53 protein-coding genes and 5 tRNA genes (1 of these 58 only partly in view) are annotated in these 55,422 nt (G+C 73.9%); 28 read left to right on the forward strand and 30 right to left on the reverse strand.

Going from position 1 to position 55,422, the window contains the following annotated elements; translation table 11 throughout:
- Window positions 1–180: 180 nt before the first annotated feature.
- The 4 genes from ACGF4F_RS33895 (at window position 181) to ACGF4F_RS33910 (ending at window position 4,620) form a co-directional block, all read left to right on the forward strand.
- A complete protein-coding gene (locus ACGF4F_RS33895) occupies window positions 181–1,164 on the forward strand; it encodes a carbohydrate ABC transporter permease (protein ID WP_393084110.1) in 984 nt (327 codons plus the stop codon).
- A gap of 26 nt (window positions 1,165–1,190) precedes the next feature.
- Window positions 1,191–2,063, forward strand: coding sequence for a carbohydrate ABC transporter permease (locus ACGF4F_RS33900; RefSeq protein WP_393084250.1), 873 nt, complete (start codon window positions 1,191–1,193; stop codon window positions 2,061–2,063).
- Complete coding sequence (locus ACGF4F_RS33905) at window positions 2,060–3,493, forward strand: GH1 family beta-glucosidase (protein ID WP_393084113.1); 1,434 nt, start codon at window positions 2,060–2,062, stop codon at window positions 3,491–3,493. Before ACGF4F_RS33900 ends, ACGF4F_RS33905 begins: the two co-directional genes overlap by 4 nt.
- Window positions 3,494–3,576: 83 nt before the next feature.
- Entirely contained in the window at window positions 3,577–4,620 is a 1,044-nt protein-coding gene (locus tag ACGF4F_RS33910; protein WP_393084116.1) for a LacI family DNA-binding transcriptional regulator, read from the forward strand.
- 118 nt (window positions 4,621–4,738) lie between these two features.
- Here ACGF4F_RS33910 and ACGF4F_RS33915 read toward each other — a convergent pair whose 3' ends face one another.
- Window positions 4,739–5,950: an acyl-CoA dehydrogenase family protein gene (locus tag ACGF4F_RS33915; RefSeq protein WP_357433248.1), complete on the reverse strand. Its 1,212-nt coding sequence runs from the start codon at window positions 5,948–5,950 to the stop codon at window positions 4,739–4,741.
- Entirely contained in the window at window positions 5,950–7,020 is a 1,071-nt protein-coding gene (locus ACGF4F_RS33920) for a phosphotransferase family protein (protein WP_393084119.1), read from the reverse strand. The genes ACGF4F_RS33915 and ACGF4F_RS33920 overlap by 1 nt, the downstream gene beginning before the upstream one ends.
- Before the next feature lie 150 nt (window positions 7,021–7,170).
- On the opposite strand from ACGF4F_RS33920, the gene ACGF4F_RS33925 reads away from it, so the two are divergent.
- Both ACGF4F_RS33925 and ACGF4F_RS33930 read left to right on the forward strand, forming a co-directional pair.
- Entirely contained in the window at window positions 7,171–7,872 is a 702-nt protein-coding gene (locus ACGF4F_RS33925; RefSeq protein ID WP_393084122.1) for an amino acid-binding protein, read from the forward strand.
- A gap of 81 nt (window positions 7,873–7,953) precedes the next feature.
- Entirely contained in the window at window positions 7,954–9,030 is a 1,077-nt protein-coding gene (locus tag ACGF4F_RS33930; protein ID WP_393084125.1) for a GNAT family N-acetyltransferase, read from the forward strand.
- 160 nt (window positions 9,031–9,190) lie between these two features.
- Here ACGF4F_RS33930 and ACGF4F_RS33935 read toward each other — a convergent pair whose 3' ends face one another.
- Complete coding sequence (locus ACGF4F_RS33935) at window positions 9,191–10,756, reverse strand: aldehyde dehydrogenase family protein (RefSeq protein WP_393084128.1); 1,566 nt, start codon at window positions 10,754–10,756, stop codon at window positions 9,191–9,193.
- Between the two features lie 258 nt (window positions 10,757–11,014).
- Entirely contained in the window at window positions 11,015–11,539 is a 525-nt protein-coding gene (locus ACGF4F_RS33940; RefSeq protein ID WP_393084131.1) for an isochorismatase family protein, read from the reverse strand.
- A gap of 204 nt (window positions 11,540–11,743) precedes the next feature.
- On the opposite strand from ACGF4F_RS33940, the gene ACGF4F_RS33945 reads away from it, so the two are divergent.
- Together ACGF4F_RS33945 and ACGF4F_RS33950 are read left to right on the forward strand one after the other, a co-directional pair.
- Complete coding sequence (locus tag ACGF4F_RS33945; RefSeq protein WP_393084253.1) at window positions 11,744–12,151, forward strand: hypothetical protein; 408 nt, start codon at window positions 11,744–11,746, stop codon at window positions 12,149–12,151.
- Between the two features lie 540 nt (window positions 12,152–12,691).
- The gene (locus ACGF4F_RS33950; protein ID WP_393084134.1) at window positions 12,692–13,213 is read left to right on the forward strand and encodes a DUF488 family protein; all 522 of its coding nucleotides are present in this window, start codon (window positions 12,692–12,694) and stop codon (window positions 13,211–13,213) included.
- A gap of 1 nt (window position 13,214) precedes the next feature.
- On the opposite strand, the gene ACGF4F_RS33955 is transcribed toward ACGF4F_RS33950, so the two are convergent.
- The 4 genes from ACGF4F_RS33955 to ACGF4F_RS33970 are packed head-to-tail and all read right to left on the reverse strand — an operon-like array spanning window position 13,215 to window position 15,131.
- Entirely contained in the window at window positions 13,215–13,721 is a 507-nt protein-coding gene (locus ACGF4F_RS33955; RefSeq protein WP_357433231.1) for a GNAT family protein, read from the reverse strand.
- A gap of 1 nt (window position 13,722) precedes the next feature.
- Window positions 13,723–13,932 (reverse strand): hypothetical protein, encoded by a 210-nt coding sequence (locus ACGF4F_RS33960; RefSeq protein ID WP_073836389.1) that lies wholly within the window; start codon window positions 13,930–13,932, stop codon window positions 13,723–13,725.
- A 22-nt stretch (window positions 13,933–13,954) separates the two neighbouring features.
- A complete protein-coding gene (bioB, locus tag ACGF4F_RS33965; RefSeq protein WP_073836388.1) occupies window positions 13,955–14,950 on the reverse strand; it encodes a biotin synthase BioB in 996 nt (331 codons plus the stop codon).
- A 10-nt stretch (window positions 14,951–14,960) separates the two neighbouring features.
- A complete protein-coding gene (locus ACGF4F_RS33970; RefSeq protein ID WP_357433228.1) occupies window positions 14,961–15,131 on the reverse strand; it encodes a hypothetical protein in 171 nt (56 codons plus the stop codon).
- A 132-nt stretch (window positions 15,132–15,263) separates the two neighbouring features.
- Here ACGF4F_RS33970 and ACGF4F_RS33975 point away from each other — a divergent pair, with 132 nt between their 5' ends.
- The 4 genes from ACGF4F_RS33975 to ACGF4F_RS33990 all read left to right on the forward strand — a co-directional run bounded on the left by ACGF4F_RS33975 (window position 15,264) and on the right by ACGF4F_RS33990 (window position 19,596).
- Window positions 15,264–16,400, forward strand: a complete 1,137-nt coding sequence (locus ACGF4F_RS33975) for an 8-amino-7-oxononanoate synthase (protein ID WP_393084139.1) — start codon at window positions 15,264–15,266, stop codon at window positions 16,398–16,400.
- Window positions 16,401–16,510: 110 nt separating this feature from the next.
- Window positions 16,511–17,239, forward strand: a complete 729-nt coding sequence (gene bioD / locus ACGF4F_RS33980; RefSeq protein WP_393084142.1) for a dethiobiotin synthase — start codon at window positions 16,511–16,513, stop codon at window positions 17,237–17,239.
- Window positions 17,240–17,293: 54 nt separating this feature from the next.
- Window positions 17,294–18,922: a sensor histidine kinase gene (locus ACGF4F_RS33985; RefSeq protein WP_393084145.1), complete on the forward strand. Its 1,629-nt coding sequence runs from the start codon at window positions 17,294–17,296 to the stop codon at window positions 18,920–18,922.
- Window positions 18,919–19,596: a response regulator gene (locus ACGF4F_RS33990; protein ID WP_393084148.1), complete on the forward strand. Its 678-nt coding sequence runs from the start codon at window positions 18,919–18,921 to the stop codon at window positions 19,594–19,596. Before ACGF4F_RS33985 ends, ACGF4F_RS33990 begins: the two co-directional genes overlap by 4 nt.
- A gap of 16 nt (window positions 19,597–19,612) precedes the next feature.
- Here the strand turns inward: ACGF4F_RS33990 and ACGF4F_RS33995 are convergent, their stop codons facing one another.
- The 5 genes from ACGF4F_RS33995 to ACGF4F_RS34015 all read right to left on the reverse strand — a co-directional run bounded on the left by ACGF4F_RS33995 (window position 19,613) and on the right by ACGF4F_RS34015 (window position 24,101).
- Entirely contained in the window at window positions 19,613–20,437 is an 825-nt protein-coding gene (locus ACGF4F_RS33995; RefSeq protein ID WP_393084151.1) for an ABC transporter permease, read from the reverse strand.
- Window positions 20,434–21,369 (reverse strand): ABC transporter ATP-binding protein, encoded by a 936-nt coding sequence (locus ACGF4F_RS34000; protein ID WP_393084154.1) that lies wholly within the window; start codon window positions 21,367–21,369, stop codon window positions 20,434–20,436. Before ACGF4F_RS34000 ends, ACGF4F_RS33995 begins: the two co-directional genes overlap by 4 nt.
- A gap of 127 nt (window positions 21,370–21,496) precedes the next feature.
- Window positions 21,497–22,666 carry a cytochrome P450 gene (locus ACGF4F_RS34005; protein ID WP_393084157.1) on the reverse strand — a complete coding sequence of 390 codons (1,170 nt, stop codon included), beginning with the start codon at window positions 22,664–22,666 and terminating at the stop codon, window positions 21,497–21,499.
- A 1-nt stretch (window position 22,667) separates the two neighbouring features.
- On the reverse strand, window positions 22,668–23,336 hold the full coding sequence (locus ACGF4F_RS34010) for a 50S ribosomal protein L11 methyltransferase (protein ID WP_357433211.1): 669 nt from the start codon (window positions 23,334–23,336) through the stop codon (window positions 22,668–22,670).
- 162 nt (window positions 23,337–23,498) lie between these two features.
- Complete coding sequence (locus ACGF4F_RS34015; RefSeq protein WP_073836381.1) at window positions 23,499–24,101, reverse strand: TetR/AcrR family transcriptional regulator; 603 nt, start codon at window positions 24,099–24,101, stop codon at window positions 23,499–23,501.
- A 268-nt stretch (window positions 24,102–24,369) separates the two neighbouring features.
- Between ACGF4F_RS34015 and ACGF4F_RS34020 the strand changes: the two genes are divergently transcribed.
- The 3 genes from ACGF4F_RS34020 to ACGF4F_RS34030 all read left to right on the forward strand — a co-directional run bounded on the left by ACGF4F_RS34020 (window position 24,370) and on the right by ACGF4F_RS34030 (window position 24,633).
- Window positions 24,370–24,442, forward strand: a tRNA-Gly gene (locus tag ACGF4F_RS34020).
- Window positions 24,443–24,477: 35 nt separating this feature from the next.
- Window positions 24,478–24,548: transfer RNA gene (locus tag ACGF4F_RS34025), tRNA-Cys, on the forward strand.
- A gap of 13 nt (window positions 24,549–24,561) precedes the next feature.
- Window positions 24,562–24,633 (forward strand) — tRNA-Val (locus ACGF4F_RS34030).
- Window positions 24,634–24,706: 73 nt separating this feature from the next.
- Here ACGF4F_RS34030 and ACGF4F_RS34035 read toward each other — a convergent pair.
- A complete protein-coding gene (locus ACGF4F_RS34035) occupies window positions 24,707–25,687 on the reverse strand; it encodes a helix-turn-helix domain-containing protein (protein WP_393084161.1) in 981 nt (326 codons plus the stop codon).
- A 69-nt stretch (window positions 25,688–25,756) separates the two neighbouring features.
- On the opposite strand from ACGF4F_RS34035, the gene ACGF4F_RS34040 reads away from it, so the two are divergent.
- Complete coding sequence (locus ACGF4F_RS34040) at window positions 25,757–26,575, forward strand: isocitrate lyase/phosphoenolpyruvate mutase family protein (RefSeq protein WP_393084164.1); 819 nt, start codon at window positions 25,757–25,759, stop codon at window positions 26,573–26,575.
- Window positions 26,576–26,671: 96 nt separating this feature from the next.
- Here the strand turns inward: ACGF4F_RS34040 and ACGF4F_RS34045 are convergent, their stop codons facing one another.
- Window positions 26,672–26,911: a DUF6458 family protein gene (locus ACGF4F_RS34045; protein ID WP_073836378.1), complete on the reverse strand. Its 240-nt coding sequence runs from the start codon at window positions 26,909–26,911 to the stop codon at window positions 26,672–26,674.
- A gap of 174 nt (window positions 26,912–27,085) precedes the next feature.
- Between ACGF4F_RS34045 and ACGF4F_RS34050 the strand changes: the two genes are divergently transcribed.
- Window positions 27,086–27,158: transfer RNA gene (locus ACGF4F_RS34050), tRNA-Gly, on the forward strand.
- A 57-nt stretch (window positions 27,159–27,215) separates the two neighbouring features.
- Window positions 27,216–27,290: transfer RNA gene (locus ACGF4F_RS34055), tRNA-Val, on the forward strand.
- A gap of 22 nt (window positions 27,291–27,312) precedes the next feature.
- Here ACGF4F_RS34055 and ACGF4F_RS34060 read toward each other — a convergent pair.
- A complete protein-coding gene (locus ACGF4F_RS34060) occupies window positions 27,313–27,882 on the reverse strand; it encodes a hypothetical protein (RefSeq protein WP_393084167.1) in 570 nt (189 codons plus the stop codon).
- Window positions 27,883–27,975: 93 nt separating this feature from the next.
- Window positions 27,976–30,219 (reverse strand): MMPL family transporter, encoded by a 2,244-nt coding sequence (locus ACGF4F_RS34065; RefSeq protein ID WP_393084170.1) that lies wholly within the window; start codon window positions 30,217–30,219, stop codon window positions 27,976–27,978.
- A 367-nt stretch (window positions 30,220–30,586) separates the two neighbouring features.
- Between ACGF4F_RS34065 and ACGF4F_RS34070 the strand changes: the two genes are divergently transcribed.
- Entirely contained in the window at window positions 30,587–31,594 is a 1,008-nt protein-coding gene (locus tag ACGF4F_RS34070; protein WP_393084173.1) for an NAD-dependent epimerase/dehydratase family protein, read from the forward strand.
- Between the two features lie 70 nt (window positions 31,595–31,664).
- On the opposite strand, the gene ACGF4F_RS34075 is transcribed toward ACGF4F_RS34070, so the two are convergent.
- Window positions 31,665–32,639, reverse strand: coding sequence for an Acg family FMN-binding oxidoreductase (locus ACGF4F_RS34075; protein WP_393084176.1), 975 nt, complete (start codon window positions 32,637–32,639; stop codon window positions 31,665–31,667).
- A gap of 188 nt (window positions 32,640–32,827) precedes the next feature.
- Between ACGF4F_RS34075 and ACGF4F_RS34080 the strand changes: the two genes are divergently transcribed.
- Window positions 32,828–33,466, forward strand: coding sequence for a response regulator (locus tag ACGF4F_RS34080; protein ID WP_387420642.1), 639 nt, complete (start codon window positions 32,828–32,830; stop codon window positions 33,464–33,466).
- Window positions 33,467–33,514: 48 nt separating this feature from the next.
- Here ACGF4F_RS34080 and ACGF4F_RS34085 read toward each other — a convergent pair whose 3' ends face one another.
- The 6 genes from ACGF4F_RS34085 to ACGF4F_RS34110 form a co-directional block, all read right to left on the reverse strand.
- Window positions 33,515–35,188: a GAF domain-containing protein gene (locus tag ACGF4F_RS34085; protein WP_393084256.1), complete on the reverse strand. Its 1,674-nt coding sequence runs from the start codon at window positions 35,186–35,188 to the stop codon at window positions 33,515–33,517.
- An 81-nt stretch (window positions 35,189–35,269) separates the two neighbouring features.
- Window positions 35,270–36,277, reverse strand: coding sequence for an Acg family FMN-binding oxidoreductase (locus tag ACGF4F_RS34090; protein ID WP_393084179.1), 1,008 nt, complete (start codon window positions 36,275–36,277; stop codon window positions 35,270–35,272).
- Between the two features lie 178 nt (window positions 36,278–36,455).
- Window positions 36,456–37,382: a universal stress protein gene (locus tag ACGF4F_RS34095; protein WP_393084182.1), complete on the reverse strand. Its 927-nt coding sequence runs from the start codon at window positions 37,380–37,382 to the stop codon at window positions 36,456–36,458.
- Window positions 37,334–39,736 (reverse strand): phosphoketolase family protein, encoded by a 2,403-nt coding sequence (locus ACGF4F_RS34100; RefSeq protein ID WP_357433187.1) that lies wholly within the window; start codon window positions 39,734–39,736, stop codon window positions 37,334–37,336. The genes ACGF4F_RS34095 and ACGF4F_RS34100 overlap by 49 nt, the downstream gene beginning before the upstream one ends.
- A 126-nt stretch (window positions 39,737–39,862) precedes the next feature.
- Window positions 39,863–40,690 (reverse strand): universal stress protein, encoded by an 828-nt coding sequence (locus tag ACGF4F_RS34105; RefSeq protein ID WP_393084185.1) that lies wholly within the window; start codon window positions 40,688–40,690, stop codon window positions 39,863–39,865.
- A 114-nt stretch (window positions 40,691–40,804) separates the two neighbouring features.
- Window positions 40,805–41,602, reverse strand: a complete 798-nt coding sequence (locus tag ACGF4F_RS34110; RefSeq protein ID WP_393084188.1) for a PP2C family protein-serine/threonine phosphatase — start codon at window positions 41,600–41,602, stop codon at window positions 40,805–40,807.
- Between the two features lie 112 nt (window positions 41,603–41,714).
- Between ACGF4F_RS34110 and ACGF4F_RS34115 the strand changes: the two genes are divergently transcribed.
- The 7 genes from ACGF4F_RS34115 to ACGF4F_RS34145 all read left to right on the forward strand — a co-directional run bounded on the left by ACGF4F_RS34115 (window position 41,715) and on the right by ACGF4F_RS34145 (window position 48,112).
- Window positions 41,715–41,951 (forward strand): HTH domain-containing protein, encoded by a 237-nt coding sequence (locus tag ACGF4F_RS34115; RefSeq protein WP_073836364.1) that lies wholly within the window; start codon window positions 41,715–41,717, stop codon window positions 41,949–41,951.
- Window positions 41,951–42,529, forward strand: a complete 579-nt coding sequence (locus tag ACGF4F_RS34120; protein ID WP_393084259.1) for a Clp protease N-terminal domain-containing protein — start codon at window positions 41,951–41,953, stop codon at window positions 42,527–42,529. Before ACGF4F_RS34115 ends, ACGF4F_RS34120 begins: the two co-directional genes overlap by 1 nt.
- A gap of 124 nt (window positions 42,530–42,653) precedes the next feature.
- Window positions 42,654–43,661 (forward strand): diacylglycerol kinase family protein, encoded by a 1,008-nt coding sequence (locus ACGF4F_RS34125; RefSeq protein WP_357433179.1) that lies wholly within the window; start codon window positions 42,654–42,656, stop codon window positions 43,659–43,661.
- Window positions 43,654–44,655, forward strand: a complete 1,002-nt coding sequence (locus ACGF4F_RS34130; RefSeq protein ID WP_393084192.1) for a YihY/virulence factor BrkB family protein — start codon at window positions 43,654–43,656, stop codon at window positions 44,653–44,655. Before ACGF4F_RS34125 ends, ACGF4F_RS34130 begins: the two co-directional genes overlap by 8 nt.
- 70 nt (window positions 44,656–44,725) lie before the next feature.
- Window positions 44,726–46,216, forward strand: a complete 1,491-nt coding sequence (locus ACGF4F_RS34135) for a phosphatase PAP2 family protein (RefSeq protein WP_393084194.1) — start codon at window positions 44,726–44,728, stop codon at window positions 46,214–46,216.
- 10 nt (window positions 46,217–46,226) lie between these two features.
- A complete protein-coding gene (locus tag ACGF4F_RS34140) occupies window positions 46,227–47,030 on the forward strand; it encodes an endonuclease/exonuclease/phosphatase family protein (protein ID WP_393084197.1) in 804 nt (267 codons plus the stop codon).
- A 41-nt stretch (window positions 47,031–47,071) separates the two neighbouring features.
- Window positions 47,072–48,112 carry a hypothetical protein gene (locus tag ACGF4F_RS34145; protein ID WP_393084200.1) on the forward strand — a complete coding sequence of 347 codons (1,041 nt, stop codon included), beginning with the start codon at window positions 47,072–47,074 and terminating at the stop codon, window positions 48,110–48,112.
- 175 nt (window positions 48,113–48,287) lie between these two features.
- Here ACGF4F_RS34145 and ACGF4F_RS34150 read toward each other — a convergent pair whose 3' ends face one another.
- A complete protein-coding gene (locus ACGF4F_RS34150; RefSeq protein WP_393084203.1) occupies window positions 48,288–49,250 on the reverse strand; it encodes a TIGR03557 family F420-dependent LLM class oxidoreductase in 963 nt (320 codons plus the stop codon).
- A gap of 182 nt (window positions 49,251–49,432) precedes the next feature.
- On the opposite strand from ACGF4F_RS34150, the gene ACGF4F_RS34155 reads away from it, so the two are divergent.
- Entirely contained in the window at window positions 49,433–49,798 is a 366-nt protein-coding gene (locus tag ACGF4F_RS34155) for a cellulose binding domain-containing protein (protein WP_393084206.1), read from the forward strand.
- 262 nt (window positions 49,799–50,060) lie between these two features.
- Here the strand turns inward: ACGF4F_RS34155 and ACGF4F_RS34160 are convergent, their stop codons facing one another.
- The 5 genes from ACGF4F_RS34160 to ACGF4F_RS34180 form a co-directional block, all read right to left on the reverse strand.
- On the reverse strand, window positions 50,061–51,302 hold the full coding sequence (locus tag ACGF4F_RS34160; RefSeq protein WP_393084262.1) for an RNA polymerase sigma factor: 1,242 nt from the start codon (window positions 51,300–51,302) through the stop codon (window positions 50,061–50,063).
- A gap of 12 nt (window positions 51,303–51,314) precedes the next feature.
- A complete protein-coding gene (locus tag ACGF4F_RS34165; protein WP_198940385.1) occupies window positions 51,315–51,707 on the reverse strand; it encodes a YciI family protein in 393 nt (130 codons plus the stop codon).
- 306 nt (window positions 51,708–52,013) lie between these two features.
- Window positions 52,014–54,236 (reverse strand): alpha-galactosidase, encoded by a 2,223-nt coding sequence (locus tag ACGF4F_RS34170; RefSeq protein ID WP_393084208.1) that lies wholly within the window; start codon window positions 54,234–54,236, stop codon window positions 52,014–52,016.
- On the reverse strand, window positions 54,233–55,141 hold the full coding sequence (locus tag ACGF4F_RS34175; RefSeq protein WP_357433162.1) for a carbohydrate ABC transporter permease: 909 nt from the start codon (window positions 55,139–55,141) through the stop codon (window positions 54,233–54,235). Before ACGF4F_RS34175 ends, ACGF4F_RS34170 begins: the two co-directional genes overlap by 4 nt.
- Window positions 55,138–55,422 carry the 3' end of a sugar ABC transporter permease gene (locus tag ACGF4F_RS34180; protein ID WP_357433160.1) on the reverse strand. 672 nt of this gene lie beyond the right edge of the window, so 285 of the gene's 957 nt are visible here — the last part of the coding sequence; its start codon lies beyond the right edge, outside the window; it ends in the stop codon at window positions 55,138–55,140. Before ACGF4F_RS34180 ends, ACGF4F_RS34175 begins: the two co-directional genes overlap by 4 nt.

Raw genomic sequence — 55,422 nt, forward strand, 5'->3', positions numbered from 1 at the left:
TTCACCCGGGCTTTTTTTGGGGTGGCGCGTTGCCCGTGTGGGGGCGAGGGGTGGCCGGGGCCCCCCCCCCCCCCCGGGGGGGGGGGGGGCGGGGGGGGGGGGGGGGGCCCCCCCCCCCCGCCGGGGGGGGGGCCCCCGCCGCGAGGTCACCAACGCCCAACTCCCCGGAAGGGACCCGCAATGCGTTCCACTGTCGGCGCGGTGCCACCGTCGCGTGCCGCCTCGCCACCCCTGCCCGCCCCGCCGCGCCGGCGCCGGTCGTACCGGCTCGGCCGTTGGGACATCACCTACTCGCCGTACCTCTACATCGCCCCGTTCTTCGTGCTCTTCGGGATCTTCGGCCTCTTCCCGGTCCTCTACACCGCCTACGTCTCGCTCTTCGACTACGAGTTGCTCAGCGGCACCAAGGAGTTCGCGGGGCTGGAGAACTACCGGGAGCTGATGGCGGACGCCCAGTTCTGGAACGCGGCCTACAACACCATCGGGATCTTCATCCTCAGCACCGTGCCGCAGCTCATCGTGGCGTTGATCATCGCCAACCTGCTGAACCGGCAGATGCGGGCCCGCACGCTGCTGCGGATGGGCATTCTCATCCCCAACATCACCTCGGTGGCCGCGGTCGGGATCATCTTCGCGCTGATCTTCGCGGACCGGTACGGCCTGATCAACTGGCTGCTCGGCACCGTGGGCGTCGATCCGATCGCCTGGCGGGACAACCGCTACGCCTCCTGGTTCGCGGTCGCCTTCATGGTCGACTGGCGGTGGACCGGCTACAACGCGCTGATCTACCTCGGCGCCATGCAGGCCATTCCGAAGGACCTGTACGAGTCGGCCTCGTTGGACGGTGCCTCGGCCTGGCGGCAGTTCTGGGCGATCACCGTGCCGCTGATTCGGCCGACGATCGTCTTCACGGTCATCATCTCCACCATCGGTGGCTTCCAGATCTTCACCGAGCCCCTGATGTACGGGTTCGGCCTGGTCCGCGGTGGCGCCGACCACCAGTTCCAGACCCTGGCCATGTACATCTACGAGCGGACCTTCACCGGCAACGCCGAGTACGGGTACGGCTCGGCGATGTCCTGGTTGCTCTTCATGATGATCATCATCTTCGCGCTGATCAACTTTGCGCTCGTACGTCGGTCGGTGAAGGGGGAGCAGAAGTGACCACCGCGCAGACCCTTCCCCGGGCGGTGGCCCCACCACCGCCGGCCCCGCGACGCCGCCGGCGCACCCCCGGCGTACAGCTCTGGCAGGCCAGCCCGCTGACCTACCTCGCGCTGATCATCGGCTGCGTGTTGTCGATCTTCCCGATCATCTGGTCGTTCATCATCGCCTCCCGGGACAACGGCGCGGTCTACGAGATGCCGCCGAGCCCCGGCGACCAGTTGTTCACCAACATCGACCGGATGCTCGCCAACGAGGACGCTTCGTTCGTCTACGGTCTGGTCAACTCGGCCGTCGTGTCGAGCGTGGTCACCATCTCGGTGATCTTCTTCTCCAGCCTGGCCGGCTTCGCCTTCGCGAAGCTCAGGTTCCGGGGCAGCAACGCGCTGCTGCTGGTCATCATCCTGGCCATGATGGTGCCGACCCAACTCGGCGTCATCCCGCTCTACCTGATGATGGTGGATCTCGGGTGGACGGGCACCCTGCAGGCGGTCATCGTGCCGTTCCTGGTGCAGGGCTTCGGGGTGTTCATGATGCGCCAGTACGCGATGTCCGCGATCAGCGACGAGCTGATCGAGGCGGCCCGACTCGACGGCTGCTCCACCTGGCGGATCTACTGGAACGTGGTGCTGCCCGCGCTGCGGCCGGCGGCGGCGGTGCTCGGCCTGCTCACCTTCATGCAGACCTGGAACGAGTTCCTCTGGCCGTTCATCGTGCTCACCCCGGACACCCCGACGGTGCAATACTCCCTGAAGATCCTCTCGTCCGGGCCGTACCAGACGGACTACGTGGCCCTGTTCGCCGGCACCGCGCTGGCGACCCTGCCGCTGTTGGTCGTGTTCATCATCTTCGGCCGCCAGATCATCGGCGGAATCATGGAAGGCGCCGTCAAGTCGTGAGCAACCCAGCCAGCCCACCCGCCGTCGAGGTCCTCGACCAGGGTCCGGACCGCACCTTCCCGCCCGGCTTCCTGTGGGGTGCGGCGACCGCGGCGTACCAGATCGAGGGGGCGGCGGCCGAGGGTGGCCGGACCCCGTCGATCTGGGACACCTTCAGCCACACCGAGGGCCGGACGGTGGCCGGGCACACCGGTGACGTGGCCTGCGACCACTACCACCGGATGCCCGCGGACGTACGGCTGATGGCCGACCTGGGCCTGAAGTCGTACCGGTTCTCGATCTCCTGGCCGCGGGTCCAGCCGGGCGGCGCCGGGCCGGCCAACCAGGCGGGACTGGACTTCTACCGGCGGCTGGTCGACGAGTTGCTGGCCCACGGCATCGAGCCGTGGCTCACCCTCTACCACTGGGACCTGCCCCAGCCACTGGAGGACGCCGGCGGCTGGCCGGCCCGCGACACCGCCGGCCGGTTCGCCGACTACACCCGGCTCGTCGCCGACGCGCTCGGCGACCGGGTGCGATACTTCACCACCCTCAACGAGCCGTGGTGCTCGGCGTTCCTCGGCTACGGCTCCGGCGTGCACGCGCCCGGCCGCTCGGACGGGGCGGACGCGGTCCGGGCCGGGCACCACCTCATGCTCGGGCACGGGCTGGCCGTCCAGGTGGTGCGGGCGGCCCGGCCGGAGGCGCAGCTCGGCATCACGCTCAACCTCTACCCGGTGACCCCGGCCACCGACTCGCCCGCGGACGCCGACGCCGCCCGCCGCATCGACGGGCTGGCCAACCGGTTCTTCCTCGACCCGGTGCTGCGCGGGGCGTACCCGGCGGACCTGCAGGCCGACCTGCGCCAGGTCACCGACTTCGGGCACGTGCGCGACGGCGACCTGGGGATCATCTCGGCGCCGCTGGACATGGTGGGCGTCAACTACTACAGCCGGTACGTGGTCGCCGCACCGGTGCCCGGGGACGGGGCGGAGGCCTACTGGCGGGCGCCGTCCTGCTGGCCCGGCGGTGCGGACGTCCGGTTCGTCACCCGGGGGGTGCCGGTGACCGACATGGACTGGGAGATCGACGCCCCGGGCCTGGTGGAGACCCTGGAACGCGTCCACCGGGACTACACCGACCTGCCGCTGTACGTCACCGAGAACGGCTCCGCGTTCGTCGACGCGGTGATCGACGGCCGGGTGGACGACCCGGACCGGCTGGCGTACTTCGACGCGCACCTGCGCGCCGCGCACGACGCGATCGGCGTCGGGGTGCCGCTGAAGGGGTATTTCGCCTGGTCGCTGCTGGACAACTTCGAGTGGGCCTGGGGCTACACCAAGCGCTTCGGGATGGTGTATGTCGACTACGACAGCCAGGCCCGGATCCCCAAGTCCAGTGCCAGGTGGTACGCCGAGGTGATCCGACGTAACGGCCTGGCCGCACAATAGGGCGGAAGGCCAGCCAGTAACGGGCGGTCCGGCACCGACGCCGAAGCAGGTGCCGGGCCCGTCCGACGTCGGAGGTGCAGACGATGACAACGCAGCGCACGCGGTCGCTCGGGCGCCCGACCCTGGACGCGGTCGCCGCGCGCGCCGGCGTGGGGCGCGGCACGGTCTCTCGTGTGGTCAACGGCTCGCCCCAGGTCAGCCCCGAGGCCCGGGCCGCCGTCCAGGCGGCGATCGCCGAGCTGGGGTACGTGCCCAACCGCGCCGCCCGGGCGCTGGTGACCCAGCGGACCGACTCGGTGGCGCTGGTGGTCTCCGAGTCGGGGGAGCGGGTCTTCACCGAGCCGTTCTTCGCCGGCATCGTCCGGGGCGTCAGCTCCGCGCTGCTGGAGACCCCGATGCAGCTCTGGCTGGCCATGGCGCAGTCCCAGATCGAGCGGGAACGGGTCGAGCACCACCTGACCAACCAGCACGTGGACGGCGTGCTGCTGCTCTCCCTGCACGACGCCGACCCGCTGCCCACCCTGCTGGAGGAGCGCGGCCTGCCCACCGTGCTCGGCGGCCGGCCGGCCCGGATGCTGCACCCGAACGCCCAGCCGGCCTGGTTCGTCGACGTGGACAACGTCGGCGGTGCCCGGCAGGCGGTGGAGCACCTGTTCGAACGAGGGCGGCGGCGGGTCGCCACCATCGCCGGCCCCCAGGACATGGGTGCCGGCCTGGCCCGGCTGACCGGCTACCGGGAGGCCGTCCGGGCCGCCGGCGGCGCGGTGAACCCGGACCTGATCGCGTACGGCGACTTCAGCGAGGGCAGTGGCACGGCCTGCATGCGCCGGCTGCTGGAGGTCTGCCCGGACCTGGACGCGGTTTTCGTCGCCTCCGACCTGATGGCCTTCGGCGCCCTGCGGGCGCTCCGCGAGGCCGGCCGCCGGGTGCCCGAGGACGTGGCGGTGATCGGCTTCGACGACGCCCCGATCGCCCGGCAGGCCGAGCCGCCGCTGACCACGGTCTTCCAGCCGGTGGAGGAGATGGGCCGGCAGATGGCCCGCCTGCTGGTCTCCCGCATCCGCGGCGAGGAGGTGTCCCCGCACGTCCTCCTCGACACCAAGCTCATCCACCGCGCCTCCGCCTGATCCCCAGCGTCGACCGGGCCGCGCGCCCACGGCGCGTTGACCATGAGGTTAGCGGTGCGGATTGCCTGGTTCGTCCCGGCCAACCTCATGATCAACCCGGCGGTCGGCGGGGGTGGGGTCAGGAGTGGCGGCGGAGTTCGCGTTTGGCCAGGGAGGCCTTGTGGACCTCGTCGGGTCCGTCGGCCAGGCGGAGGGTGCGGGCCTGCGCCCACAGTGCGGCGAGCGGGGTGTCCTGGCTGACGCCGGCCCCGCCGTACGCCTGGACGGCCTTGTCGATCACCCACTCGGCCATCGCCGGCGTGGCGATCTTGATGGCCTGGATCTCGGTGTGCGCGCCCTTGTTGCCGACGGTGTCCATCAGCCAGGCGGTCTTGAGCACCAGCAGCCGGGCCTGCTCGATGCGCACCCGGGACTCGGCGATCCACTCCCGGACCACGCCCTGCTCGGCTAGCGGCCGGCCGAACGCGACCCGGTCCAGCGCCCGCCGGCAGAGCAACTCCAGGGCCCGCTCGGCCATCCCGATCAGCCGCATGCAGTGGTGGATCCGCCCCGGGCCGAGCCGGGCCTGGGCGATAGCGAAGCCGTCGCCCTCGGCGCCGACCAGGTTCTTTGCCGGCACCCGTACGTCGGAGAAGTCGATCTCGGCGTGGCCGCCGTGCGGGGCGTCGGAGTAGCCGAACACGGTCATGCCCCGGCGTACGGTCACGCCCGGGGTGTCCCGGGGGACCAGGATCATGCTCTGCTGGCGGTGCCGCTCGGCGCCCGGGTCGGTCTTCCCCATCACGATGAGGATCTCGCAGCGTGGGTCCATCGCCCCGGACGACCACCACTTGCGACCGTTGATGACAAAGGTGTCGCCGTCCCGGGTGATCCGGGTGGCGATGTTGGTGGCGTCGGAGGAGGCCACCTCCGGCTCGGTCATGCAGAACGCGGAGCGGATCTCCCCCGCCAGCAGGGGCTTCAGCCAGCGGTCCCGCTGCGCCGCGGAGCCGAACTCGGCGAGCAGCTCCATGTTGCCGGTGTCCGGGGCGGCGCAGTTCAGCGCCTCCGGGGCCAGGTGCGGGCTGCGCCCGGTCAGCTCGGCGAGCGGGGCGTACTGGAGGTTGGTCAGGCCGGCGCCGTACCGGGAATCGGGGAGGAAGAGGTTCCACAGGCCCCGCGAACGGGCCTCGGCCTTCAGCTCGGCCATGATTGGCGGGCGCGCCCACGGGTCGCCGGCGGCGGCGACCTGCTCGGCGTGCACCGGCTCGGCCGGGTACACGCACTCGGTGAGGAAGGCTGCCAGCCGGTCGCGCAGCTCGACCGTACGGGCGTCGTAAGCGAAGTCCATCATTTGCCCCTGACCGCGTGCAGACCGTGCTCGACCAGCGGCGCCACCAGCTCGCCGATCCGGTCGAAGCCGCTGCCGAGCGTCTGCCCGAGGGTGTGCCGGTAGTGGATTCCCTCGCAGATCACTGCGAGCTTGAAGCAGCCGAGCGCCACGTGCCAGTGCAGCGGGCCGACGTTGACGTCGCTGCGGCCGGCGTACCGGCCGATCAGCTCGGCTCCGGTGGGGAAGCCGGCACGCGGGCCGAGGCCGTCGGCGACCGGGTTGCCGTCGGCGGCGTCGCTGTCGCCGAGCACGTCCCAGTAGGTCAGCAGTAGCCCCAGGTCGGCCAGCGGGTCGCCGAGGGTGGCCATCTCCCAGTCGAGCACCGCCCGGACGGCGACCGGGTCGACCGCGGCGAGGAGATTGTCCAGCCGGTAGTCGCCGTGCACGATCCGGCCGGCGTTCGCGCCCTCCGGCACGCTGCCGGCGAGCGCGTCGCGCAGCTCGTCGATGCCGGGCAGCGGGCGGCTGCGGGACCGGTCGAGCTGGCCGGCCCAGCGGCGTACCTGCCGGGCCAGGTAGCCGTCGGGGCGGCCGAAGTCGGCCAACCCGACCGCGGCCGGCTCGACCGTGTGCAGCGCGGCGAGGATGTCCATCATCGCCATGGCCAGGTCGCGCCGCTGCCCGGCGGTGAGCGGGTCGGTCTGTGACCGGCTCCGGTAGACCTCGCCGTCGACCTTCTCCATCAGGTAGAACGGCGCGCCGATCACTGTGTCGTCGGGGCAGAGCAGCAGCACGGCGGGGACCGGCACCTCGGTGGGGGCGAGCGCGGCGATCACCCGGTGCTCCCGGGCCATGTCGTGCGCGGTGGCCAGCACGTGCCCGAGCGGCGGGCGGCGCAGCACCAGCTCCCGACCGCCGCCGCGCAGCAGGTAGGTCAGGTTGGACTTGCCCCCGGCGATCAGCCGCGCGGTCAGCGGCCCGGCCGCCAGCTCGGGCCGGTGTGCCGCCAGGTACGCGGCGAGTCGTTCGAGGTCGAGGCCACCGGGGGCCGAACCGGTCGAGGGTGCGTCGACGGCCGGATCGGTCATCCGATTAGTTGATGGCAGCTCAGCTTTCTTGTCAAGGTCGGATTTTCCCGGCGGGACATGGCGCTGCAACCGGGGCGAAATGGTCAACCGGCAGGCTGGAGCCCAGCCTGCCGGCCGTCTCGGCCGGCCCGCCGAGCGGAGGGATCAGACATGCTGCTGAGAGTTCGGGTGACCCTGCCGGACCGGCCCGGCACGCTCGGCCAGGTGGCCCGCACACTCGGCGTGTCCGGGGCCGACATCGTGCAGGTGGTGGTGCTGGAACGGCTCGGCGGCCGGGCGGTGGACGACTTCACCGTGGTGTGGCCGGGCGCGGCGCGGGTCGAACGCCTCCTGGCCGGGCTGGCCGCCATCCCCGGCGTGCACGTGGACGGGGTGTGGCGGGCGATCGGTGCGCCGACCACCAGCGGCCAGGACGCCGAGCTGCTCGCCCAGATCGCGGCGAACCCGACCGACGGGATCGCCACCCTGGTCGACGCGGTGCCGGGGCTGCTCGCCGCGGACTGGGCGGTGGCCGCGGTCGTACCGCTCGACTGGGCCTCCCGCGGCGGCGCGGGTGAGGCCACCGTCGGGCACGCGAGCTGGCGGACGCCGACCCCGCCCCGGCTGCCGGAGGTGACCCCGCTGCGGGCCCGGGCGATGGCCGGCCCGGACGGCCGCCACCACGCGGTCGCCCCGTTCGGGCGCGCCGGCCTGGTGCTGGTGGTGGCGCGGGACCACACCGAGCCGCTCACCGCCCCGGCGTTCCACGCCACCGAGGTGGACCGGCTCGCCCAACTGGTCCGCGCCAGCGCGGTGATCCTCGGCGACCGGCTCGATCTGGTCGGCGCGCCGTCGGTGACCAGCGTCACGTGACGGGTGCCCGCCGCGTCACCGCCGGGCAACGGACCCGCAACAGCGGCGCGGCAGGGTCTGGTGGTGGGGAAAGGAGCAGACATGGCGCTGTGGCGGATCCGAGCCACCGTCGAGGACCGGCCGGGATACCTGTCGGTGCTCACGGCGAGCCTCGCGTTGCGCGGGGTCAACATCCTCACTGTGCAGGTGCACACCACCGAGGTGGGCGCGATCGACGACTTCCTGGTCGACGCGCCCGAACAGCTCACCGAGGCCGACCTGCGGGCCGCCGTCGAGCGGGGACGCGGCCGGGACTGCTGGGTGGCGCGCAGCGAGGCGCGCGGCCTGGCCGACCAGCCCACCCGGGTGCTCGGCCTGGCCACTCGGCTGGTCCGGGACCCGGAGGCGGCCGGCGAGGCGCTGCGTGCCCTGCTCAACGCCGACGCGGTGGCCTGGCGGCCGACGCCGGCCGGCCCGCCCGGCGGGGTGGGCGCGACGACGATGCTGCTGGCCGACCCGCCGGGCGGGTCGTACGAGCTGCGCCGCCGCGAGCCGAGCTTCACCCCGGCCGAGTACGCCCGGGCCCAGGCGCTGGTGGAGCTCGCCGCCACGGTCGCCCGGCGCGACGCCGACCGGGTGACCCTGGTGCTGCCCGACTCGGCCGAGGTGCTGGTCCGGCCGGCCACCACGGACGACCTGCCGGGGGTTCTGGAGCTGCACGAGACCTGCTCGGCGCGGAGCCGGCAGCGGCGTTACCTGAGCGCCGCCCTGCCGTCACCGGCCCGGTTGCGGCGGCTGCTGGAGCCGGCCCGTGGGCTCACCCTGGTCGCCACGGCCGACTCCGACGGGGAGGCGGAGCCGGTCGTGGCGCTGGCCAACCTGCTCGGCGAGGGCGACGAGGCGGAGGTGGCGCTGCTGGTCCGGGACGACTGGCAGCGGCGCGGCCTGGGCTCGGCCCTGCTGCGGCGGCTGCTCGGGCACGCCGAGCGGGTCGGCTACGCCGCCGTGCTGCTGCACGTGCACGCCGCGAACACCCCGATGTTGCGCGCCGTACGCCGGCTGGACCGGCAGACCTCGGTGGACCGGGACGGCAGCGTGCTGACCGTGACGGTGCCGCTGCGGGCGCGCCGAGCCGAGGTGCCGCGGCCGGCCGGCGCGGCCGTACGACGGTCGCCCTGACTGGACGGTCACCCGCCGCGCCGGGTGCCGCAACGGCGCGGTACGTCGACGTCGGGCGGGTGACCGGTACCGGCGCCGACCCGGCGCCACCTGGCCGACCTCCGGTGCGGGGGACGGTGACACGGGCAGGGCCCCCGGTGCGGGGGCCCTGCCCGGGTCGTCAGGTCGTCGGGTAGCTGCTGTAGTCGGGGAAGTTGCCGTAGAGCCGGCCGTCGCCGCCCACGGTGACCGCCTGTACGAGCAGGTCGCCGCCGACGAACGCGCCCTTCCAGGACGCGCCCCGGCCGCCGAACGGCTCCTCCCGGTCACCGCGTGAGCGGGGCTTGTTGATGCCCACCTTGAACGCCTGCAGGTCGACGGCGAGCTTGCCGGCCAGCTCCTCGTCGTCGCAGGCGAGGGAGGCGACCAGCGCGCCGTTGGAGGCGTTCATCTGCGCCAGCAGTTCGTCGGTGGTGTCCACCACGACGATGGTGTCGACCGGGCCGAACGGCTCGGCGTGCATCAGCCGGGACCGCCCCGGCGGGGCGAGCAGCACGGCCGGCGCCACGTACGCGGAGGTGTCCTGCCCGTCGAGGAAGGGTGCCCCGTCGAGCTTGCCCCGGTGCAGCGGCACGGCGCCGCCGCGTACCGCCTCGTCGACCTTGCGGCGCAGCTCCTCCGCCTTGGCGGCGCTGATCAGCGGGCCGAAGTCCAGCTCGGGCAGCGGGTCGCCGGCCGACCAGTCGGCGCCGACGGCGAGCGGGTGCCCGAAGCGTACGGAGCGGACGACCGGCAGGTACATGTCGAGGAACTCGTCGACCAGGTCCCGCTGGACCACGAACCGCGGGTACGCGGTGCAGCGCTGCTTGCCGTACTCGAAGCCCTTCTTCAGGTGCGCGGCGAGCAGGTCCCACTGGGAGAAGTTCCAGATGCCCCAGGCGTTGAGGCCCTCCTGCTCGATGAAGTGCCGCTTGTCGGAGTCCAGCAGCGCCGCGGCCACCTTGCCGCCGTTGGACCGGCCGCCGACGAACGCCACCGCGCCGATCTCCGGGGCGCGCACCAGGACCTCGGAGAGTTCCTCGCCGCTGCCGGAGACCAGGGTGGCGGGCAGCCCGGCGCGGCGCATCAGGGCGTGCGCCACGGTGAGGCAGACCGCGCCGCCCTGGGACGGGGTCTTGGCGATCACCGCGTTGCCGGCGAGCAGCTGCACCAGTTCGGCGTGCACCAGCACGCTCATCGGGTAGTTCCAGGAGGCGATGTTGCTGACCGGGCCGGGCAGCGGCTCGCGGCCGTCGGCGAGCATCCGGTCGATCTCCTGCACGTACCAGCGCACGCCGTCCAGGGCGCGGTCGACGTCGGCGCAGGCCAGCCGCCACGGCTTGCCGATCTCCCAGACCAGCAGCATGGCGAGCAGGTCACGGTGGGCGGTGAGCGCGTCGAGGGCCTCGGTGACCCGGGCCTTGCGGTCGGCGAGCGGGGTCCGCGCCCAGTCCCGGTGGGCGGTGGCGGCGTGCGCGACGGCCCGGCGCGCCGCGTCGGCGTCGAGCCGGGCCAGGTTCACCAGGACGGTGTTGTCGACGGGGGTGCGCACCGGGGTCGGCGCGCCGACCGCCTGCCACCCGCCTTCGATCAGGTTGTGCAGGGTGGCGGTGCCGTCCGGCGTGGTGCCGAAGGCTTCCGGCGCGGCAGCCACCGCGCGGGCGAGGGTGTCGGACCAGGCGGTGCCGTCGGCGAGTCTGAGAGCCATCGCGATCTCCTCAGGGTTGTCCAGGGAGCGGCGGCGTCGATGGCACCGCTGGTGAGGCGTACTGTCCCGCGCGGTCGAGCGCGCGGGCAACCGTACGCTCGTATGCCAGGACGCCGGATCCACCGGTTGGCGCCGGCTGCGGTCGTCCCGCACTGGCGTCCACCTGGAAATACGTGGAGATTCTATCGATGCTGACCGATTATGTGATCCACGTCGGGTGGTTGGTGGCCGGGGTCGTCCGTCAATGCCCGCCAGGGTTCAGCCGCGCAGTGCCGCGATCGCCTCGGCCGTCGTGCAGACCGTGCCGAGCCGGCGGAAGACGTAGTCGACCGCGAACTCGTGCGCGTATTCGTCCAACCCGGACATCGCGTCGTGCGGCAGCACCACCCGGTAGCCGATCTCGTCGCCGATCCGGGCGGTCTGCTCGACGCCGAAGTTGGTGACCAGCCCGCCGATCACCAGGGTGTCCACCCCTCGGGCGCGCAGCGTGGCGTCCAGGCCGGTCTCGTGGAAGGCGCCCCAGCTGTGCTTGACCACCAGCACGTCGCCGTCGCGCGGCGCCGCCTCGGGAAGCAGTTCGCTTCCCGCAGGCTGCGGGTCGGCGCCGGGCCGGTCGACGCGGACCACCACGACGGTGGCGCCGGCGGCGCGGCCCGCCTCGGCGAGCGCGACGCACCGGTCGACGACCTCGGGGCCGGTGTGCGGGGCGGTGGGCAGGTCCACGATGCGACGCTGCAGGTCGATCAGGACGACGGCGGTGCGGTGGGGGTTCAGAGCATCCACTTCAAGATCGTATCCAGCGCCTGTCGTTTCGTGGTTCCGCCGGTCCGGTCAGTCCCCACAATGATGGAAACCGGCCGCCGGAAGGTCCGACGGCCGGTTCCCAGGTAGCGCGGAGGTCAGCTGGTGAAGGTGACCTTGTCACGGCGACGACGCAGGGTCATCAGCACGACGCCGCCACCGATGAGTAGAACGCCGGTGAGCGCGATGCTGGTCGCGGCCACGCCGGTGAGCGGCAGACCACCCTCGCTGCCACCACCGGCACCGCCACCCACCGAGGTGCTCGGCGAGACCGAGGTGCCACCGGTGGGGGTCTCCGACGTGGAACCGGACGGCGACTCCGAGGCCGACGGCGACTCGGACGTGGACGGCGACTCGGACGGGGTCGGCGACTCGGACGCGGACGGCGAGTCGGACGGGGTCGGCGACTCGGAGGAGGAGGGCGACGGGGAGGGCGACGGAGACTCCTCGCCGCCGGTGCCGGCGCAGGTGTGGCTCAGGTTGAACTTGTCCGCCGTGCCGCTGATCACCGCGCTGCCGTCGACCAGCGTCCAGCCGGCTGGCGTGAACAGGTACGCGTGGATGGTGCGCCCGTTGTTGCCGCCGGTCGAGTAGAGGTGGTCCGGGTAGGCGTCGGACGCGTCCGGGATCTTCACCTCGACGTTAGTGGTCCCGTCGGTGAAGGTCAGGCTCAGGCTCTCGAAGTTCCCGGACGCGTTGCCGCCGGGCAGGACGAAGTGCCAGCCGTCCTGGTTGTCCGCCTTGTCGGCGAACCGCTCGTCGCTGCACTCCTGCTGGAAACCGGCTGCGGTCGAGGCCTTGTGCGCCGGGTTGAGCGGGATGGTGCTGGACGCCCAGGCCGGGGTGGCGAGAGCGAGGAGGGCCGTGGCGGCGGCTGCGGTGAGGGCCGCGCGCGCCACGTGCCGACGCTGTGGCATGAGGAATCCTCCGAGATGGGGAGAGGTGACGGCACATGATCGCACGCCGGCCCCGCACCGGTGACATCGGACGTTCGGCTTGAGCTGCAGGAACACTTCGGGTGCGTGTCGAGGTAACGCGGATCGAGGCTCCGGTGCAGAACCACCCACCGATCTCGGCCACCTGCCGTTCGGGTTCGAACGGTAAGCGCCCGAGATTCGGGGCAACCTGGGGTACGTGTTGCTGACGGTGGGGCACGGGGCGGCCGACCGGGAGCGGTTGGGGGAACTGCTGACCGGCGCGGGGACCGCCCTCGTGGTGGACGTACGGCGGTACCCGGCCAGCCGGACCAACCCGGACGTCCGACGGGAGGCGCTCGAGCGCTGGCTGCCGGAGCGGGGCATCGCCTACCGCTGGGAGCCCCGCCTCGGCGGTCGCCGGCACGTGCGCGCCGGGGAACCGGAGCCGGACACCTGGTGGACGGTCGCCGCGTTCCGGGCGTACGCCGCCTACACCCGGACGCCGGAGTTCGACGCGGCGCTGGACGAGGTGCTGGCCGACGCGGCCCGGCGGACCACGGCGGTGATGTGCAGCGAGAGCGTCTGGTGGCGCTGCCACCGGCGGCTCATCGCCGACGTGGCGGCACTCGGGCGGGGGGCGCCGGTGCGGCACCTCATGCCGGACGGCCGGCTCAGTCCGCACCGCCCCGCGGCGGGTGCCCGCCGCCTACCCGACGGCCACCTGGTCTGGGACGGCTGACTCAGTCGGGCAGTTCGTGGGCGAGGAGGTCCATGAGGAGACCGTCGTGCCAGCGCCCGTCCGCGCCGCGCTCGTACCGCCGCATGATGCCCACCGGGCGGAAGCCCACCTTCGCGTACGCGCGGATCGCCGCCGTGTTCGCCGCCGCCGGGTCGATGGTGAACCGGTGATGGCCGTACTCGTCGACCAGGTGCCGGGTCAGGGTGCGGATGGCGTCCCCGCCGAGGCCGGCGCCGCGTACCGCCGGGTCGAGGAAGATGTCCAGGCTGGCGTGGCGGTAGTCGGGGTCCGTCTCGGCGTACCACTGGATGGCGCCGACCACCCGGCCGTCGTGCTCGATGGCGTACACGGTCAGGTCGTCGTCGGCCAGGTCGGCGCGGACCGCCTCGGCGAGGTCGTCGCCACCGCGCCACCAGCGCCTCACCTCGGGGGTGGCGCGGATCGCGGCGAGGGCGGGCACATCGGCGTCCGTCGCCGGTCGTAACGTCACCGCCCGCCCCTGCAGCACGTCAGCCCCGGCTCTCGCCGTGCTCGACGCAGACCGCCGACCAGCCGGTCGGCACGACCTGCACCTTCATCCGGCGGCGGCAGTGGGCGCAGTAGCGCGGCGGCTCCAGCTCGCGCGCCGCCTGGCAGGCCGCGTGCGCGCCGGCGTCGGCCGGCTCACCACAGCGGTCGCACCAGCGCCGCGCCGTCGCGGGCTCGACAAGCTCGGTCACGTCGTCCTCACCTGGTGGGTCTCTACAGGGTCGCCGACAGCGCCTTGACCGGCATCTTCAGCTCGTCCAGCAGCTTCAGGTCGTCGGTCGCCGACCGGCCCAGCGTGGTCAGGTAGTTGCCGACGATGACGGCGTTGATGCCGCCGAGCAGGCCGTCCCGGGTGCCCAGGTCACCGAGGGTGAGCTCCCGGCCGCCCGCGTACCGGAGGATGGTGCGCGGCATGGCCAGCCGGAACGCGGCGATGGCCCGCAGCGCGTCCTTGCCCTCCACCACCGGACGGTCGCCGAGCGGGGTGCCGGGGCGGGGGTTGAGGAAGTTGAGCGGGACCTCGTGCGGGTCCAGCTCGGCGAGCTGCGCGGCGAACTCGGCCCGCTGCTCCACCGACTCGCCGAGGCCGAGGATGCCGCCGCAGCAGACCTCCATGCCGGACTCGCGGACCATCGTCAACGTCTCCCAGCGCTCCTCCCAGGAGTGCGTGGTGACCACGTTCGGGAAGTAGGAGCGGCAGGTCTCCAGGTTGTGGTTGTAGCGGTGCACGCCCATCTCGACCAGCTCGTCGACCTGCTCCTGGGTGAGCATGCCCAGCGAGGCGGCGACCTGGATGTCCACCTCCGCCTTGATGGCGGCCACGCCCTCGCGCATCTGCTTCATCAACCGGGCGTCCGGGCCGCGCACCGCGGCCACGATGCAGAACTCGGTCGCCCCGGTCGCCGCGGTCTGCTTCGCCGCCTCGACCAGCGCCGGGATGTCCAGCCAGACCGAGCGGACCGGCGAGGTGAACAGGCCGGACTGGGAGCAGAAGTGGCAGTCCTCGGGGCAGCCGCCGGTCTTCAGCGAGACGATGCCCTCGACCTCGACCTCCGGGCCGCACCAGCGCATCCGTACCTCGTGGGCGAGTTGGAGCGCGGCGGGCAGGTGCTCGTCGGGCAGGTTCAGCACGGCGAGGACACCGGCCTCGTCGAGGCCGACGCCGTTCTCCAGTACCCGGGTGCGGGCCTGGTCGAGGATCTCTGGCATGGCTCGTACCCTACAAGCCCGGTGGTCGAGGAGAAATCGGCTCCGCGTCGGGGGTGACCAGCGCGTCAACCAGCAGCGCCTGGGTCGGCGGTGGCAGGCTCGGGTCGGCGGCGGCCAGCAACAGGGCGACTTCGACACCGCGGCGCAGCAGTGCGGCCATCCGGCGCGTCGGATTTCTCATCTGCGGAGCATCGAAGCTGAAGCGAGGTTGAAGTCAACCGCGGAGCGGATCCGCCGGGGCTGCCGCGGCGGGTGGTAATTTCGCCCGGCGGAAGGGCCCGAGGGGCGACGATCGGCGGGAAGGGGCGGGACGGTGGCGGACTGGCTGGCGGCGCTCGACCGCCGCGCCGAGCTGCGGGCCAAGGCGGGGCTCGCCCGTACGCTGCGCCCGCGCGGGGCCGGCGACGCCGTGGTCGACCTGGCCGGCAACGACTACCTCGGCCTGGCCACCCACCCGGAGGTCGCCGCCGCCGCCGCGGCGGCGCTGTCCGCGTACGGGCTGGGGGCCACCGGGTCCCGGCTGGTGCGCGGCTCCACCGACCTGCACCACGCGCTGGAGGACGCGCTGGCCGACTGGCTCGGCGCCGACCGGGCGCTGGTCTTCTCCTCCGGCTACCTGGCCAACCTCGCCGCCGTCCGGGGCCTGGTGCAGCCGCGTACGCTGCTCGTCTCCGACGCCCACAACCACGCCTCGCTGATCGACGGGTGCCGGATCTCCGGCGCGGAGACCGTGGTGACCCCGCACGCCGACGTCGACGCGGTGGCCGTCGCGCTGGCCGCCGCCCCGGGCCGGCCCGCGGTGGTGGTCACCGAGTCGGTCTTCTCGGTCGACGGCGACCTCGCCCCACTGGCCGCGCTGCACGCCGTCGCCCGCCGGTACGGTGCCCTGCTGCTGGTCGACGACGCGCACGCGCTCGGCGTCACCGGTCCGGCCGGGGCCGGCGGGGTGGTCGCGGCGGGGCTGGCCGGCGAGCCCGACGTGGTGGTGACCGCCACCCTCTCCAAGGCGCTCGGGGGTGCGGGCGGCGTGGTGGCCGGGCCGGCGGAGTTCGTCCGGCACCTGGTGGAGACCGGCCGCACCTTCATCTTCGACACCGCGCTGCCCCCGGCGGTCGCGGCCGGCGTGCTGGCCGCGGTGCGGCTGGCCCGGGCCGGCGACGAACTGCGCGCCGAGCTCGCCGAACGGGCCGCCCTCGCGGTACGCCGGCTGGGCGGGGCCGGGCTGGACGTCTCCGCGCCCGACGCGGCGGTGGTGTCGGTGACCGCGCCCGGCCCGGAGGCGGCGACCGCGTGGGCGGCCGACTGCCGGGACCGCGGCGTGGCGGTGGGCTGCTTCCGGCCGCCGTCCACGCCGGACAGCCGCTCCCGGCTCCGGCTTACCATCGGCGCCGGGGTGGCGCGGGCGGACTTCGGTCGGGCCCTGGATGTCATCGTGGAGTGCGCACCGTGAGCGCGAGGAGTGAGCCGGGTTTGCGAGCCCCGCAGTCGCGAACCGAGAGCGGCACCGTGAGCGCGAGGAGTGAGCCGGTTTTGCGAGCAGCCGCGAACAGAGGTGGCCTCATGACGAATGGTTGGACCGGGCCGGTGCTGGTGACCGGGACGGACACCGAGGTGGGCAAGACGGTGGTGACCGCGGCGATCGCGACCGCCGCGCAGGCCGCCGGGCTGCGGGTGGCGGTGGTCAAGCCCGGCCAGACCGGTACGGCCACCGGTGAGCCCGGCGATGTGGACTCGGTGACCCGGCTGGCTGCCCCGCTCACCGGCCGGACCCTGGCCAGCTATCCGGACCCGCTCGCCCCGCTGGCCGCGGCCCGGGTCGCCGAGCTGCCGCCGCTGGAGCTCTACACCGCCGTCGACGCGATCCGCGAGGAGACCGACAAGCACGATCTGGTGCTCGTGGAGGGGGCCGGCGGGCTGCTCGTACCGATGGGGCTGCGGCCGTCGGGTGAGCCCTGGACGGTGGCCGACCTGGCGGTGTCGCTGGGCGCGCCGGCCGTGGTGGTGGCCCGCGCCGGGCTCGGCACGCTGAACCACACCGCCCTCACCCTGGAGGCGCTGGACCGCCGGGCGGTCCCCGCCGGGGTGGTCATCGGGGCCTGGCCGACCGAGCCGGAGCTGGTGCACTGGCTCAACCTGTCCGACCTGGTGCCTAACCTGCTGGGCGCGGTGCCGATGGGCGCCGGCACGATGGACCCGGGGGTGTTCCGCCGGTCCGCCCCCGGTTGGCTCACCCCCGCCCTGTACGGGGTGCTCGACGACTGGCGGGCCTGGGCGGAGGACGCGAGCTGACCACCTGACTTTCGTCGGTGCCCGGCCCGGCCGGCCGTCGGTACCGTGGCCGCCGTGGAACTGCGCTGGTGGTGGGCGGGACGCCCGGACCCCGACCGCGGGCCGACCGGCCGGCGGTGGGTCGGCGACCTGCTGCTGTGGGCCGCGGTGTCGGCGCCGGTGGCGTACGCCGGGGCCACCCCGCCCTATCCCCGGTACGCGGTGCCGCTGCTGGTCGGGTCGCTGGCGCTGCTCGCCCTCGCGGTGACGCTCGGCCGGCGGCTGCCCCTGGCGGCGTTGGTGGCGGTGGTGTTCGGCTCGCTGCTCGACGGCAACTTCGTCTTCGCCATCCCGGTGTTCAGCTTTCTCGCGGGGCGGCGCAGCACCGGCACCGGGCGACCGGCAGCGGTCTTCGGCGCCATCGCGGTCGGCGGGAGCGCGCTCAACCTCGGGCTGCTCGGCACCGAGCCGGAGACCTGGTTCCTGCTGGCCTCGGTGCTGCTCTTCGCCGGGGTGTTCCCCTGGCTGCTCGGGCGGCACCGGCGGCAGCAGCGGGCGCTGGCGCAGGCGGAGCGGCGGCATGCCGAGGCGGAGGAGCGCGAGCGGCGCAGCGCGGTCGACCGGATCCGGCTGCGGGAACGGGCCCGGATCGCCCAGGAGATGCACGACTCGCTGGGCCACGACCTGAGCCTGATCGCGTTGCGCGCCGCGGGGCTGGAGGTGGCACCCGACCTGGCTCCCGCGCACCGGGCCGCGGCCGGGGAGCTGCGGGTCAGCGTGGCCGCGGCCACCGAGCGGCTGCGCGAGATCATCGGCGTGCTCCGGGAGGATCGGCCGGGCTCGCTGCGCCCGGCCGGCGAGACCGTGGCGGAGCTGGTGGACGGGGCCCGCGACGCCGGGATGACGGTCGCGCTGCGGGCCGCCGGGGAGATCGGCGCGCTGCCTCCGCTGGCCGCGCACACCGTCCATCGGGTGGTGCGCGAGGCGCTGACCAACGCCGCCCGGTACGCGCCCGGCGCCGCGGTGGCCGTCACCGTCGAGCGGACCGGCGACGAGGTGGTGGTCGGCGTGGTGAACGCGACACCGCCGGCCGGGCCGCTGCCAGCGCCGGCGTCCGACGGCAGCGGTCTGCTCGCCCTGCGCGAGCGGGTCCGCCTCGCCGGCGGGACGCTCGACGCGGGCCCCCGGGACGGCGGCTTCCAGGTGTCCGCACGGCTGCCGCTGACCGCCGACGCGGACACCCGGCCCCTCCCGGCCGCGCTGCCCGACGGTGCGGCGCCCGGAGCAGGCGCTGTGGCGCGCCGGACCGACGGCGGGCCGGACGCGAGCGGCCCCGGCCGAGCGTCGGGCGAGCAATCCGGGGAGGAGGCACGGCGGCTGCGGGACGCCCGCCGCCGGGTGCGGCGCAGCCTGCTGATGGCGTTCGGCGCGCCGGCCGTTCTCGGGCTCGTGCTCGCCCTGGTCTACTACCCGCTCGCCACGGCGGGTGCCGTGCTCGATCGGGCCGGGTACGAGCGGCTGCGGGTCGGCGACCCAAGGGACGGCCTCGGGTTGCCCCGCCGGCAGGCGGCCCCGCCGACGGCGGACGACGCCCCCGGTGCATGTGAGTACTACACCGACGGCAACTTCCCCTTCGCGGAGCCGACCTGGCGGCTCTGCTTCTCCGACGGCCGGCTGGTCAGCAAGGAGCGGATCGCGCAGTGATCGACGACCACGGGCACCCCCTGCGGGTGGTGCTCGCCGACGACGAGGCGATGGTCCGCGCCGGGGTGCGCGCCATCCTGGCCGCCGACCCGGCGATCGAGGTGGTCGGCGAGGCCGGCGACGGCCACACGGCCGTGGAGCTGGTCCGCGCCCGCCGGCCCCGGGTGGCGCTGCTGGACATCCGGATGCCCAGGTGGGACGGGATCAGCGCGGCGGCGGAGATCCGCCGGCTGGTGCCGGAGACCGCCACGCTCATGCTGACCACCTTCGGTGAGGACGACCTGATCGCCCGGGCGCTCGGTCAGGGGGCGAGCGGGTTCCTGCTCAAGTCGGGTGATCCCCGGGAGTTGCTCGCCGCGATCCGGGCGGTGGCCGACGGTGGGGCGTACCTGTCGCCCCGGGTGGCGCGCCGGGTGATCGAGTTGAGCGGCGGGCGGATGGCCCGTGGGCCGCAGGCCCGGGACCGCCTCGCCGGGCTGACCGACCGGGAGCGGGAGGTGCTGGCCCTGGTCGGGGCGGGCCTGTCCAACGCCGAGATCGGCCGCCGGCTGCACCTCGTCGAGGGCACCGTGAAGAGCTACCTGACCAGCATCTTCACCAGGCTGGACGTACGCAACCGGGTGCAGGCGGCGATCCTCGCGTACGAGGCGGGGCTGGTGCCGCCGGCCGGTTGACCAGCCCCGCCCTCGCTCACGCGTCCCGGCGGCCCAGCGCGTACCGGCCGAGCAGCAGCGCGGCCGCCGCCCAGCCGGCGAGCAGCAGCAGCCCCACCGCCGCCGGGTACGGCTCGGTGTCCCCGGCCAGGAAGTGGCTGCCGGCGACGCCCGGGAAACCGTCGGCGATCCGGGTGAGCACGGTGATCCCCGGTTCCTGCAGCGACAGCGGCACGATCATCAGCAGGGCGAAGAGCACGGTCAGGGTGAGCACCGCGCCGCGCAGCGCCGCCGCCAGCCCGAGCGCCAGCACGCCGATCAGCGCGAGGTACGCGGCCGAGGCGGCCACGTCGCCGAGGGTTCCGCCGAGCGGGGCGCGACCCCACTCGCCCAGCACCGGCCGGGCGACCGCCGCGCCGACGCCGCCGAGCAGCAGCCCGACCAGGAACGTCACGACGCCGACCACGACCGCCTTGGCCAGCAGCACCCGGCCGCGGGACGGGGTGCAGCGCAGCGTCGTGCGGATGGTGCCGGTGGCGTACTCGCTGGTGACGGCGAACAGCCCGAGGGCGAGGACGACGTACTGGGTGAGTTCCAGCGAGCCGGTCACGATGTCGCCGACCGGCAGGATGCCCGGGTTGACCGTCGGGTCGTCGTCGGTGTTGGCGTTGACGGCGTAGATGGCCAGCTGGGCAGCGGTGGCCGCCATGGTCAGCGCCGCCGCCAGCAGCGTCCACCAGGTGGACCGGACCGACCACAGCTTGGTCCACTCGGCGGCGACGGCACCGGCGAACGGACTGGTCGTCGGGGCGGTCCGGGACGCTGGCCGGGCGGTCGGCGGGGCGGTGGGCAGGGTGGTCATCGGGCCTCGTTTCCGGCCGGGCCGGCGGCGTACTCGACGCTGTCGGCGGTGAGTTCCAGGAACGCCTCCTCCAGCGAGGCGGCCACCGGGGTCAGCTCGTGCAGCCGCACCCCCAGCTCGTACGCCAGGTCACCGACCCGGTCGGCGGAGGCGCCGGTGACGGTCAGGCCGTCCGTGTCGTACGCGGTCACGGTCGCCCGCTCGGCGGTCAGCCGGGCGCCCAGCGCCGCCAGGCCGGCCGGTTCGGGGCCGCGTACCCGGACCGACGGGGCCGGGCCGGCGGCGATCAGCTCGGCCAGCGGCGCGTCGGCGACGAGTCGACCCTTGCCGAGCACGATGACCCGGTCGGCGGTCTGCTGCATCTCGCTCATCAGGTGGCTGGAGAGCAGGACGGTCCGTCCGTCGTCGGCGAGGGTCCGGGTGAGCCGGCGGATCCAGCGCACCCCGTCCGGATCGAGGCCGTTGACCGGCTCGTCGAGCAGCAGCACGGGCGGGTCGCCGAGCAGCGCGCCGGCGATCCCGAGCCGTTGGCCCATGCCCAGCGACAGTGCCCGTCCCGGCTTGTCGGCGGCGCGCCCGTCCAGCCCGACCAGGTCGAGCACCTCGGCCACCCGGCGGGCCGGGATGCCGTTGCTGCGGGCCATCGCCCGCAGGTGGGACCGGCCGGAGCGGGTCGGGTGGATGCCGGTGGCGTCCAGCAGCGCGCCCACCTCGTGCAGCGGGTGCCGCAGTTCCCGGTACGGCCGGCCGTTGACCAGGGCCGCTCCGGCGGTCGGCCGGTCCAGCCCGAGCACCATCCGCATGGTGGTGGACTTGCCCGCGCCGTTGGGGCCGAGGAAGCCGGTCACCTGCCCCGGTCCGATGTCGACGGTCAGGCCGTCGACCACGGTCGCCGTCCCGAACCGTTTCGTCAACCCACGTAGTGTGATCATGCTCCGACGCTAGGCAACGGGCGGGTGGCGGCACCGCTGCCGATCGGCGCCGACCCACCCTGACTTTCGTCAGGCCCGGGCCCGCACCCTCGGGCGGCTCAGGCCCGGGCCCGCACCCTCGGGCGGCTCAGGCCCGGCGCACCACGAACGCGTCCGGCATCCGGAAGGTGAGGTTGTCCGGGCACCACGGCGGGCGGACCACGGTCACCCCGTCGAGCAGCGGCGCCGCCTCGGCGACCACCACCGCCGCCTCCATCCGGGCCAGCTGCGCCCCCACGCAGCGGTGCGCCCCGGCCCCGAAGGCGAGGTGCCGCCGGGAGCCGCGCTGCCCCGGCCGAAACTCGCCCGGCGCGGCGACCACCTCCGGGTCCCGGCCGGCCCGGGCCAGCCAGGCCACGATGCTGGTGCCCGCCGGGACGGGGGTGCCGCCCAGCGTGGTGTCCACCGCCGCCACCCGTCGCCAGGTGACAATCGGCGGCTCCAGGCGGAGCCCCTCCTCGACCACGTCGGCGACCGGGATCTCGCCGGCGCGCAGCCCAGCGCGGACCGACGGTTCGCCGGTCAGCCGGTGCAGCAGCAGGGTGAGGAACTGCGAGGTGGTCTCCTGGCCGGCGACCAGCAGGAAGAAGAGCGCGCCGACGACCACGTCGGGGGAGTGCCCGGCGTCGCGCAGCCGGGCGGCCAGCCCGCCGCCGGTCGCGGCGAACGCGCGCAGCACGGTGTGGAACCGGCCGACCTCGGCGGCGAGGGCGAGCTGCCGGTCCTCGGCCAGCGGGGCCCAGAACAGCTCCAGGGCGGCCCGGGCGAATTCCTTGACCGCGCCGACCGGGGCGTCCGGCAGCTCCACCAGGCGGGCCAGCACCAGCAGCGGCAGGTCGGCGGCGAGTTCGGCGTACAGGTCGACCGGCTCGCCCGCGTCGAGGGCGGTGGCGAGCCGGGCCACCCGCCGCCGGACCAGGTCGGTCAGCCAGGGCTGCTGCGCGGCCACCCGGGTGGGGTGCAGCGCGTCGGCGACGATGCCGCGGATCTCCGGGTGGCTGGCCCCAGAGTTGTTGGCCAGGGTCGGGGGCAGCCGGAACCGGTGGCCGGCGAGGACCCGCAGGGCGGCCACCGGCATCGGGGTCACCGCGTCGAGGGCGTTGTCCGGCCGGAACTTCGCCGGATCGGTGAGCAGCTGCCGGACCAGGGCGTGCCGGGTCACCACCAGATGCGGCACGCCGACGTGGTCGACCACCGTGGCCACGTCGGGCCGCCGGACCTCGACGGACTCCCAGCCCCGGAACAGCACGGGTGTCACGCTAGTGGGCGGCTCCCGGCGGAGCCGGGTTCAGCTCCCACACCGTGGTGTGCTTCACCCGTACGCTCTCCAGCGCCTCCGGCACCGGCACGTCGTAGGTGGCCAGCTGGTGGAAGCGCCCGCGGGGCAGGAACGCCCGGCCGGGGTCGCCGACCAGCACCCGGGCCCCGGACCGGGCGGCCCGGAGCAGGAAGCGCAGCATCCGCCGCGCCATCGCCTCGCTGTAGAAGACGTCCCCGGCGAGCACCACCTCGGCGCCGCCGGCATCGTCGTCGAGGATGTCGCCGAGTTCGGCGTCGACGCGTACCCCGTTGGCCTCGGCATTGAGCGCGACGGCCGCGACCGCCCGCTCGTCCACCTCGACGGCCCGCACGGATGCCGCGCCGGCGCGGGCGGCGGCGATGGCGACCAGGCCGGATCCCGTGGCGAGATCGAGCACCCGCCGCCCGGCGACCAGGTCGGGGTGGTCGGTGACGTGCCGGGCGAGCGCCTGCCCGCCGGCCCAGGCGAAGGCCCAGAACGGTGGGGGTTGCGCGCTGTGGAACTCGCCCTCGGTCAGCTCCCAGAGCCCGATGGGCTCGTCGGCCTGGTGCAGCCGCACCTCGGGGACGAAGGCGACCGGGGCGAGCCGGGCGTGCAGCCGGACGAAGGCCGCGGACAGGTCGGACACCGGCTGATTCTGTCGTACGCCTCGGCGCCGCCCGCCGGCGCTCCCGGGCGGATCGCGGCGCGGCGTGACCGGTTCACCATGGTCCGTGAGAGCTGCCCCCGCGATTGGCGATCCGTGCGAACCCGCCCGTCTACCGCCTGATCGCGGACCGGACGGTCGAGGTCAGTCGAGCTGGGCCGGCTCCAGGCCCAGCTCACGGGCGGCCACCAGCCGGACCCACTCGGCGATCTGCCGCCGGGTGATCACGCGCTCGTGCACCGACAGCTGCACGGCGAGGCCGTCCATCACGGCGCTGATCCGCCACGCCGCGCCCGCCGGGTCGGGGCAGTCGAAGGTGCCGTCGGCGACCCCGTCGGAGATCACCGCGGCGAGGTCCTGCCGCCACCGCAGGTCGAGCCGGCGGGAGAGCTTCTCCAACTCGGGGGTGCGCAGCGATTCCGCCCAGCCGTCGATCCAGATGGACCAGGAGGTCGACCGGCCGGTCGGGGCGTAGAGGCGCAGCATCCGGCGCAGCTTGGTCAGCGGCGGGGCGGAGGAGCGGAGCACCGCGTCGAGCCGGGCCAGGTCCTGCTCGACGGCGTACGCGAACGCCTGCGCGAGCAGCCGGTCCTTGGTGGCGAAGTGGTAGAAGACCAGCGCCTGGCTGACGCCGGCGGCCTCCGCCACGTCGGCCGTGCGGGTGTTGGCGATTCCACGTTCCGCGATCACGTCACAGGCCGTGCGGAGCAGGGCATCCAGGCGGATCTCGGCGGCGCGTCTCGTCACGATCGCTACCGTAGCCCATCGATATGACCACGGGGAGTTACCGACGCGGCCGGTCGTGCGACCAACAGTCGGAAGCCGGACAGTCCCGGCCGGCGTGTCGCCGGGGCGATCCTTCCGCTCGGCCCCGACGCAGGCACCTGCCTCCTAGGAAGCCTTCGCGGGCGGGGTGGGTCGTCACCCGGACGCGCCCGGAAAACGGACCCGATTTGGCAACCGTTCCCCGGCTCGGCTAAAGTTCTCATCCGTCGCCGGGAAACACCGGGGGCACGCGGACGTAGCGCAGCTGGTAGCGCATCACCTTGCCAAGGTGAGGGTCGCGGGTTCGAATCCCGTCGTCCGCTCGGAGCTGCCGCCACGCATTATCGGGGGCAACCTCGGTGGAGTGGCCGAGAGGCGAGGCAACGGCCTGCAAAGCCGTGTACACGGGTTCAAATCCCGTCTCCACCTCGGCAGTAGACGAGGGCGATTGGCGCAGTGGGAGCGCGCTTCCTTGACACGGAAGAGGTCACTGGTTCAAACCCAGTATCGCCCACTTCGATAGCAGACGGCTCGTCACCGGACACCGGTGACGAGCCTTCCTGTTTCTCCGGCCCGTCGGCCACCGCTCAGGCCGCCGCGGTCAGCAGCGCCTCCGCCACCGCCGTCCGGCTGCTCAGCAGGGATCGGCCCTGCCGGTGCGTCACCACCAGGCCGGCCGCGCGCAGCGCGGTGAGGTGCTGCGACACGCCAGCCGGGGAGAGGCCCGTGTGCCGGGCCAGCTCGGTGGTCGACCGAGGCGCGTCCAGCGCCGCGAGCAGCCGGGCCCGCCCCCGCCCGAGCACGGCGCCCAGCGCGTCCGGCGCCGCCGGCGGGCAGGCCCACAGCACGCCGAGGCCCCGGGCCGGGTACGCCAGCTGCGGCACGTCCCCGGCGGCGATGCTGAGCACGGACGGCCAGACGAAGACCGACGGCACCAGGACCAGCCCGCTGCCGTCGGGCACGTCCGGAGCGGTGCAGTGCCGCTGGCTGATCAGCAGGGCGTCGCCCTCCCAGCGGACCCGCTCGTGCAGGTCGTTGAGGAGCCCGGCCGCGCCGTCCTCGGCCAGCCGGCGGGCCCGCCGGAACACCTCCGCCTCGAGCAGGGCCCGGATCCGGGGCCAGTCGCCGGCCAGGGCCAGCCGCCAGTACGCCTCGATCTCGCCGGCGAGCCGGTGCAGCCCGTCCTCCGGGTCGGCGTAGAGCGCGGACAGCGCCGCTGGCCGGGGGCCGGGGTACAGGTCCAGCTGGGCGCGGACGGTCCCCGGTGGGGTGCCGCGCAGCGCGGCCAACTCCTGCCCCAGGTCGGGGGTCAGGCCGGCGGGCGGCGGGGTGAGGAAGTCGGCCAGGTAGCCGGGCGCGGGCGGGACGAGGTGCCAGAGCAGGCCGCGGTCCGGGCTGATCAGGTGCGCCTCGGCCAGGCGCGGCCGGACCCGGTTTACCCAGGGCAGGTGGATCGCGTGCTGGCCGGGATCGCGGAGCACCCGCACACTGGCGACGGTCTCCCAGAGGCAGGAGAGCGCGAACCGGACCCGCGCCACGGCGCCCGCCGACAGGCCGATCGCGACCATGCCGCCTCCTTCGTTTCAGCTGGGACTGAAACATTACGGCGGCCGGCGGCACGGACTCAGACTGGTCGGGTGAACGATCACCACAGTCAAGCCCTGCGCTTCCGTTCCCTGCACGTCCCCGGCGAGCCGCTGGTCCTGGTCAACGCCTGGGACGCCGCCAGCGCCCGGATCGTCGCCGCCGCCGGCGCCCGGGCGGTCGCCACCACCAGCGCCGGCGTCGCCTGGAGCCTCGGCGCCCCCGACGGCGACGCGCTCGGCCGCGCCGCCGCCGTCGACCTGGTCCGGCGGGTCGTCGCGGCGGTGCCGCTGCCGGTCACCGCCGACATCGAATCCGGGTACGGCGACACCGCCGACGAGGTCGCCGTGACCGTCGAGGCGGTGGTCGCGGCGGGCGCGGTCGGGGTGAACGTCGAGGACGCCCGGCACGAGGGGGAGGCGCCGCTGCGCGCGGTCGACGAGCAGTGCGCCCGGCTGGCCGCCGTCCGGGCCGCCGCGGACCGGGCCGGGGTCCCGTTGTACGTCAACGCGCGCGTCGACACGTTCCTGCGGGGCGCCGGTGGCGTCCCGGAGACGGTGGCGCGGGCCAGGGCCTACCTGGCCGCCGGCGCCGACGGGGTGTTCGTGCCGGGCACGGTGGACCCGGCGACGGTGGCCGCCCTGGTCGAGGCGATCCCGGCCCCGCTGAACGTGCTGGCCGGGCCGGGCGCCCCGGCGGTGCCGGAGCTGGCGAAGCTGGGGGTGGCCCGGGTCAGCCTCGGCTCCTCGGTCGCCGAGGCCGCGTACGCGGTGGCCCGCCGGGCCGCCGTCGAGGCGTTGGCCACCGGGACGTACGGCGCGCTGGCCGACGCCCTTGACTACGGCACGCTGAACGAGCTGATGCGCGGCTGACCGGGCCGGGAAGGGGTGCCGGCCGCGCTGGCCGGCACCCCCGTACGCGTATCCCTGGTCCCGGGACCGATCAGTTGCGTCGATTCCCTCGACGGGTCACAGCGGTGGGGCGATGTCCCGGCGCTCGTCGACCCGCCGGTACTCCACCGGCTCGGCCGTGGTGACCACCTCGCGGCGACGGCCCCAGACCAGCGTGGTCATGATCAGGCCGAGTACGCCGGCCGCCATCAGGATCCAGCCGACGACGTCCAGGCTGACCCCGCCGATGTGGGCGTTCAGCGCGAAGGTGAGGATCGCGCCGACGGCGATCAGGAAGATGCTGGTACCGATTCCCACGACAGCCTCCTTCGGGGAGACGGGTTGTGCTGTCGAGTGCAGTCAGTACCCCGACGGCGACCAGCGCAATCACCAGGCGTGGCGACACGGCCGGGCGGGCGGGTGGGGCCTGCCGCGCGGCGATCTTGTCATCGGGTACAGTTCTACCCGTCGCCGACGCGAGCCGGCGACAACGCGGACGTAGCGCAGCTGGTAGCGCATCACCTTGCCAAGGTGAGGGTCGCGGGTTCGAATCCCGTCGTCCGCTCGCGATCCGCCCCTCGTGGGGCGACCGCCGCCGGTGTGTCAAATTCGGCGAGCGCTCGGGCGATTGGCGCAGTGGGAGCGCGCTTCCTTGACACGGAAGAGGTCACTGGTTCAAACCCAGTATCGCCCACCAACGGTTGTCAGCGGGCCCGGCGTCAGTCGGCGCCGAGCACGATGATGCTGCCCTCGCCCGCCCGGTAGCTGTCCAACAGCTCCGGCAGGGTGGCCGGACCCGCGTGGTCCAGGCACAAGACCGGGCGTAGCCCACCGCCGACGACCTCGCCGTCCTCAGTCATCGCGGGGCAATGATCCGGCCCGGGGAGCAGCCCCGGGTAGGCGGCGAGGGCGTCGACATCGATGTCGATCTCGCGGTAGAGGACGGTCACCTGGCTCCCGTCGATCGTCTCGTTGGCGACGTCCGCGGCGGACCGCCGGAACTCCACACCGTGTTCGACGAGGCTCTCGGCCATCCTCTGTGGTCGGGTCACCAGTCGGACACCCAGGCGCGAGCCGGTCAGCTCGACCGTGGCCCGCAGGTCGTCGGGCAGCAGGTAGAAGACTCCCTCCTCGCCCTCGTGCCCGTAACCGAACAGGTCACACGCCACCCGTTCGTCGGGGCCGCCACGGGTGTCGAGGCCGAGGACGATGTTCAGCTCGTCGGGCGCCGCGGGCGGGACCGCGGCGATCCACATCCGCGCCGAGTCGTCACCGCAGACAATGTTCATGCCGGGAAGTAAATCACCGGCCCACCCGGCGACAGCCGGCACCGCAGCGGACCCGCGCCGCGACGCCAGGGCGCGGGTCCGCTCTGCCACCCTCTAGCTCACCGGGACCGGCTCGCGGGCGGGAGCCGGGTGCTCCTCCTTCTCCTCGGCCACCTCGCCGTGCGACAGCGTGGGCAGCCAGTTGAGCCAACTCGGCAGGTACCACGCCCGGTCGCCGAGCAGCTTCATGGTGGCCGGCAGCAGGACGGCGCGCACGATGGTGGCGTCGATCAGGATGGCCACCGCCAGGCCAACGCCCATCTGTTTGAAGCTGAGCAGCGACATGGTGCCGAACACCGCGAACACCGCCACCATGATCAGCGCGGCGTTGGTGACCACGCCCGCCGATGCCTTGATGCCGTGGGTGACCGCGCGCTCCGTGGACATCCCGCTGTCGTACGCCTCGCGGATCCGGCTGAGGATGAAGACCTGATAGTCCATCGACAGTCCGAACAGGATGACGAAGAGGAACAGCGGCAGCCAGTTGACGATCGCTCCCGGCGTGAAGCCGAGCAGGTCCGCGCCGTGCCCGTGCTGGAACACGAGCACCAGCACACCGTAGGCGACGGCCACCGACAGCAGGTTGAGCACGATCGCCTGGATCGCCACCATGATTGACCGGAAGCTGCTCAGCAGCAGGAAGAACGCCAACAGCAGCACGAACACGAGGACCAGCGGAGCGGTGCGGGACATCTGCCGGTTGAAGTCCACGGTGGCGGCCATGGCGCCGGTGACGTACGCCTGCGTGTCCGGCTGCGCGCCGACGGTCTCGGGCACGATCGTCTCCCGCAGCGCCGCCACCGACTTCCGGCCCTGCTCGCCGTAGCCGATGCTCAGCGAGACCGTGGCCACCGTCCTCGCCGGATTCACCTGCACGCTCACCGGTTCGTGCGCCACGCCCGTGGCCAGCGCCCGATCCTTCAGCCGCCCGATCGCCTCCTGCATCGCGGGGCTGGACACGTCCGGCGCCTGGACCGCCACGGTGGCCGGCTCGTTGCCGCCCGGGAAGGCCCGGTCGATCGCCTTGAACGTGGCCGCGATCGGATAGTCGCCCTGCAGGTCGTCGATGCCGGGCTGGCCGAGCCGCATCCCGACGGCGGGCACCGCCAGCGCGACGAGCACGCCCACGGTCAGCACGGTGGACAGCCACGGACGGCGCAGCACGCCGGTGAGGATGACGTTCCACGCCCGGCCGCCGCCGGCCCGGCCGCCCAGCCGCCGCGCCCAGGTGACCCGGCCACGGGTGACCACCCGGACGATCCCGTGGATCACCCGGGCGTCGACGGCGTCGCCGAACACCGCCAGCGTCGCCGGGAGCACGGTCACCGAGGCCACCATGGCGGTCAGGACGACCAGGATCGTGCCCTGCGCGAAGCCCATGAACACGCCGTGGTCGGTGAGGAACATGCCGGCCATCGCCACGATCACGGTGACGCCGGAGATCAGCACCGCCCGGCCGGAGGTGGCCGCGGCGATCTCCAGCGCGCGCTCCTTCGACCGTCCCTTCGCCCGCTCCTCCCGCTCCCGCCGCACGTAGAACAGGGAGTAGTCCACGCCCACGGCCAGCCCGATCAGCAGCATCAGGTTGGTCGTCGTGTCGGCCACGTGCAGCACCTTGCTGGCCAGGGCGAGCAGGCCGGTGGCGGCGAAGAACGCGGTCATCGACACCCCGAGCGGGATGAGCATGGGCAGCAGGGTGCCGAAGGCGATCAGCAGGATGATCGCGGTGATCGGCAGCGACAGCGCCTCGGCCCGCTGGAAGTCCTCGTTGACCGCCACGCCGGCCAGCCGCTGCATGCTGGCCGTGCCCGCCTGCTCCACCCGCAGGTCGGGGTGCCGGGCCTGGACGCCGGCGACCGCGTCGAGGACCGGCTGGACCCGCTCGTCCGCGGTGTCGCCGGCGCCGGTCATGTCGAACAGCACCAGCGCTGTCGTCCCGTCGGCGGTCTGCGGCGTCGGGGCGGCCGGGTCGTACGGCGTGCGCAGGTGCTCCACCTGGCCGGTGGCCTGGACCGCGCTCGCGACGTCCCGCACCGCTTGGCGGAACTCGGGGCTGTCCACGGTGATCCGCCCGTCGCGGGCCTGGACCAGCACCATCTCACCCGCCACGTCCGGGAAGCCGGCCTCGTCGATGATCTGCTGGGCCCGCCGCGAGTCGCCGTTCTGGCCCTCGTAGCTCTTCATCGGGGTGGTGCCTACGGCGTTGCCGACGACGGTGGCGAGCACCACGAACGCCAGCCAGAGCAGAATCGCCCACCACCGGTGACGTGCGCTCCACCCGCCGACACGGGCAGCCACACTCTTCGTTTCCCTGGCCCGTTCCCTGGTCAATGTCGGCCTCCGCCGTCTTTGATGAACGCTTGTTGTGGTCTGCGCGCCCCACTACGCGCGTCGTCGCCGGTTCGACCGCCGCTCGTCCTCGTGGCGTACGCCGTCGAGCTCCGGCGATCGACTGAAGCAACCGGTCCTCGAGGCCGCCTCGACGCCGTCCACAGCAGCCGCCGTCCCGCGACGCACGGCGGCCTGCGCCGGTCACCCTCGCCCCAGCCCCGCCGCTCCAGGAGCGCCGGCTTCGGCCGGCCGGCGGAGGGTTTCTGCCGTGGGCAGATCCGCTCACCGTGAACGTTGCTCACTGACGGGTCGAGCAGGGGGCAGGGTGGGGCGTATGAGACTGCTGGTGTTGGGCGGGACGGGATTCGTGGGTGGGGCCGTGGTGGCCGAGGCGGCACGCCGGGGCTGGTCGGTGACGGTGTTCAACCGGGGGCTGCACGGTGACGTGCCGGTGGGCGTACGCCGGTTGCGGGGGGACCGGACGGCGCCGGACGGGTTGGCGGCGCTCGCCGGCGGTGAGTGGGACCTGGTCGTGGACACCTGGGACGGCGCGCCCCGGGCGGTGCGGGACGCGGCCCGGGTGCTGGCCGACTCGGCGCCGCACTACGTCTACGTCTCCAGCGGGTCGGTCTACGCCGAGCCGGTGCCGCCCGGCGTGGGCGAGGACGCGCCGACCGTCGACGCTGCGGCCGACGCGGTCGACGGCGACTATCCGCAGCTCAAGGCGGGCGGGGAGCGGGCCGCGGTCGAGGTGTACGGCGAGCGGGCGTTGCTGGCCCGGGCCGGGTTGATCCTCGGGCCGGGGGAGGACATCGGGCGGCTGCCGTGGTGGTTGCAGCGGATCGCCCGGGGCGGGCCGGTCCTGGCTCCGGGGCCACGCGACCTGCCGCTGCAGTACGTCGACGCGCGGGACCTTGCGATCTGGCTGCTGGATCGAGGTGCCGAGGGCGTCGGTGGGGCGTACAACGTGGTGAGCCGGACCGGGCACGCGACGATGAGTGAGCTGCTCGACGCGGCCGTCGTGGCGACCGGCGCGGACGCCAGCCTGCACTGGACGGACCCGGAGCCGATCCTGGCCGCGGGCGTGGAGCCCTGGAACGACCTGCCGATCTGGATTCCGTCGGGCCACCCGTACCGATGGTTGCAGGAGCGGGGCGTGGAGCGGGCGTACGCGGCGGGGCTGGTCTGCCGGCCGGTGGCCGAGACGGTCGCCGACACCTGGCGCTGGCTGCGCGCGGTGGGCCAGGTGCCGCCCCGCGCCGGGCGGCCGGCCCGGTCGGCGGTCGGGCTCGACCCGGAGCGGGAGGCGAAGCTGCTGGCCGGCCTTACCCCGACGGCCTGACCTGCGCCGGACTTGCTGGCCGCCGCGCTGCCGAGGCGCGACGCCAGGACCCGGACCGGGCGCGGCCACGTCAGGCCGTCACCACCGGCAGGTCGAGCACTTCCGCGACCGGGCGGCGCGGGGTGGCGGTGCCGGGCTGGCCGTAGCCGATCCGCATCACCATCTGCGGGGTGCCGAACCGGCCCAGCGACAGCCGCAGCGCCTCCCGCGCCCCGGGCACCTCGATCGGCTGGGAGATCAGCGACACGCTGAGCCCGGCATCGGTGGCGGTGAGCAGCACCCGTTGCAGGGCCTGGCCGGCGATGACCTGGTCGGCGGCGGTGTTCCCGGTCGAGCCGAGCACGGCGACCAGCGGCTCCGGTTCGAAGTCCCGGCCGGGTGCCCGGTTGCGGCCGCCGAAGCCGCGCTGCGGCAGCAGGTCCTGCGGCTCGCTCGGCGGCCCGCCCGCGGCGGCCGGTACGCCGTCGGGCGAGGGCTCGGCGCGGATCCACTCGGCCCGCTCGGCCGCGTACGCCGGATCGCGTTCCAGGACCCGGTGGGCGCTGCGGGCGACCTCGGCGAGCGCGTTGACCGCGCCGGTGCCGATCACCAGCTCCAGCCAGCACTGCTCGGCCCGGGCGGCCTCACCGAGCCGCCAGCGGACGTCGGCGGGGACCGGGTCGGGCCAGAACGGGGCCCGGTTGCTGAACCGGCGGTGGATGGCCGCGGACAGGCTCTGCTCGGCGGGAGTCGGGCGGCGCGGCAGGTCCGGGACCAGCCGGGCGACCACGTCCGGGTCGGCGGGGTACGGGCGGAGCCGGACCGTGGCCGGCGTGCCCGCCACGGCGAGCGCCAGCCGCAGGTTGAACAGGGCCGCCCCGCAGGCGATCCGGGTGCCCCAGCCGGTCGGGTCGGTGGCGGGCAGCCGGCGCAGCGGGTCGACGGAGAGTTCGATCCCGCCGTCGCGCAGCCGGAACCGCCACGGCTGGGTGTTGTGCAGGGAGGGCGCCCGGATGGCGTCGGTGGCGGCGGCCCGCAACTGCTCGACGGTGAACCCCGTGGTCATGGTGGTGCTCCTTCCGTGGCAGGTCGTGCCCACCTTCCGGTTGGTTCCCTCCCACGGTGCGGCAACCAGCAGCTTCGCGAGCAGGGCCGGAGGTCCCCACCTGGGCGGGCCCGTCCGCCTGCGGCGACGCGGCACGGTAGGGACCTTCGGCCCGTGCCGAGCCGGGGCCGGCGGGGTAGAAAGGACGGATGATCCGGGTGTTCCTGCTCGACGACCACGAGGTCGTCCGTCGTGGCCTTGCCGACCTGCTCACCAGCAGCGGCGACATCGAGGTGGTCGGCGAGTCCGGCTCCGCCCAGGAGGCCGCCCGCCGGATCCCGGCGCTCCACCCCGACGTGGCGATCCTCGACGCCCGGCTGCCCGACGGCAACGGCATCGACGTGTGCCGGGACATCCGGGCCGTGGACTCCTCGATCAAGGGGCTGATCCTCACCTCGTACGAGGACGACGAGGCGCTGTTCGCGGCGATCATGGCGGGTGCCGCCGGGTACGTGCTGAAGCAGATCCGGGGTACCGACCTGGTGGACGCCGTCCGCCGGGTGGCGGCCGGGCAGTCGCTGCTCGACCCGGCGATCACCACTCGGGTGTTGGAGCGGATCCGCAGCGGTGTCGAGCAGCCGCGCGAGCTGAAGTCCCTCACCGAGCAGGAGCGGCGGATCCTGGAGTACGTGGCGGAGGGGCTCACCAACCGGGAGATCGCCGGCAAGATGTTCCTCGCCGAGAAGACGGTGAAGAACTACGTCTCCAGCGTGCTGGCCAAGCTGGGCCTGGAGCGGCGTACCCAGGCGGCGGTGCTGGCCACCCGGCTGCTCGGCCAGCGGCACTGACGGCGCCGGCCGCCCGGCCCGCGCGCCGCAGTTGAGCTGCCCTGCGGCTCAGTCGCGCAGCGGGACGCTCCAGCGCACCTCGGTGCCGTGCGGGACCACCCGGCTGAGCTGGAAGTCGCCGCCGAGCCGATCGGCCCGCTCGCGCAGGTTCACCAGGCCGCTGCGGGCCGCCTCCGGGTCGCAGCCGACGCCGTCGTCGGTGACGGTGACGGTCACCCAGCCGGCGTCGACCCGTACCGTCACCGACACCCGATCGGCCTGCGCGTGGCGTACCGCGTTGGACAGCGCCTCCCGCAGCACGGCGGTGAGCTCGGGTCGCAGCTCGTCGGGGACGGCGCTGTCGATCGGGCCGCTGAGTTCCAGGTGCGGGCGGTGGCCCAGCGACTCGGCGGCCACCTCGATGGCCTCGCGGATCTCGGTGCGCAGCGCGGCGCTCATCGGTGTGCGCAGCTCGAAGATCGTGCGGCGGATGTCCCGGATGGTGGCGTCCAGGTCGTCGACCGCCTGGTTGATCCGCTTGGCCACCTCGGGCCGCATCGCCACGGGGGCGGTGCTCTGCAACTGCAGGCCGGTGGCGAACAGCCGCTGGATCACCACGTCGTGCAGGTCGCGGGCGATCCGTTCGCGGTCCTCCAGGACCACCAGCATTTCCCGTTCCTCCTGGCCCCGGGCCCGTTCCATGGCCAGTGCGGCCTGCCCGGCGAAGCTGTTCAGCAGTGCGGCGTCGTCTTCGCCGACGGGACCGTGGTCCGGCCGGTGGGCGATCACCAGCACGCCGTGCAGGGCGTCCGCCGCGGCGAGCGGGGAGACCACCGCCGGCCCGGCGACCACCGGCCGCGGCCAGGGGGCGGCCTCGGCGAGGCTCGCCAGCAGCTCGTGGCGGCGTTCGGTGACCGAGCCGGCGAAGCTGGTCTCGGCGGCGGGTAGCACCACGCCGACGAGGTCCCGGGCGGCCCCGTCGGTGCCGTCGACCACCTCGACGGTGAACTGGCCCTCGTCCTCGTCGTAGAGCAGCACCAGGGCCAGTTCCGCCTCGGCGACCTCCCGGGCCCGCCGGGCCACCAGGGTCAGCGCGTCGGTGCGCCGGACCTCGCCCAGCAGCACCGAGGTGATCTCGGCGGTCGCGGCCAGCCAGCGTTCCCGCCGGTGGGCCAGCGCGTAGAGGCGGGCGTTCTCGATCGCGACGCCGGCCGCGGCGGCCAGCGCGACCACGATCTCCTCGTCGTCCTCGGTGAACTCGGCCGCGCCCTGCTTCTCGGCGAGGTAGAGGTTGCCGAAGACGTGGTCGCGGATGCGCACCGGCACGCCGAGGAAGCTGTGCATCGGCGGGTGGTGCGGTGGGAAGCCGTACGACAGGGGGTGCTGGGTGATGTCCGGCATGCGTACCGGGCGGGGGTCGTCGATGAGCAGGCCGAGCACCCCGCGGCCGTGCGGCAGCTCGCCGATCTTCGCGTGCAGCTCGTCGCTGATGCCGTGGATGATGAAGTCGTGCAGCAGCCGGTCCGGGCCGATCACGCCGAGCGCGCCGTACTTCGCGCCGACCAGCTCGCACGCCGACTGCACGATCCGCTGCAAGGTGCTGCGCAGGTCGAGGTCGGTGCCGATGCCGACCACCGCATCGAGCAGGGCGCGCAGCCGTTCCCGGCTGGTCACCACCTCGCCGACCCGGTCGAGCATCTCCTGCAGCAGCTCGTCGAGCCGGACCCGGGACAGCGGGGTCAGCCCCAGGGACGGGGTGACGTGCTCGTTCCGGGGATTCGGTGCGCTGGCCACCGGGCGATGTTATCGCCGGAGACGAGATCGCTATGCGCCGGCGCGTACCGCGGAGGTGTCGACGATCTCCTCGGTGGGCAGGCGCGGGGTGTGCGGCGGCCCCGCGTGCGCCGGGTCCGCGAGCCCCAGCCGCAGCGCCAGGTACGGGAAGCCGAGTCCGGCCAGCAGCCGGCGCACGGTCTGCCGGGTGCCCGCCACCTCCACCACGCCGCTGAGCGGCACCATCGACGCGCCGAGCCGGGTGGCGGTCAGCCAGGCGGCGGAGAGCCCCTCACCGGCGCGCAGCCAGTTGTCCGGCTCGTCCTCGGTGTTCCAGAGGATCCCGTAGACGGCCGCCCGGTCGTGCCCGGGGCCGATCGGCAGCGTGCCGGGACGGCCGAAGTCCCGGGCCGGCACGGTGGTCTGCGGGGCCTGCTCGGGCAGCACCTCGGGCGGTAGCCCGGTGCCGGTGCCGGCCCGGCTGGTCCAGTACTCGAGCTCCTCGCGGGTTTCCGGGTCCTCCGCCGCCACCGTGGCGGCCTGCCCGGCCGCGGCGGCCAGCTCCATCACCTGGTCGGAGTCCAGCACCTCGAGCCGTACGCCCTCCGCGAGGGCCGTCCGCACGATCTCGTCGAGGGCCGGGCCGGGCAGTGGCTCCTCGCGCACCGGCCGGCGGTCGGTGTGCCGGACCTGCATGCACTGCACGAGGCGCATCGCGTCCGGATCCGCCCCGGTGTGCCGGAACCCGGTGAGCCGGGCGAGCAGTTCCGGCTGCGTCGTGTCGGGCAGCCGCTCCACCAGCGCCGTCCAGCCTTCGGCGGCCAGCGCCACGCGTGCGTGGTGCAGCGCCGCGCCGCAGCTCAGGGTCACCAGCCGGCCCTCCGGGTCGGTGGCGGTGAGCCGGGCTTCCCGCACCATCCGCAGCTCCAGCGCGTCGGGGAGCACCTTCCAGCGCCACGGCTGGGTGTTGTGCACCGAGGGGGCGCGACCGGACGTTGCGGCGGCCTCGGTCAGCGCGGTGGTCAGCGCCCGGTCGGTGGTCGGCGTCTCGTGGCTCATCGTCACGACCTTTCCGTTTCCCTCATCGTGCCCCACCCCGCTCGGGTCCGGGCGGCCTTGCCGGTCCATCCTCTGGCATCCGGTGGGCCGTCGCACGGCCCGTACGACCCGCGTACCCGGGACCTTCGACCGACGCTGAACAGCCTCGTTGCCCCGGTGCGGCCGCCCGCGTCGCCGCTCAGCGTTCCCGGACCACCGCCACCGGGCAGCTCGCATGGTGGATGAGCTGCTGGCTGACCGAGCCGAGGAGCATCCCCCGCAGCCCGCCCCGGCCCCGGCTGCCGACCACCACCAACTGCGCCGCACGGCTCGCCTCGACCAGCAGCGCGGCCGCGTTGCCCGGGCTCGACTGGATCTCGACCGGGACGTCCGGGAAGGTCTTCCGCCAGGGGGCCAGGCTCTCCTCGGCCGCTGCCCGTTCCGTGGCCTCGGTCTCCTCCGGACCGGAACCGGGATCCACCCACCGCTCACTGGGTGGCGCCCAGGCCCGCAGCAGCCGCAGCGGCACGTCCCGCTGGGCGGCCCGCTCGACGGCGAAGCCGAGCGCCCGCAGGGAGGACTCGGAGCCGTCCACGCCGACCACGACCGGCCCGGAGTTGGCCACCTGCCCCTGCCGGACCACCACCACGGGGCAGTGCGCGTGGGCGGTGACGGAGACCGCGGTGGAGCCGACGAGCAGGCCGCCGAAGCCGCCGTGGCCCCGGCTGCCGAGCACCAGCAGCCCCGCGTCGGCGGAGCGTTCCTGCAGCACCAGGGCGGGCGGGCCGTCGAAGACCTCGCCGGTCACGGTGAGGCCGGGCCGTTCGGCGCCGGCGTCCGCCGCCGCCTTGCGGACCAGCTCCTCGACCTTGCGCCGGGCGGTCTCGTCCGGCCAGATCCCCGGGGCCACCCCGGGTCCGATCCAGCCGACCACCGTCAGCCATTCGAAGACGTACGCCAGCCGGACCGGCCGGCCGGAGCGGCCCGCCTCGTCCAGTGCCCAGTTCAGGGCCACCGTCGAGTCGGCGGAGCCGTCGTAGCCGACCAGGATCTCGTCGCGGCTGACGTCGGCCGGGTTCACTGCCCGCCTCGCAGGCCGAGCTCGGTCTCCCGGATCCAGCGCCACTCGGCGACCTTGGGGTCGTCCTCGCCGTACTCGCGGGTGTAGTCGCGAGCGGCCTGCCGGGCGTCGACCATGTCCTGGCGCAGGTGGGCGGCGCGCGAAGCGAGCCCGGGCACCCGGTCGATGACGTCGATGACCAGGTGGAAGCGGTCCAGGTCGTTGAGCATCACCATGTCGAACGGCGTGGTGGTGGTGCCCTCCTCCTTGTAGCCGCGCACGTGCAGGTTGTCGTGGTTGGTCCGGCGGTAGGTGAGCCGGTGGATCAGCCACGGGTAGCCGTGGTACGCGAAGATGATCGGCTTGTCGCGGGTGAAGATGGTGTCGAACTCGAAGTCCGGCAGGCCGTGCGGGTGCTCGGAGGGTGGCTGCAGCCGCATTAGGTCGACCACGTTGACCACCCGCACCTTCAGCTCGGGCAGGTGCCGCCGGAGCAGGTCGGCCGCGGCCAGCGTCTCCAGCGTCGGCACGTCACCGGCGCAGGCGAGCACCACGTCCGGCTCGGTGCCCTGGTCGGTGCTGGCCCAGTCCCAGATGCCCAGGCCGCGCCGGGCGTGCTGGATGGCCTCGTCCATGCTCAGCCAGTTCGGCGCCGGCTGCTTGCCGGCCACCACCACGTTGATGTAGTGCCGGCTGCGCAGGCAGTGGTCCATGGTGGAGAGCAGGGTGTTGGCGTCCGGCGGCAGGTAGACCCGGACCACCTCCGCCTTCTTGTTGACCACGTGGTCGATGAAGCCCGGGTCCTGGTGCGAGAAGCCGTTGTGGTCCTGCCGCCAGACGTGGCTGGAGAGCAGGTAGTTCAGCGAGGCGAGCTGCTCCCGCCAGGGGATGCCCCGGGTCACCTTCAGCCACTTGGCGTGCTGGTTGACCATCGAGTCGACGATGTGGATGAACGCCTCGTAGCTGGTGAAGATGCCGTGCCGGCCGGTGAGCAGGTAGCCCTCCAGCCAGCCCTGGCAGAGGTGCTCGGAGAGCACCTCCATCACCCGACCGTCCGGCGACAGGTGGTCGTCGCCGGGGACCGTCGCACCGACGAACGCCCGATCGGTGACCTCGAAGGCGGCGCCGAGCCGGTTGGAGGCGACCTCGTCGGGCCCGAACAGGCGGAAGTTCTGCGGGTTGGCGGTGATCACGTCGCGGATCCACGGGCCGAGGACGCCGGTGGAGCCGGCCACCGGCTCGCCCGGATGCTCGACGTCGACCCCGTAGGCGCGGAAGTCCGGCAGGTTCAGGTCGCGCAGCACCAACCCACCGTTGGTGGCCGGGTTGGCGCTCATCCGCCGGTCCCCCTTCGGGGGCAGGTCGACCAGTTCGGCGACCGGGGCGCCGGTGGCGTCGAAGAGTTCCTCCGGCCGGTAGCTGCGCAGCCAGCGCTCCAGCTCGGCCAGGGCCTCCGGGCTCTTGCGTACCCCGTCGACGGGCACCTGGTGAGCGCGGAAGGTCCCCTCGACCGGTTTGCCCTTGACCTCCTGCGGGCCGGTCCAGCCCTTCGGCGTACGGAGGATGATCATCGGCCAGCGGGGGCGCTCGACCCGGCCGCCGGAGCGGGCCCGGCGCTGGATCTCGGCGATCTCGTCGAGCGCCCGGTCCAGCGTCGCGGCGAGGCTCTGGTGCACCCGGGCGGGGTCGTCGCCGGCGACCACGTAGGGCTGGTAGCCGTAGCCGCGCATCAGGCCGAGCAGGTCGTCCTCGGGGATCCGGTCCAACACGCTCGGGTTGGCGATCTTGTAGCCGTTGAGGTGCAGGATGGGCAGCACCGCCCCGTCCCGGGCCGGGTTGAGGAAGACGTTGGACAGCCAACTGCCGGCCAGCGGACCGGTCTCCGCCTCGCCGTCCCCGATCACGCAGGCCACCAGCAGCTCCGGATTGTCGAAGGCGGCGCCGTAGGCGTGGCTCAGCGCGTATCCCAGCTCGCCGCCCTCGTGGATCGAACCCGGCACCTCCGCGGCGACGTGGCTGGGGATGCCGCCGGGGAAGGAGAACTGGCGGAACAGCCGGGCCATCCCCGTCTCGTCCCGGGTCACGGAGTGGTAGAGCTGGCTGTAGGTGCCCTCCAGCCAGGTGTTCGCCACGATCGCCGGTCCGCCGTGGCCGGGACCGGTGAGGTAGATGACGTTCAGGTCGCGGTTGACGATGACCCGGTTGAGGTGGGCGTAGATCAGGTTCAACCCGGGGCTGGTGCCCCAGTGCCCGAGCAGCCGGGGCTTGACGTGCTCGGGCTTGAGCGGCTCGCGGAGCAGCGGGTTGGCGAGCAGGTAGATCTGCCCGACGGTGAGGTAGTTAGCCGCCCGCCAGTAGGCGTCAAGCCGGCGCAGCTCGTCTTCGGTCAGTGGGCTGTGCAGGTCGAGAGCGGTGTCCATGCTGCAATAGCCTCTCGCGGCTCGGGGACTTCTGCAGCCCGTAGGCGGATATCCCGCCCGGGCGGGTCCAGCTTGGCCCCGCGCCGGTCGGGCGGTCAGGGCCGGAGGTCCCGGGCCGGGCGGGCGTCATGGCCCGTAGGCGTCCGGGGGGAGTCCACGGACGACGATCACCGGGGCCGGCGAGTGGTAGAGCAGCGACTGGCTGACCTCGCCCAGCATGCCCCGCCAGGCTTCGTCGCCGCGCGCGGCGACCAGCGCGACCTGCGCCGAGCGGGACTGTTCGACCAGGACGGTGCCGGGATCGCCGCGGACGGTGTGGCACTCGGCGGCCACCGTGGGGTGCCGGGCGGCGTACCGGGCCACCGTCTCGGCGAGCAGGTCGTCGCCGTCGCCGGCGCGGCCGGACTCGACGACCCGGATCGCCAGCAGCCGGGCCCCGCGGCGTTCCGCGCAGTCGAAGGCGTAACCGAGGGCGGTGTGGGAGGACGTCGACCCGTCCACGCCGACCAGCACCGGTCCGGGCGGCGGCGGCTCGGCCCGGCCGACCAGGACCGGGCAGCCGGCCCGGGCGGCGAGCTGCACGGCCGGCGCGTCGGTCGGTACGCAGTCCGTGCAGCCGGCCATCCCGCCGTCGCCGAGCGCCACCAGGAAGGCCGACTCGGAGGCCCGGATCAGCGCCTCGACCGGGGAGCCCTCGACGATCGCGCCGCTCACCGGCACCGCCGGCTCCGCCTCGGCGACCACCTGTCCGGCCTGTTCCAGCAGGTCCTCGGCGGCGGCGCGGGGCCCGCCCGGCGTGGACGTCGCGGCCTCCGCCGCCCAGTTGAAGGCGTGCAGCAGGTGCAGCGGGCGGTTGTGGGCGGCGGCCTCCACGGCGGCCGTCCGGACCACCTGGAGGTCCTCGTCCGACCGGCCGACGCCGACCACCACCGCGTCCTCGGTGGGTGCGGCCATCCCGCCTCACCTCCCGACCGCGCACTCCTCACCCACGGTAGTCGTGGCGGGTGCCCGCCCGGACCGGGTCGGCGGAACTGGCCCGGTCACCGCGCCGGGGATGCGGGCCCGCGGTCAGCGCGGGGTGGGCACGGTGGGCAGGACGCGGACCACCACGGCGGTGGCGTTGTCGTCGCCGCCCTCCTCCAGGCTGGCCGAGAGCAGGGCGCGGGCCGCCCGCGCCGGGTCCCGCTCGGCCAGCAGGTCCCGCAGCCGGTGGTAGCCGAGCTGGTCGCTGACCCCGTCGGTGCAGAGCAGCCAGGTGTCCCCGGTGCGCAGCGGGACGGCCAGCACGTCCGGCTCCGGCCGGTCTGGGTGGCCGACGTAGCGCAGCAGCTGGTAGCGGGCCCGGGCCGCCTCGGGCGAGGTGGCCGGCCACCAGCCGTGCACCACCCCCAGCCAGGCCATGGTGTGGTCGACCGTCACCAGCTCCAGCAGCCCGTCGCGCAGCCGGTAGGCCCGCGAGTCGCCGAGCTGGACGAGCCAGCCCTGCCCGCCGTCGGGCTCGACGGCCAGCGCGGTCAGCGTGCAGCCGGTGAGCCCGGCCAGTCCCGCCCCGGCCTGGCGTACCCGCAGCTGGGTCTCCGCGGTCGCGGCGCGCAGCTCGCGCGCGCCGACGGCGGGCCAGGCGGCGCGGACCCGCTCGACGAAGGTGCTCGTCGCGGTGGCGCCGGCGATCCGGCTGCCGTCACCGTCGCCCATCCCGTCGGCCACCGCGAACAGCGGCAGCTCCGGGTCGACGTGCAGCACGTCGAAGTTCTCCGGGTAGTGGTGCCCGACCACGCTGCCGCCGGCCATCTCCAGCGTGAGTCGCCCGACCGTCAGCCGGCGGGCGGCCTCGACCGGTCGGTCCAGCGAGCGGCGGCGGAACACCAGCGGACCGTAGCACCAGCTGGGGCTGCGCCCGGGCGCGTCGCGGTCGTGTCGGCCCGTCGCGTGTCAACCAGGGTTGACAGGGCGGGTGCTGTCAACCTATGTTGACAGCATGAGTCAGGCGACGGAACTCGCGGCGGCCGCCGGCAGCACCGACCCGAAGGTCGGGCTCCGCGCGGTCCTCGCCCTGCGCCGGCTGCTCGAGCGGCTCGAGGTGGTCCAGGTGGACAACGCCCGACGACAGGGCTGGTCCTGGCAGGAGATCGCCGACGCGCTCGAGGTCAGCCGGCAGGCGGTCCACAAGAAGCACGCCGGGCGACCGGCGGTGCCCGGAAGCTGGGAGGCGTGATGTTCGAACGGTTCACCGACCGGGCCCGGACGGTGGTGCGGCACGCGGTCGACGAGGCCCGCGCCGAGGGCCGGCGCCCCGTCGGCACCGAGCACCTGCTGCTCGGCGTGCTCGCCGACGGCGACAACCTGGCCGTCCGGGTGCTGGCCCAGGCCGGCGTCCGGGCCGAGGACCTGCGCGCCGCGGTGGCCCGGCACACGGCCGGCGGCGTCGACGGCCTCGGCGAGGCCGACGCGGCGGCGCTGCGGGAGATCGGCATCGACCTGGCGGCGATCGTCGCGCGGATCGAGGAGTCCTTCGGACCCGACGCGCTGCGCGAGGCGGCGCCCCCACCCCGCCGGCGCTGGGGCCGGCGCCGGCCCGACGACGGCCGGTTCTCGCCCCGGGCGAAGAAGGTGCTGGAACTCAGCCTGCGCGAGGCGATCCGGCTGCGCCACCACCACATCGGCACCGAGCACATCCTGCTCGGCCTGCTCCGCGAGGGCAACGGCCTGGCCGCGCTGGTGCTCACCGAGGCCGGCGCCGACCTCGACGACCTGCGCCGGCGGGTGGAGGCGGCGCTGCGGACGGCGGCCTGACGCCCGACGGCACGAACGCCGGCGGCGCCGACCGGCCACTGCGGTCCTCAAACCTGTTTGCGATCCATGCAACGTCCGTCTCCGTCGACTCGCTGACCGGTCGGAGTTGCTGCACACTGACGCCGTGAACGGTGGAGCGGACCAGCGGCTGGTGACCGCCGGCAACGCCGCGCCGCGCTCGGCGGTGGTGGTCAACCCGGTGAAGGTGACCGATCTCGACCAGTTCCGCCGCACGGTGGACGGCGCCCTCGACGCCGCCGGCTGGCCCCCGCCGACGTGGTACGAGACCACCGTCGAGGACCCGGGCCGCGGCCAGACCGAGGCGGCCGTCAAGGCCGGCGCGGAGGTCGTCCTCGCCTGCGGCGGCGACGGCACCGTACGCGCCTGCGTGACCGCGCTGGCCGGCACCGACGTGGCGCTCGCCGTGCTGCCCCAGGGCACCGGCAACCTGCTCGCCGCCAACCTCGGCCTCTCCGGCGACCTGGCCGCCGGGCTGGAGGTCGCCGTCGAGCGGGGCAGGCGGCGGCTGGACGTCGGGGTCGTCGGCGACCAGTGCTTCGCCGTGATGGCCGGGATGGGCTTCGACGCGCAGATGCTCGACGCCACCTCGGAGACCACCAAGGCACGGATCGGCTGGCCGGCGTACGTCGTGGGCGCCGTGAAGCACCTGCGGGACCGGCCGATGCGGGTCTGGATCCGGATCGACGACCACCCGCCGCTGCGCCGCCGGGCCCGCTCGGTCCTGGTCGCCAACGTCGGCCGCCTCCAGGGCGGCGTACGCCTGCTCACCGACGCCGAGCCCGACGACGGCTGGCTCGACGTCGCGGTGCTCACCCCCCGGACGCTGGGCCACTGGCTGGCCATGGGCTGGGCGCTCGTCCGCCGGCGTGGCCAGGTGCCCCGGATGGAGATTCTCCGCGGCCGGAAGGTCGAGATCACCAGCAACCGGGCCCAGCCACGGGAGCTCGACGGCGACCTGATCGAGCCCGGCCGCTCGCTCACGGCCGAGATCCGGCCCGCGGCGCTCTGGCTCTGCGTGGCCCGGCCGGAGCGCCACCCCGACCTGTCGGTGGACGCCGACGCCGCCGGTCAGCGCGGTGAACGCCTGGTCGAGGACGCCCGCCGTGAGTAGCACCAAGCTGGTCCCCGAGACCCGGCTGATGTCGGCGGACGAACTCTCCGCCGACGACGCCTGGCACACCCTGCGCCGGCACGGCGGCTGGTGCCTGCTGCGGGACGCCTTCGTCCGGTTCCGCTACGGCGACGGCTTCAGCCACTCCCGGGCCCTCGCCCTGCAGCTCTGCCTGGCCGTGGTGCCGTTCCTCATCGCGCTCACCGGCCTGATCACCGACCTCGGCGCCGACGAGGGCGGCAAGGTGGTCGCCGACACCATGCTCGCGCTCACCCCCGGCCAGAGCGAGTCGGTGGTGCAGCAGTTGCTGGCCGACGGCGAGCACAGCGAACACGCCGGCGAACTGGCGTTGACCCTCGGCCTGCTCACCGGCCTCCTCGCGCTCGCCACCACCATGGCCCAGATCGAACGGGGCGCGAACCGCATCTACGGCGTCGAGCGGGACCGCCCGGCCGTGGCCAAGTACGTCCGTGCCGCCGTCCTCGCGGTGACCGCCGGCGTACCCGCGCTGGCCGGGTTCCTCATCCTGGTCGGCGGACGGGCGATGGGCGAGTCGGTGCAGCGGCACTACGCCTGGGGCAGCGTCGCCAACGCCGCCTGGGACGTGATCCGCTGGCCGCTCAGCCTCGGGCTGACCGTGCTGGCCGTGGCGGTGCTGTTCCGCCACGCGCCCCGGCGCCGGCAGCCCGGCCTGTCCTGGCTGTTCTTCGGTGCCGGCATCGCCACCGCGCTCTGGTGGCTGGCGAGCCTGCTGCTCGCCGCGTACGTCAAGTACAGCGACGGATTCGGGCAGACCTACGGCGCGCTGACCGGGATGATGGCCCTGCTGCTGTGGGCCAACCTGACCGGGATGGCGCTCTTCGGCGGGCTGGCCTTCGCCGCCCAGCTGGAGGCGATGCGGATCGGCGTGGCGGAGCCTGCCCAGCCCGACCTCTGGGAGCCGGAGGCCGAACCCGCGGCGGTCCTCGACACCGGCGAGATGACCGCGCTCTGACCGGCGGCCGCGTGTACGCGGAGCGCGAACCGGGTACAGCGCGCCTCGGCAGAACACAAGGGAGGTGCGGGTGACCGCGGTCAAGGAGACCCACCGCCGGCCCCTCGGCCGGTTCGCCGAGCGCAGCGTCGTAGGGCTGCTCGCGGTCGCCGGGGCGGGGGTCGCGTTCGGGGTGCTGCTCATGCTCGTCCGGTTCCACTGGGACCCGCTGTACCGCGCCGACCACGAGGCGGCCGAGTGGTTCAACCGCCTCGTGGCGCCGCACCACCCCCTGGTCACCGCGCTCCAGGCGGTCACCGACCTGGGCGGCCGGCCGGAACTGATCTGGCTGGTCACCATCGCGGTGGTCGGCCTGCTGATCCGCCGCCAGCCCCGACTGGCGGTCTATCTGATCATCAGCGGGGTGGGCGGGCTGATCCTCGACCCGTCGCTGAAGGCGCTGGTCGGGCGGCTGCGCCCGGTGGTCGACGTGCCGATCACCCACGCGCCCGGCAACAGCTTCCCGAGCGGGCACGCGCTCGGCTCGTTCGTCGCGTACGGGGCGCTGCTGCTGGTCTTCCTGCCGGCTATGCCGCTCCGGTGGCGCAGACCGGCCATCGTCCTGGTCGGCGGGCTGGTCCTCCTGATCGGGCTGACCCGGATCGCGCTCGGCGTGCACTTCGTCTCCGACGTGCTCGGCGGCTGGCTGCTCGGCGCGACCTGGCTCGGCGTCACCGCGTACGCCTTCCGGCTGTGGCGGCGCGACCGCGGCCGCCCGGTGCCACCGATCAGCGAGGGCCTGGAGCCGGAGGCGGGGGAGGAGATCACCCCCGCGCCGGACGAGGAGCACGTGCTGGAGCACCCCCGCTCGGCCGTCGCCGAGCTGCTGGTCGGCTGGGTGCTCGTCTTCGGCGCCCTCTACGCGTTCGGCATGGTGGTCAGCTACCACGCCAAGGGCACGTTCCTGGACACCCTCGACACCGAGGTGCCGCAGTGGCTCGCGGCCCGGCGTACCGACTCGCTGAACAACCTGAGCTGGTGGTGGAGCAAGTTCGGCGACACCCACGCCATCCTGCTGATCTCACTGGTCTTCTGCCCGCTGGTGCTGGCGATCTGGAAGCGCTGGCGGCCGGTGCTCTTCGTGGCGCTGGCGATGTTCGGCGAGCTGAGCCTCTTCCTCGCCTCCTCCGGAGCGGTCGACCGCCCCCGCCCGCCGGTGGACAACCTGGACGGGCACCTGCCCACCTCGTCCTTCCCGTCCGGGCACATCGCGGCCACCATCTGCCTCTGGACCGCGATCGCCGTCATCGTGCTCGCCCGCACCGACCACTGGTGGCGGTGGCTGTTCGTGGCCATGGCGGTGATCATGCCGGTCGGGGTGGCCGTCTCCCGGATGTACCGGGGCATGCACCACCCGACCGACGTCATGGGCGCGATCCTGCTCAGCGGGCTGTGGATCGGGCTGCTCTGGTGGGTGGTCCGCCCCAACGCCGACGCCCGGCGGGGCAACCGTCCGGCCATCGAGTCGGAGCAGGTGCCCGAACTGCCCGACGAGCTGGCCAGGGCCGGCCGGGAGGAGTGACCGGGCGCCGATGCTGCGGGTGATGACCTGGAACATCCGAACCGGCGGGCGGGACCGGGACGGGCCCGACCGGTGGGCCGGGATCGTCGCGGTCGTCAGCGGCCAGCGCCCCGACGTGCTGGCCCTGCAGGAGCTGCGCGGCCTCGACCGGGGCGGGCGGATGGCGGACCTGGCCGGCCGGCTGGGGATGGTGCCCCACCTGGCCCGGTCCTGCTTCGGGCAGCCGGTGGCGGTGCTGGTCCGCGCGCCGCTGCGGGTGCTGCGCTCGGCTCGGGTACGCCGACCCTTCCACCACGCCGCCGCCCGGGTCCAGGTGTCTACCGGGGCGGGGCCGCTCACCGTGTTCAGCACCCACCTTGATCCGTACTCCGGCGGCCGGCGGCGGATGGAGGCGGAGTGGCTCGCGGCGGCGGTCCGGCGTACCGGGGGCGAGTTGGCCCTGCTCGCCGGGGACCTGAACACCCTCGAGCCGACCGCCGACCACACCGCCCGGCTGGCCGGCCTGTCCGACCGGTACCGGCGCCGGCACCTGCGCCGCGACGGCCGTACCGTCGATACCCGCGCCGTGTCCCGCCTGCTCGACGCCGGCCTGGTCGACCTGTGGCCGGACCGGGGCGGGAGCGAGCCCGGCGGGCTGACCGTGCCGACCCGGCACGGCGGGGCGGAGTTCGCCGGGATGCGCCTGGACTACCTGCTCGCCACGCCCGCGTTGGCCGCGCTGGCCCGCCAGGTGCGGGTGGTCCGGGGCGGCGACGCGGACACCGCCTCCGACCACTATCCGGTGGTGGCGGACCTGGCGCTGGACCCGGCCTGACCGGGGCGGCGGTCGTTGCCGCGGCTGACTACCGTGACGCCGTGACCGGCCCGCCGCCCCCGCGCCCGTCCGACCCGTACCGGCCGCCCACGCCGCCCCGGCCGGCCGCCGCGTCGAGCCCGCGCGCCCCAGCCCCGGCCGAGCCGCCGCCCCCGCTGGTCGCGGCCGTCGCCCGCGCCGTCGCCCTGGTCGTGGTCCTGCCGGTACGCCTCGCCTGGGAGTTGGCCGTCGCCGCCGGCCGCCTGCTGGACCGGTACCTGGTCACGCCCACCGGCCGGTTCCTGCACCGCTGGCTGCTGCGCCCGCTGGCCTGGGCCGCGCGCACCCTGCTGTGGCTGCCGCTGGTCTGGCTGGCGCGTGGGGCGGCCTGGGTCGCCGTGCACCTGCTGTGGCGGCCCCTGGTCTGGGCCGTGCGCACGCTGGTGTGGCTGCCGCTGGGGTGGCTGGCCCGGGGCCTCGCCTGGGTCGCGGTGCACCTGATCTGGCAGCCGTTGGTGTGGTTGGCGAGAGGCGCTGCCTGGGTGGCGGTGCGGGTGCTCTGGCGTCCGCTGGCCTGGGCGGCCCGGCACCTGGCGTGGGTGCCGCTGGCCTGGCTGGTCCGGCAGTTGGTGGTCCGGCCGCTGCGCTGGCTGGCCCGGGTGCTCGCCCCGGTGGGACGGTCGCTGCTCGCCGGGCTGGCGCTGCTCGGCCGTGGGCTGGCCGCCGTCGGTCGGGTGTTCGCCGCCGGGGTCGTCGCGGTCGGCCGGGTGCTGGCCGCCGTCGCTCAGGTCCTCGCCGGGGTACTGGTGGACGGGGTCGTCGGTGCCTGGCGGCTCGCCGGACGGGTGCTCGGCTTCCTCTACCGCGTGCTGCTGCGACCGCTGGGTCGGGCCGTGCGCTGGCTGTGGCGGCACACCGCCGTACCGCTGGGTCGGGCCGTCCGGGCCGGCTGGCGGGCCACCGTCGTCCCGGCGGCGCGGGGCATGCGTAGGGCGTGGCGGGCCACGGTCGGGCCGACCCGCCGCTGGCTGCGCCGGGCGATGCTGGACCCGGTCCGGGTCACCAGCCGGGAGCTGCTCACCGCCCTGGGCCTGCGCCGCTGACCCGCGGCCCAGCCTCGCCCGTCCCGGCGGTCAGATCAGCAGGTTCAGCACCACGGTCAGCACCACCGAGACGAGAATTGAGAAGAGGATCATCAGCAGGCAGCCGACCCCGCCCCCGAGGGGGCGGATCTCGGTGTTCCCGATACGCATGGACCCACCATCGCAGGTCGGGCGGTCACAGCGTGCGGAGCCGGGGCAACAGCTCCTCCTGCGCCCAGTTCAGGAACATCGGCTGGCTGTCCGCGCCCACCTGGACCAGCGCCACGTGGGTGAAGCCCGCGTCGACGAACTGCTTGAACGCCGCCACGTGCCGGTCCACGTCCGGGCCGCACGGGATCGACGCGGCCACGTCCTCCTCGCGCACGAACTGCGTCGCCGCGGCGAACGACTCGGGCCCCGGCAGGTTCGCGTTGACCTTCCAGCCCAGGCCGAACCAGCGGAACTGGTCGTGCACGATCTTGCGGCACTCGGCCTCGTCCGGGCCGTAGCAGATCGCCACCTGGCCGTAGCGCGGCCTACCGGCGCCGCCGGCGTCGTCGTACATCTGGATCAGGTGCGCGTCGGGCTCGGTGGCGATCATGCCGTTGCCGTACTCGGCGGCGAGGGTGGCGGACTGCCGGCCGGAGGCGGCGATCGCCATCGGCACCGGGCGCTCCGGCCGGTCCCAGACGTACGCGTCGGGGACGTCGAAGTGGTTACCGGAGAAGGTCAACGTCTCGCCGTTGAGCAGGGGCCGGATGATCTGCAACGCCTCCTCGAACATCTCGTGCCGCTGCTCCACGTGCGGCCAGCCGCCGACCACGTGCTCGTTGAGGTTCTCCCCGGCGCCCAGCCCGAGGGTGAACCGGCCGTCCGAGAGCACCCCGACCGTGCTGGCCTTCTGCGCCACCACCGCCGGGTGGTAGCGGCGGATCGGGCAGGTCACGAAGGACATCAGCCCGACCCGGCTGGTCGCGTGCGCGACCGCGCCGAGCACCGACCAGGCGTACGGGGAGTGGCCCTGCGCGTCGAGCCACGGGTAGTAGTGGTCGGACGTGACCAGGTGGTCGAAGCCGGCGGCCTCGGCGCGCACGGCGTGGTCGACCAGGTGCTTCGGGCCGGCCTGCTCGCACAGGAGGGTGTAGCCGACGTTGACCATGGCGCATCTCCTTCCGGCGGATCCTCACCAGATACCCCGCGCTGCGCCGGTCAACCGTGCCCGTCCGCTCGCCGTCCAGGCACTTCTTGCCGGCGGCGGCGCTGCTGCCCACCGTCCGGTCGGCACCCTTGTCCATCGATCAGCTTCACCGGTTGCCTCCGGCACTCCATCGCCCTACGCTGATGCCTGCGTCCGCCGGGAGTCGGGCGGCGGCTGCCGGGCTCAGCCGTCCTTGTCACCACCACTGCACCCCCCACACGGCCGGCTACACGATCGTCAACTCCTGGCAGGGCGGCTTCCAGGGCGAGGTCAAGGTGACCGCCGGCCCCTCGGCGATCACCGGCTGGACCGTGCGCTGGACCTTCGCCAACGGCCAGACGGTCAGCCAGACCTGGAACGCCACGATCAGCAACAGTGGCGCGGAATACACGGCGCGCAACGTCGACTACAACGGCCGGCTGGGTGCCGGTGCCAGCACCAGCTTCGGCTTCCTCGGCAGCTGGAACAGCACCAACACCGCCCCAACCCTGACCTGCACCCCGAGCTGACCCACCCGGCGGCCGGGCCCGCCCGGTCCGCCCGCCCGGTCCGCCCCGCCCGGCCCGCCCACCCGGGCCGCCCGCCCGGCCGGATGCGGGCCCGCACCGGATCGGCGACGTGGCGGTATTCCCGTCGCCCCGATAACGCCACCTCGCCGATCTGGAGTGGGTCAACAGCACGGCGACCTGGCGGTGTTGCGCGGCCCGGACACCGCCACCTCGCCGATCTGGTGTGGATCTTGGAGCCGTCGACAGCCGATCGGGAGTGGACTCAGCGCTGGGCCAGCCGGGCGGCGCGCATCTGCAGGTAGCGCTGCTCGGGGAGGCTGGTGGTCTGCCCGGCGGCGGCCCGGTAGTGGGTCACCGCGGCGTCCCGGTCGCCGGCCATCTCGTACAGGTGCGCCCGGGCCGCGTCGAGGCGGTGGTGACCGGCCATCCGGGGGTCGGCGTCCAGGGCGGCGAGCGCGTCCAGCCCGGCAGCCGGGCCGTGCACCATGGCGGTCGCCACCGCGCGGTTTAGCGAGACCACCGGGTTCCCCGAGAGGCGTTCCAGCACCTGGTAGAGCGCGAGGATCTGCGGCCAGTCGGTCTGCGCGGCGGTGGGCGCCTCGTCGTGCAGCGCGGCGATGGCGGCCTGGAGCTGGTACGGACCGACCGGCCCGCGGGCCATCGCCCGGGTGACGAGTGTGGTCCCCTCGGCGATCGCGGCGGCGTCCCACCGGCTGCGGTCCTGGTCGGCCAGGGAGATCAGCTCACCCGACGGGCCGGTCCGGGCGGCGGCGCGGGCCTCGGTGAGCAGCATCAGGGCGAGCAGGCCGGCCACCTCGCTGTCGTCCGGCAGCAGCGCGTGCATGGCCCGGGTCAGCCTTATCGCCTCCTCGGACAGGTCCACCCGGCGCAGGTCCGTGCCGAGGCTGGCGGTGTGCCCCTCGGTGAAGATCAGGTACAGCACGTGCAGCACCGCCGCGAGGCGGGACTCGCGCTCGCCCTCGTCCGGCATCCGGAACGGCAGCCCGGAGGTCCGGATGCGCTGCTTGGCCCGGCTGATCCGCTGCGCCATGGTGGGCTCCGGGACGAGGAACGCGCGGGCGATCTCGGTGGTGGTGAGCCCACCCACTGCCCGCAGGGTCAGCGCGATCGCCGAGGCGGTCGACAGCGTCGGGTGGCAGCAGAGGAAGAGCAGGACCAGGGTGTCGTCCCGGTCCGAGATCAGCGGCTCGTCGGCGGCCGGCGCGGTCCGCCGCTGGTCGCCCTCCCGCCGGGCGGCGCGGTCCTCCCGGTCCCGCCGGGCGGCCTCGGCCCGGACCAGCTCGATCATCCGGCGGTACGCGACCTGGACGAGCCAGCCGCGCGGATTGTCCGGCAGCCCCTGCGCCGGCCACTGGGTGGCCGCGTCCAGCAGCGCCTCCTGGACCGCGTCCTCGGCGGTGGCGAAGTCACCGAACCGGCGGGCGAGCACGCCGAGGACCTGCGGCGCCAGTTCGCGCAGCAGGTCCTCGACGGTCCGGTCCAGGGTGCCCAGCGGTCAGATCTCCTGCGGTGGCGCCGACATGATCGGGTGCACCTCGATCGGCATGTTCAGCGGTCGCCCGCCGGGCCCGGGTGCGGTGGAGATGTGCGCGGCGATCTCGACCGCCCGCTCCGGCGTCTCGCAGTCGACGATCCACCAGCCGGCGAGGAACTCCTTGGTCTCGGCGAACGGCCCTTCGGTGACGACCGGGGCGCCGCCCTCGCCCGCCCGGACGATCCGCGCCTGCTGCGGCCCGCCCAGGCCCTCCGCCTGGACCCATTCCCCGTCGGCGGTGAGCTTCGCGTTGACCTCCCCCATGAACCCGATGTGCGCCCGGATCTCCTCCGGCGTCCAGGTGTCGATCGACGGGAAGTCGGCCCCGGCGGCGCTGAACTGCATCAGCAGCATGTACTTCACGGTTCGCTCCTCACGCCTGTGCACCGATTCTCGGTGCTTCCACCCTCAGGTAGAAGCCGCCACTCCGGTTCTCGACATCCGCCGGACAGATTCTCAAAAAAGTCTCCTGCCGGCCCGGCCCGACCGCTTCGCCGTCGTCGAGTGGATCGGCGAGTCGGACCGGTGACGGCTCCGGGTGCGTTTGTTGTCGTTCCGGCGACAACTACCGCACCCAAAGCGCCAGGAACCCACACGCCCGGGCGAACAGCTGTCCATTCGCCGGCAGGCGGCGGAGGGCAGGCGAGGTGTCACCGGCCCTCAGCTGACGGCCGTGGCCTCCAGCAGCAGCGCCTGCTCCGGGTGCAGCGCCGGCAGTTGCAGTCCCACCGCACCCAGCACCGACCCGCTCAGCGTCACCCCGTCGCCCGAAGACAACCAGCCGGGCTCGGTGAACTGGAGCACCGCCGGCTCCGGCAGCCCGGCCGGCGGCCGCACCCGGTAGCGCCGCGCCGGATCCAGCCCGGGCAGGCGTACCAGGCCCGGCACCTGGGCGACCGAGGTGGTCAGCGGGGAGATCGCGTACACCGCGTGGGACCGGTCGTGGGCGACCACGCCGTGCGCCTGGACGGCCGGGTCGGGGTGGTCGACCCGGACCACCCGGCCGCCGTGCAACAGCGGACGCAGCCGCTTGTGCAGGGCGACCCAGGCGGCGAGTTCCGCCCGCTCGGCGGTGGTGATCCCGCTGATGTCCCACTCGATGCCGTGGTGGCCGAAGAGCGCGGTGACCGCCCGGAAGCCGAGGTCGTGCACGCGGTGGGTGGTGTGCGAGCGTTCCGGTCCGATGTGGGTGCCGACCAGTTCGGGTGGGAGCAGCAGGCCGGTCCAGCGCTGGATCGACAGCCGTTCCAGGGCGTCGTTGCAGTCGCTGGCCCACACCCGGTCCGTGCGGCGCAGGATCTCCAGGTCGACCCGCGCCCCGCCGGACGAGCAGCTCTCGATCTCCACTGCGGGGTGGCGGCCACGCAGCTCGTCGAGGAGGCGGTAGACCGCCACGGTCTGCGCGTGCACCCCCGGCCGGCCGCCGTGCCCGGCCTCGGTGAGGTCCCGATTGTGGTCCCACTTCAGGTACGCGATCCCGTCGTGCTCCGTCAGCACCGCGTCCAGCCGGCCCAGCAGGTGGGCGTACGCGTCCGGGTGGGCGAGGTCGAGCACCTGCTGGTGGCGCCACTCCGGCGGCAGCCGGCCGGGCGCCTGGAGCAGCCAGTCCGGGTGGGTCCGGAACAGGTCCGAGTCCCGGTTGACCATCTCCGGCTCGACCCAGAGCCCGAACTGCATCCCGTGCCCGCGGACGTGGTCGATGAGCGGTTGCAGCCCGTCCGGCCAGACGTCGTCGTCGACCCACCAGTCGCCGAGCCCGGCGCGGTCGTGCCGGCGGCCCCGGAACCAGCCGTCGTCGAGCACGAACCGTTCCACGCCCACCTCGGCGGCCCGGTCGGCGAGGTCCCTGAGCCGGTCCAGGTCGTGGTCGAAGTAGACCGCCTCCCACACGTTGAGGGTCACCGGGCGGGGTGCGCGCGGGTGCTGCGGGCGGGCCCGCAGGTGGGTGTGCAGCACGTTGCTGAGCCCGTCCAGCCCGTCGGTCGAGTGGACCGCGTAGAGCAGAGGAGTGGCGTACTCCGCGCCGGGGGCGAGCACGATCTCGCCGGGGGTGAGCAGTTCGCCGCCGCCCAGGGTGGCCTCCCCGGTGGGGCGGCGTTCGGCCACCGTGACGTGGTCGCCGCTCCACGCGGTGTGCACCGCCCACACCTCGCCGTGCCCGAAGCCGAAGCCCGGCGTGCCGGCGACGAGCAGCAGCGTGGCGTCGTGGCCGGTGCGGCCGTGCCGGCCCTCGCGTACCCAGGCGCCCATCGGCCACGGGTGCCGCTGCGGGGCGCGTTCCCGGCACCAGCGCCCGGTCAGGTCGAGCAGTTCGGTGGCGACCGCGGGCACCGGCAGCACCGGGGTCAGCTCCCGCACCTCGTACGGCCGGTCGCCGTCGTTGCGCAGCCGGTGCCGCAGTGTCAGCAGTCCGGTCGGGTCGAGCGTGAGCTCGACGGTGAGCGACAACCCCGCGCCCGGGTCCGCCGCCCGCACGGTCACCCGCGCGGCATCGGCCCCGTCGGGGTCCCGCTCCGCCCCGGATACGCGCACCGCCTCCCCGCCCCCCGCCACCCGGCTCGGCTCTGGGGCGACGTCGGCGACGTCGGCGACGTCGAGCCCGTCGAGGCGGAAGGCGGTGGACCAGTCCCGGCCGTCGCGGTGGCCGGCCAGGCCGGGCCGGCCGCTCCAGCCGGCACTGGCTTCGGGCAGCAGTGACAGCACGGTCGGCGCGTCGAAGCTGCTCGGCACCACCGGCGCGATGGTGGCGTCGACCAGGGCGGGCAGGTCGTCGGCGGGGAGGGGGCCGAGGTCGGCGCCCCAGTGCACGATCCGGGGCAGGCCCGGGCCGCGCGCGTCGAGCACCAGGCTGGTCCGGGCGCGGCGTAGGTGGAGGATCGTCATCCCTTGCTGGCTCCCAGGGTCAGGCCCCGGACGAACTGCTTCTGCAACAGGAAGAAGATCACCAGGGTGGGGATCGCGACCAGCACCGAGCCGGCCGAGACCAGGTTGTTGTCGGTGAAGAACTCGCCGCGCAGGTTGTTCAGCGAGCTGGTCACCGGGAACTTGTCGCCGGTGCGCATAAGCACGGTGGCCCAGAAGAACTCGTTGTAGATCCAGGTCACCTCGAGGGTGGCCAGCGCGGCCAGGGCCGGCCGGCAGAGCGGCATGGTGACCTGCCAGTACTGCCGCCACACGCTGGCCCCGTCCACCATCGCCGCCTCGTACAGGTCGTGCGGCAGGGCCTTCATGTAGTTGCTCAGCACGAAGACGCAGAAGCCGCACTGGAAGGCGACGTTGACCAGGATCAGCCCCCAGTAGCTGTCGTAGAGCAGCTCCGAGTCGCTCATCCAGGCCGGCAGCGGGATCTCGGTGAACATCCGGAACAGCGGGATCAGCAGGGCCTGCTGCGGCAGCAGGTTCGCCGCGGTGAACAGCCCGAGCAGCACGAGGTTGAGCTTCCAGCTGAACCGGGCGATCACGAACGCCACGCAGGAGGCGAGGAAGAGCGTCAGCAGCACCGCCGGGACCGTGATGTAGACGGAGTTGAGGAAGTGCTTGCCGAACTCCGCGGTCCGCCAGGCGGTGACGTAGTTGTCGATGGTCCAGCCGCCGAGGGAGACGTAGCCGTGGGTGGCGGTGTACTCGTAGGACCGCAGCGAGGTCAGCGTCGCCCAGAGGATCGGGAAGAGCCAGCCGACGGCCACCGTACCCAGGAAGAGGTGCAGGACCACCCGGGCGGGCCGCAGCGGCCGGCGGCGCCCGGCCGGTGCGGTGGCCGTGGTCTCGCGGGTCAGGACGGTGGTCATCGCCGGCCCTCCCGCATCACGGTGGCCAGATAGAGGGTGATGAAGACCAGGGAGACGACCAGCATGATGGTCGCCAGGGCGGAGCCGAAGCCGATCCGGCTAGCCTCGCCCACCACGTTCGCGGTGACCAGCGCGGAGATCAACTCCAGCCCGTTGCGGCCCTTGTTGATGACCCACACCAGGTCGAACGCGCGCAGCGACTCGATCACCGTCACCACCAGCACGATGATGTTGATCGGCCGCATGACCGGGAAGACCACCCGGAAGAAGGTGCTGGCCTC

The sequence above is a fragment of the Micromonospora sp. NPDC047740 genome (assembly GCF_043204735.1).
Classification (GTDB): domain Bacteria; phylum Actinomycetota; class Actinomycetes; order Mycobacteriales; family Micromonosporaceae; genus Micromonospora.

Excerpts from the sequence above, each read along its gene's own strand:
- ACGF4F_RS33895 (WP_393084110.1), top strand. The coding sequence starts at position 181 with ATGCGTTCCACTGTCGGCGCGGTGCCACCGTCGCGTGCCGCCTCGCCA.
- ACGF4F_RS33910 (WP_393084116.1), top strand. The coding sequence starts at position 3,577 with ATGACAACGCAGCGCACGCGGTCGCTCGGGCGCCCGACCCTGGACGCG.
- ACGF4F_RS33915 (WP_357433248.1), bottom strand. The coding sequence starts at position 5,950 with ATGGACTTCGCTTACGACGCCCGTACGGTCGAGCTGCGCGACCGGCTG.
- ACGF4F_RS33920 (WP_393084119.1), bottom strand. The coding sequence starts at position 7,020 with ATGACCGATCCGGCCGTCGACGCACCCTCGACCGGTTCGGCCCCCGGT.
- ACGF4F_RS33925 (WP_393084122.1), top strand. The coding sequence starts at position 7,171 with ATGCTGCTGAGAGTTCGGGTGACCCTGCCGGACCGGCCCGGCACGCTC.
- ACGF4F_RS33930 (WP_393084125.1), top strand. The coding sequence starts at position 7,954 with ATGGCGCTGTGGCGGATCCGAGCCACCGTCGAGGACCGGCCGGGATAC.
- ACGF4F_RS33935 (WP_393084128.1), bottom strand. The coding sequence starts at position 10,756 with ATGGCTCTCAGACTCGCCGACGGCACCGCCTGGTCCGACACCCTCGCC.
- ACGF4F_RS33945 (WP_393084253.1), top strand. The coding sequence starts at position 11,744 with ATGCTGGTCGCGGCCACGCCGGTGAGCGGCAGACCACCCTCGCTGCCA.
- bioB (WP_073836388.1), bottom strand. The coding sequence starts at position 14,950 with ATGCCAGAGATCCTCGACCAGGCCCGCACCCGGGTACTGGAGAACGGC.
- ACGF4F_RS33970 (WP_357433228.1), bottom strand. The coding sequence starts at position 15,131 with ATGAGAAATCCGACGCGCCGGATGGCCGCACTGCTGCGCCGCGGTGTC.
- bioD (WP_393084142.1), top strand. The coding sequence starts at position 16,511 with ATGACGAATGGTTGGACCGGGCCGGTGCTGGTGACCGGGACGGACACC.
- ACGF4F_RS33995 (WP_393084151.1), bottom strand. The coding sequence starts at position 20,437 with ATGACCACCCTGCCCACCGCCCCGCCGACCGCCCGGCCAGCGTCCCGG.
- ACGF4F_RS34000 (WP_393084154.1), bottom strand. The coding sequence starts at position 21,369 with ATGATCACACTACGTGGGTTGACGAAACGGTTCGGGACGGCGACCGTG.
- ACGF4F_RS34035 (WP_393084161.1), bottom strand. The coding sequence starts at position 25,687 with ATGGTCGCGATCGGCCTGTCGGCGGGCGCCGTGGCGCGGGTCCGGTTC.
- ACGF4F_RS34060 (WP_393084167.1), bottom strand. The coding sequence starts at position 27,882 with ATGAACATTGTCTGCGGTGACGACTCGGCGCGGATGTGGATCGCCGCG.
- ACGF4F_RS34070 (WP_393084173.1), top strand. The coding sequence starts at position 30,587 with ATGAGACTGCTGGTGTTGGGCGGGACGGGATTCGTGGGTGGGGCCGTG.
- ACGF4F_RS34075 (WP_393084176.1), bottom strand. The coding sequence starts at position 32,639 with ATGACCACGGGGTTCACCGTCGAGCAGTTGCGGGCCGCCGCCACCGAC.
- ACGF4F_RS34080 (WP_387420642.1), top strand. The coding sequence starts at position 32,828 with ATGATCCGGGTGTTCCTGCTCGACGACCACGAGGTCGTCCGTCGTGGC.
- ACGF4F_RS34090 (WP_393084179.1), bottom strand. The coding sequence starts at position 36,277 with ATGAGCCACGAGACGCCGACCACCGACCGGGCGCTGACCACCGCGCTG.
- ACGF4F_RS34100 (WP_357433187.1), bottom strand. The coding sequence starts at position 39,736 with ATGGACACCGCTCTCGACCTGCACAGCCCACTGACCGAAGACGAGCTG.
- ACGF4F_RS34105 (WP_393084185.1), bottom strand. The coding sequence starts at position 40,690 with ATGGCCGCACCCACCGAGGACGCGGTGGTGGTCGGCGTCGGCCGGTCG.
- ACGF4F_RS34115 (WP_073836364.1), top strand. The coding sequence starts at position 41,715 with ATGAGTCAGGCGACGGAACTCGCGGCGGCCGCCGGCAGCACCGACCCG.
- ACGF4F_RS34120 (WP_393084259.1), top strand. The coding sequence starts at position 41,951 with ATGTTCGAACGGTTCACCGACCGGGCCCGGACGGTGGTGCGGCACGCG.
- ACGF4F_RS34140 (WP_393084197.1), top strand. The coding sequence starts at position 46,227 with ATGCTGCGGGTGATGACCTGGAACATCCGAACCGGCGGGCGGGACCGG.
- ACGF4F_RS34150 (WP_393084203.1), bottom strand. The coding sequence starts at position 49,250 with ATGGTCAACGTCGGCTACACCCTCCTGTGCGAGCAGGCCGGCCCGAAG.
- ACGF4F_RS34155 (WP_393084206.1), top strand. The coding sequence starts at position 49,433 with ATGCCTGCGTCCGCCGGGAGTCGGGCGGCGGCTGCCGGGCTCAGCCGT.
- ACGF4F_RS34165 (WP_198940385.1), bottom strand. The coding sequence starts at position 51,707 with ATGCTGCTGATGCAGTTCAGCGCCGCCGGGGCCGACTTCCCGTCGATC.
- ACGF4F_RS34170 (WP_393084208.1), bottom strand. The coding sequence starts at position 54,236 with ATGACGATCCTCCACCTACGCCGCGCCCGGACCAGCCTGGTGCTCGAC.
- ACGF4F_RS34175 (WP_357433162.1), bottom strand. The coding sequence starts at position 55,141 with ATGACCACCGTCCTGACCCGCGAGACCACGGCCACCGCACCGGCCGGG.